This is a genomic window from Rossellomorea sp. YZS02, assembly GCF_033963925.1.
Lineage (GTDB): Bacteria > Bacillota > Bacilli > Bacillales > Bacillaceae_B > Rossellomorea.
On record NZ_JAXBLY010000025.1, the window covers coordinates 1 to 56,392 of the forward strand.

Sequence of the window (56,392 nt, forward strand, 5' to 3'; positions counted from 1 at the left end):
CACGCCGCCAGCGTTCGTCCTGAGCCAGGATCAAACTCTCCGATAAAAGTTTGAATAGCTCTTTAAAAATAAATCTAGAATTAACGTTGACGTATTGTCTTGTTTTGTTCAGTTTTCAAGGTTCAATATGCGATCACTCCGTTAGAAGCGACTTTATTAATTTATCACAAATCACTTTGTGATGTCAACTGTTTTTCAAAATTATTTATTGGTGTTTCTTCTAAATAATTCATTGTGTTTCAGCGACGTTTATTACTATATCAAGTTTTTAAATAAGGGTCAATACATTTTGTGAACTTTTTTAATAAATTATTTCAAGCACATTACTTCTTTTACATCCATCACTTCTCCTTAAGAGATTCTCCTCATTATGGACAGCCTATTTCCATTGATGAGGTTGCAGCTCCTGCTTGTCCATAAACTTAAAACAGGAGCTTTCTTGCCATTAATAGGTTTCTTTCTTGGCTGCCGTCTTCATATATTTCAAACATTCCTTATGACTCGCAAATCGTTTAAAAAGGGAAAATAAGATTTTATACCGTTCATCCATTGCTCTCTTAACGATATGATCAATTCGAGAATCTTTTAGATCAAATAGGATTTCATCCATTTCTCTTTTCAATAAATACTCTATTTCCTGTTTCTCTCTATCATTAATCATTAACCCCAGCAAGTATGTCACCCCTTTATGTTTGTATTTGTAGTTTTTTCCATTAAGTGAAATTTATAATCATTTTTTCATCAGATAGATATTTTTTCCGGGGACATGCATATCTTTAATAAAGATAGACGGTTGAACGGAGGGATGATTCTGTGAATACGTTTCATACAGTGAACGCTAAGAAATTAAAGCAAATTAGTCTGATCATCGTGATCTCTTTCTTTACTGCTTTGTTTGTATATAGCAGTAACCTCTCGAGCCTTTCCGTATTTGGTACGAAAGATGGTCCGAAAGCGATTTACAAAGGGGAAAAGGGAATAGCGATTACCTTTAACATTGGTTGGGGGGATGAAAAGGCCAAGCCTATTCTTGAGGAATTGAAGAAGAGGAATGTTACATCCGCTACCTTCTTTCTTTCGGGAGCCTGGGCTGAACGTCATCCTGATCTAGTGGAACAAATCGTGAAGCAGGGCTATGAAATCGGAAATCTCGGCTATGCTTATTCCGACTATACGGAGATGGAACCGAGTAAGATTAAGCAGGATATATTGAAAGCCGATACCGTCTTTAAGAAACTGAATGTGAAAGAAGTGAAATTATTACGGGTACCAACTGGTCATTTGAACAAAGAAACGTTAAAGGTGGCTGATTCTCTAGGCTTAACAGTCGTCCACTGGAGTGTCGACTCCAAGGATTGGACGAATCCCGGAGTAGCAGAAATCACTAAGAATGTAAGCAAGGCTAAAAAAGGGGATATCGTCCTTCTCCATGCATCAGATTCTGCCAAACAGACGAAGGATGCCTTGCCGTCCATTGTAAGTGAGCTAAAAAAGAAAGGTAACTTCATTACCGTGTCTGATATGATCTCAAACGGTGATGCCAAATCATCCTTAATACAATAAAAAAATCCTGCAGATGAGATATGTTCATCTGCGGGATTTTTTTCAGCTCTTGGCCGAGTGCTTTTGTTCTCTTTCTATTTGGGATTTCTCTATATACTTAGGAAGGCGTAACAGCTGGAATGCGTTACAGGCAAGTAAAGCTAGTAGCATTAGATACAGCCATCTCACCGAATTCACCAATAACACCGGTAGCCATTCTAGTGTTGTCACTACAATCATAAAAAACAGTGCTGATACAAATGTGTTGGTTTTAGCTTCTGATTGTCTGTTCTTTACATAAGCCACGATAAGGCCCACCGCTAAAATTCCAAAGCCGAGCAGAAAATACGGCGAATATGATTCACCCTCTACAGCAAATGCCCTGAACCGGAAGTAAATCAAATCAAACAGTACAAGGGCAATCAGTACCAGTTGAACGGAATTCCACAAGCTCTTAAACATTCCCATTCCGAATTGATGAATGGTCAAGTAAGCAAAGTACCCCATTTGACTGATGACACTGAATGTAAATCCGACAAATATGAACCAAAGCAGACTTGATAATATGCCAATCACGTCGCCGTCTTGAAAATATGGTCCGAACTGATCCCATCTGATAAGAAGGGCGGCCACACCTGTTACGCCTCCACCGATTACTAACGTATGAATAAATAAACGAATCCAATTGCGGATGGTCACTTCTATTTTCCCCCATATAAAAAAATATACACTCATTTGATTGTACCAACGCATGTTTAAAAAATCCAGATTCCAATTATCCCTGTGCATATTTTTTTCGTTTTTTCTCATATTAAATGTAAGGGAATTTGTATGGAAGGAGCCTACCCATGAAAAAATATTCCTTTCTTTTTCTACTGACCGTCCTTCTTCTATCCGCTTGTAGCGGTGGTGGAGAAACGGGCAGTGGCAAAATGGATTATGAAGAAACCAAGAAAATGGTTGTCGATATATTAAAGACCGACGATGGAAAAAAAGCCATCCAGGAAGTCATGTCAGATGAAAAAATGAAATCTGAGCTCATTATGGATCAGAAAGTCGTTACGGATACCATTTCCAAAACGCTGACATCCGACAAAGGAACAGAGTTCTGGAAAAAATCCTTTGAGGACCCGAAGTTTGCAGAAGCCATGGCCAAAAGCATGAAATCCGGCAACGAAAAATTACTCAAAGACTTGATGAAAGATCCCGAGTATCAAGGAATGATGATGGACCTCCTCAAGGATCCTGAATTCAAGAAAGAACTTACAGAAGTCTTAAAAAGCCAGGAATACAAAGAATATCTGCAAAAGGTCATCACCGAAACATTTGAAAGCCCATTATTCAAGGCTAAACTTCAGGATGTACTATTGAAGGCTGCCGGCGAAATGAAAGATGGGGGGAAAAGTGAAGGCGGCGGAAGCGAATCTTCTTCTTCTGGAGATAGTCAGGGAGGTTCCGGGGACACCGGAGGCTCAGGCAGCGGAGGCGGCGGGCAATAAGGCTGGTAACCGCTTTGTTTGATCCTGGAATTTCAAAAGGACAAATGCAGTTTCTGCATTTGTCCTTTTTAGCTGTTTCCCTACGATAGCTTTTCAATCACTTTATGTGCGATTTCGCCATATATCTGACCAAGTCGGTGATCTTCTGCATAAATAGAAGGAGCAAAATCCTCTTCATTCCAGTCCGGCTGTTGAAGCGGAAGCTTACCTAATAAGTCTGTACGGAGTTCTTCTGTAAGCTTCTCTCCTCCGCCTTGACCGAATACGAATTCCTTTTCACCGGTCAGTTTGCTTTCAAAATAAGACATGTTTTCTACTACCCCTAGAATATCGTGATCCGTTTGAAGGGCCATTGCACCTGCACGAGCCGCTACGAATGCTGCCGTTGGATGCGGAGTCGTCACGATGATCTCCTTACAATGCGGAAGCATCGTATGAAGGTCGAGAGCCACGTCTCCAGTCCCCGGAGGAAGATCGAGAAGTAGATAGTCTAAATCGCCCCACTCGACTTCAGAGAAGAAGTTATTGAGCATTTTCCCAAGCATCGGTCCTCTCCAAATGACAGGTGCGTTATCTTCTACGAAGAATCCCATGGAGATGACCTTTACGCCGAATCGTTCTACTGGAATAATTCTCTCTCCCCTCACGACTGGGCGTTTCACGATTCCCATCATATCTGGTACGCTAAACCCATAAATGTCGGCATCCACCAGCCCCACTTTTTTACCTTGACGGGCTAAAGATACTGCCAGGTTGACGGATACCGTTGATTTCCCCACTCCGCCTTTTCCGCTGGCAATCGCGATGAAGGTTGTCTTACTTGCAGGGGATAATAAATCCGTTCCTTCTCCACCCGCTCCTCTATGCTTTTCAAGCTCCTCTTCGGGAAGCTCCGTGAATCGTATTCCTACAGATTCCGCTCCGTTCTCTTTTAACACTTGGACAATTTGTTGCTGGAACTGCATTTGCTCCCCAGTACCTGTCTTCGCGATGGCAATCTTCACACTGACATGGTTCTTTTCTTCTTTTACGGAAATGTCTACAACTCCATTTGTTTCTTGTAACGTTTTATTTAAAAAAGGATCTTTTAATCCAAATAATAGCTCTCGCGTCTGTTGTTCCGTTAACATGAATAACCACCCTTTATTTATGTATTCGTTTTCAACTTTCTGTGTTCAGTATAACATATTCTGCATTGAATGAATGCTCAAAAGGTTTTGAATGCTTTTGTTGAATAATAAATAAGGATCTTTTGATATGCTATCACCAGACCCCGATTTATCAAATGCTCTGTCATTTAGAGGTGCCAGAGGGTGAGGGGAACTACTCCGCTTTTCACGGACGTTCGGCCGGGCCATCTCACCAAATAGACTGAAAAATTCCGCTTGATTAGTAATGAATATTTAAAAAGGCAGAAATAGACGGAATGATTCCGCTTATTTACTCAAAAGAATACAAAAATAGGTGATTTTTTTTGCATAGTCGGAACACCTCCGCTTATTTACACCAATATAAGTTCCACTCTGAATATAACCGGAAAATCTCCGCTTATTTTATTTTGGCTTGTTCTTCTATAAAGGGCAAGACATTTCAATTGTATTCCCAATAAAGAAACTCGCCAAATTTCCTCGGCGAGTTCTACTTTCCATATACTATTCAAACTGCCAATTCGGCACTTATTTTTTAAAAAGCACCTCAAAACGAAACCATTTAGTTATTCCTCGTCAGCTTCTTTTTTGTCATTATCGTCCATGGTCAGGTAGTTGAGTACACCTTGATACACAGAGGCAGCAATTTTTTGCTGGTAATCCTCTTTTAGAAGGTTTGCCCGCTCACCTGGATTGGATAGGAACCCAATCTCCACGAGGGCACCGGATTTTTTCGCGTGTTTTAGGATGTAGACATTTTGAAGACCTTTTGCTTCTCTTGTCGTGTTTTCTAAATTCCGAGTAAGTTCTCCTTGAATGGCTTTAGCAAGAGCTTTGTTTTCTTCATACTTAGGATTATAAAACGTTTGGGCCCCGCTCCATTTCGGAGAAGGAATGGAGTTCAGGTGTATGCTAAGAAACATATCCGCCTCTGACTCATTAATTAAGCTGAGCCTTTTCTTTAAATCCTCCACTTTCCGTCGGCTATATCCTCTTGTATCTTCATCTGCCAGATCTTCATCCTTCTCACGTGTCAGGATCACGAGAGCTCCTTGTTCTTGTAGATAATCCCGTATCATTAAAGATACATTTAGAGCAATATCCTTTTCCAGGGCTTTCTGATCACCCGCTCCGCCATCCGGTCCACCATGCCCTGGATCTATATAAATGATTTTACCTGATAGGGGAAGATTCCAAGAGTCCCATGTATCCTTGTCTAAAATCTTATATTGAATGATAAATAATAATATAGCCAGTGCAGAAATTATCCCGATAACCTTCAGTTTCTGAACCATCCCAGTCCTCCCATTTCCAGTCTTAACCACGGAAAAGAATTCCCGCTGCCTTTACTAAAAAATATGGGACAAGAATGGGATTTAGAACTGAAATTAATTCAAACGCAGTTTGTGACGCTTGATTCCTTTTTCATATCCTTCAGACCACCATGTTTCAACGAAGTGTTCACAGCAAAAGTAAAAGGACTCATCGACCTGATTGGAGACACCCATCTCAGACCAGTACAACCAGAAGTTATAAAGCGTATCGATAAAATGCTTCATTTCTTCCTCACAGCGCTTTTTGACTAACTCTGTGTCTTCACCTGAGTAACCGAATTTACTCACCTTGCCTCCGAGTAAGTAGGCTTCTATGGCTACATCAAAACATGCCTCATCAAACCCCTGCTGCATAAATACGCCGCCTTGAACCTTTATATATCCAAAATGCCGCCTCACGCTCTCCTGCAGCATCTTAATCGAAATTTCTTTCAGTAACGTTCTTTCCGTCTTAATTTGCTTTTCTCTTCTCTTTGTATTGAAAGTTGTAATAACGTTCAAATCATCCACCCCTTTGAACGTATTTTCCTACCCAACACCGCACTTCATTCGAGTAACTGTTACCAATTTTTTGAGGGACGGACCTCCATAATGAGCCTTCGAAAGGATATAGTTTCTTGGTATAAATGCATATTGGTACAGAATCTCATGAGAATTGGAGGTCCGTCCCTCAAAACGAACTCCCTTAACGCAATAAAAAAAGCCCAGCCGACAGAATCGGCTGAGCTTTTGTGTGAAATAATAATTAACGCTTAGAGAATTGTGGCGCGCGACGTGCACCTTTAAGACCGTATTTTTTACGCTCTTTCATACGAGAGTCACGAGTTAATAATCCAGCGCGTTTTAGTGTTCCACGGTATTCAGGGTCTGCTTGTAGTAAAGCACGAGCGATTCCGTGACGGATCGCACCAGCTTGACCAGCATAGCCTCCACCATTAACGTTTACTAAAACGTCATAGTTACCAAGAGTTTCAGTTGCAACTAGTGGTTGCTTAATTACTTCTCTTAGTGCTGCGAATGGGATATAAACTTCTACTTCACGATCATTGATAACAATGTTTCCGTTACCTGGTACTAAACGTACACGAGCTACTGAGCTCTTACGACGACCAGTTCCGTAATATTGAACTTGAGCCAAGATAATAACCTCCTCTTATTAATTATCCACGAAGTTCGTAAACTTCAGGTTGTTGGGCTTGATGTGGATGCTCTGCTCCAGCATATACATGTAATTTCTTGAACATTTGACGACCTAGAGAACCTTTTGGAAGCATACCTTTAATAGTAAGCTCAAGCATTTTCTCTGAGTAGTTTGTACGCATTTCTAATGCTGTACGTTGTTTTAAACCACCTGGGTGATTTGTGTGACGGTAGTAGATCTTGTCCGTTAACTTCTTCCCAGTTAATTCAATTTTTGAAGCATTAAGAATGATTACATGATCACCAGTGTCAACATGTGGTGTGAATGTTGGTTTGTGTTTTCCGCGTAGAATTGAAGCAACTTCACTGGATAGACGTCCAAGAGTTTTACCTTCAGCATCTACAACGAACCATTTACGATCGATTTGGTTGGCTTTTGCCATATACGTTGTACGCATGATTTAACCTCCTATTTAATGAATCCGTAGTATTTATTTTCTAATCACAATAAGTTTCCGGGGCTTATCGTGGGGTTAATAACATACCATATGCTATATTATCTTGTTCCCAGTCTATTGTCAAGAGAATGTTACACCAGGATTAGTTGTTTTAGTATTTTTTTGTGGAACTTGTTTATCATCTTTAATAAACAAGTTCCTAAAAGATTGGTTTCTATTAGATAGTAGTGGTTGATTTCCGCTCCAGGTGCTCGCTTTCCGCGGGGCGGGCGGTGAGCCTCCTCGGCTTCGCCTGTGGGGTCTCACCTGTCCAGCTACGGCGGCTAGCCCCTCGAGGTCATAAGCTTAATGGTCCAAGAAGGCAAAAGAACGCCTTCTTAGCCCATTCATCTTATGCTTGTCGGGGCTGAACGAGCCGCCTCCGCTTTTCGTGCTGTCCCGCTATTCCCGCAGGAGTCGAGCACCTTCCGCTACAATCAACAAAAGGGGGTCTACATAACCCTCTTTCAAAATGCTTAACGGTCTCTAAATCTCAGCAGAACCATAATCCACCTTCCACAAATACAACCCATGCGGGGGTGCGGTCTTTCCTGCACGATCACGATCCCGGGCTTCCAGTATTCCAGATATATCTTCTACAGGAGTATTCCCAGAACCTACCTCCAATAAAGTACCTACCAGGATCCTCACCATATTATACAAAAATCCATTTCCCACAAATGAAAAGATGATTTCTTCTTCATGCTCATGAATGCCAATATGGTGGATCGTCCTTACTTTGTCTTCTACTTCTGTCTTAGCCGAGCAGAAACTGGTGAAGTCATGCTTACCGATGAGGTGACTGGCAGCACGCTCCATGTCGGACACCGAAAGACCATAAGGATAGTGAAGGGCGAAGTGACGTTTGAATGGACTTCTCGATTCTCCCGTATAGACCCGGTAGCGGTACTCCTTCTTCTCCACCGAAAACCTTGAGTGGAAGTCAGCGGAAACAAAAGCAGCGTCTTTCACAGTCACCTCATCGGGTAACCTCGTATTGAGTACAACCGGCCATTTCTCTTCTGGAATGGATAGGGGTGTATCAAAATGAAACACCTGGCCATTGGCATGTACTCCTGCATCCGTCCTGCCAGAACCACTGATACGTATTCTCTCACCCTTATGGATGGACGATAAGACGTCTTCCAGGACACCCTGGACGGTCCGTTCTCTCGGTTGTACCTGATAACCATGAAAAGACGTCCCATCATAGGCGATGGTACACTTCACTCTTTGCATTCGCGACACTCCCGTTATCCTCTGAAAATGATTAATACAGCTGTCAGGAGGGCAAGGACAATTAACGCTCCTGTATCCTTCTTATGCCAGGATAACAGGCGGTATTTCGTCCTCCCCTCTCCTCCTTGATACCCTCTTGCTTCCATGGCGGTCGCCAGGTCTTCAGCCCTTTTAAAAGCACTGACGAAAAGAGGGATCAATAAAGGGATGATGGCCTTGATCCGGTCTTTAATCGGGCCTGATGAAAACTCGGCACCCCTTGCGATCTGGGCCTTCATGATTTTGTCGGTCTCCTCCATTAACGTCGGGATAAAGCGAAGGGAAATCGACATCATCAGTGCCAGTTCATGAACAGGGAACTTCACTTTCTTCAATGGATTCAAAAGAGTTTCAAGTCCATCTGTAATCGTTATGGGAGAAGTCGTCAGCGTTAATAAAGATGTAACAAGAATAAGATAAAAGAATCGTAAAGAGATAAAAATCCCTTGCCTTAAACCCTCTTCATGAACAGACAATACCCCCAAGTCAAGAATGACCGGGCCTTCCTTTGTGAAAAACACATGTAAAAAGAACGTAAACAGAATCAGCCAAAGAATGGGCTTCAGTCCTCCGATGATGAATCGGATGGATAAATTGGATAAAATGAGTGCGCTAAACGTAAAAAGACCGAGCAGTGCGTACGTAACAGCATTATTTGCCAGGAATACGACGCATATAAACCCGAATATAAATAATAGCTTTGCCCTCGGATCCATTTGGTGAAGGATGGATTTCGCCGGTACATAACGACCGAAAATCATTTTCTCCATCATAGCCCTTCACCCCCATCCCGAGTTGCACGGATGGCTGATGCCAATTCATCTATCGTTAAACAAGTCTTCGGAAGTTTCTTCCCTGACCTCTGTTCAAACTGATATTGAAAACGGACGACATCGGGAACGTCCAATCCCATCTCAAACAGTTCATCGGCACCTGAAAAAATTTCTCTGGGACTTCCTTTTCTCTTTAAACGTCCTTTTTGCATGATGACGATCTCTTCTGCGTAATGAGCAGCATCCTCCATACTATGAGTCACAAGAATCGTGGTCAGACCTTTTTCCTTATGAAGGGTATAGAACATGTCCATGATCTCCCGTTGCCCCCTTGGATCAAGCCCGGCCGTCGGCTCATCCAGTACAATGACCTCAGGATTCATGGCCAGCACACCTGCAATGGCAACACGTCTCATTTGTCCGCCTGACAGATCAAATGGGGATTTCTGCAGTACATCCTCTGACAGTCCCACTTTAACGATCAGTTCTTTGGCTCTCCGGATCGCTTCTTCCTCCGACACCCCGAAATTCATGGGCCCGTAGCAGATATCCTTGAGGACGGTTTCCTCAAACAGCTGATGTTCTGGGAATTGGAAGACGATGCCTACCTTCTGTCTGACCGGCTTTAAGTTCTTCACCTTTTGCTTTGCCTTGATTTCGTGCTCACCTACTTGGACGAGTCCCTCTGTGGGTTTTAATAATCCGTTTAGATGCTGCAACAGTGTAGACTTCCCTGAACCGGTATGGCCGATCACCGCGAGAAACTGACCTGTGGGGATCGAAAGATTAATATCTTCAAGGGCAAGTTTTTCGAATGGAGTGTTGAATGAATATCGGTATTCTACCTGTTGAAATGTGATTTGCATAATTCATCCACCAACTCTTCTTCTGTAAAATAAGTTTTAGACAAGGAAATACCTGCTTCTTTCAAAGCTCCTGCAAGCTTAATGGTAAAGGGGGAATCCAAGCCAAGCTTCAATAGCTCGTCCTCCAGAAGGAAAATGTCCTCTGGAATCCCTTCCTTAAAGACCATCCCTTGATTTAAGACAATCATTCGATCTGCCTTTGTTGCTTCCTCCAGGTCATGGGTGATGGAGATCACCGTTAAGTTCTCTTCCTCTTTCAGCTTCCGTACTGTTTCAAGGACCTCTTGTCTTCCTTTTGGATCAAGCATCGATGTTGCTTCATCTAAGATGATGATTGATGGCTGTAAGGCTACAACGCCTGCAATCGCTACTCGCTGCTTCTGACCACCTGATAAATGGTGCGGCTCTTGATCAAGAAAATCTTCCATATGGACACTTTTTAAAGCATCATTGACCCTCTGTACCATCGATTCATTCGGTACGCCATGGTTTTCTAACCCAAAAGCCACATCATCTTCCACTGTAGCACCAACAAACTGATTATCGGGATTCTGAAAAACCATACCTAGCTTTGAACGGATGTCCCAAATAGAGTTTTCAGCAAGAGTGATTCCATCCACCGTCACAAGTCCCTTCTCCGGGAAGTGTAGACCATTCAACATTTTGGCTAAGGTGGATTTACCTGACCCATTATGACCGACAATCGCCAGCCACTCACCTTGATTGACCGTCAGGCTGATGCCTTTCAGGGCGTAGGCTTCCTGATCAGGGTATCTGAAATACACATCGTCAACTTTAATGATTTCTTTCAATTCTGTAACCTCCTCTACGCTATCCTAACTCAGCTCTGCTAAAACCTTTGCATATAAAAAAAAGCCTGCACCCCAACCAAAGAAAAGAGAGTCTTTTCTTGTTCATCCACTGAACAGCTTCTATGAACATAGAAGTTGGAAGGGGTGCACGAGCTAGACGAGTCAGACAGCGCTGCTCATCGTAACGCTCTGCTTTTCATCACATGCACTTATACAAAAAGGGCAAAGAAGCAGTTAAGGATTAACTGTCCCGCCCTTAATGTTAGAAGTCACGAATTATTAAACTAATTCGATGATTGCCATTGGAGCACCGTCACCACGGCGAGGACCAACCTTCATAATGCGAGTATATCCGCCTTGACGCTCTGTGTAACGAGGAGCGATGTCAGAGAATAACTTTTGTAAAGCATCTTGGTTGTTTTCAGCGTTTGCAACTTCTTTACGAATGAATGCACCAGCTTGACGACGCGCGTGAATGTCACCACGTTTACCGAGTGTGATCATTTTTTCCACAACTGAACGAAGCTCTTTCGCACGAGTTTCAGTTGTTTCGATGCGCTCGTTAATGATTAGGTCTGTAGCTAAATCACGTAGCATTGCTTTACGTTGAGCACTGGTACGTCCTAACTTTCTGTAAGCCATTAAGGGTTCCCTCCTTTGTTGAGTCTATATATGAAAGAAGATGTTATCAGTCGTCTTTACGTAAACCGAGTCCAAGGTCTTCAAGTTTAACTTTAACCTCTTCAAGGGATTTACGTCCTAGGTTACGCACTTTCATCATATCTTCTTCAGTCTTGTTAGCAAGCTCTTGAACAGTATTGATTCCAGCACGCTTCAGGCAGTTATAAGAACGAACAGAAAGATCTAATTCTTCGATGGTCATCTCAAGAACTTTTTCTTTTTGGTCTTCTTCTTTTTCTACCATGATTTCAGCATTCTGCGCTTCATCTGTAAGGCCAACGAAAATATTTAAGTGTTCTGTTAGAATCTTAGCACCTAAAGAAATCGCTTCTTTTGGTCCAATACTTCCATCAGTCCATACATCAAGAGAAAGTTTATCGTAGTTCGTCATTTGACCAACACGAGTATTTTCTATTTGATAGTTAACGCGTGAAACTGGAGTGTAAATAGAATCGATTGGGATCACGCCAATTGGAAGATCCTCACGTTTGTTTTGGTCTGCTGGTCTGTACCCACGACCACGGGATGCACTTAAACGCACACGGAAGTGACCACTCTTAGATAACGTTGCGATGTGTAAATCAGGATTTAACACTTCAACATCACTATCATGAGTAATATCAGCAGCCGTCACGACTCCTTCACCCTGTACATCAATCTCCAGCGTTTTTTCTTCATCAGAGTAGATCTTCAACGCTAGCTTCTTGATATTCAAAATGATGGATGTGACATCCTCTACGACGCCTTCAATTGTTGAAAACTCATGCAGTACTCCATCTATTTGAATAGATGTGACAGCAGCACCTGGGAGTGACGATAATAGGATACGACGTAAGGAGTTACCCAAAGTTGTACCATATCCACGCTCAAGTGGTTCTACGACGAACTTTCCATATGTGGCATCATCGCTGATCTCAACCGTTTCAATTTTTGGCTTTTCAATTTCGATCATTAATATTTACCCTCCTTCAAAACGTCGAAACTCCGGGCTAAATAAGATAAAGTCCGAAATTCCCCATGTTTACGTTCCCTATTGTGCACCAACAACTGGTTACTTTTCTGAATGAACGTATCTTGTATCATATCCCATTATAGACAACGATACAAAATTTATACAGAAAATTAAACGCGGCGACGTTTTGGTGGACGGCATCCATTATGAGGAACTGGAGTAACGTCTCTGATTGCAGTAACTTCTAGACCTGCTGCTTGAAGAGCACGGATAGCTGCTTCACGACCAGCACCAGGACCTTTAACTGTTACTTCAAGAGTTTTTAGACCATGTTCTTGAGAAGCTTTAGCTGCTGTTTCAGCTGCCATTTGCGCTGCGAATGGAGTAGATTTACGAGAACCTCTGAATCCTAGTGAACCTGCACTTGACCAAGCAACAGCATTTCCGTGAACATCAGTAATAGTTACGATTGTGTTATTGAATGTAGAACGAATGTGTGCAATACCAGCTTCGATATTCTTTTTCACACGACGTTTACGAGTATTAGTTTTACGTGCCATACTAAGAAGTAACCTCCTTTACCTATTATTTTTTCTTGTTAGCTACAGTCTTACGAGGACCTTTACGTGTACGAGCATTGTTCTTCGTATGTTGTCCACGAACAGGTAGTCCACGACGGTGACGAAGACCGCGGTATGAACCGATTTCCATAAGACGTTTGATGTTTAGTGATACTTCACGACGAAGATCACCTTCTACTTTTAATTTATCAACGATATCACGAATCTTTCCTAGTTCGTCGTCAGTAAGATCGCGAACGCGAGTATCCTCAGATACACCAGCTTCAGATAAGATTTTCGCTGCAGTATTTTTACCAATACCGTAGATGTATGTTAATGAAATGACAACACGTTTGTCACGTGGAATGTCTACACCAGCAATACGTGCCATAGTGATAGCGCACCTCCTTTAAGATTAGCCTTGTTTTTGTTTGTGTTTAGGGTTTTCACAGATAACCATGACTTTACCTTTTCTACGAATAACTTTACATTTTTCGCAGATCGGCTTAACAGATGGTCTAACTTTCATCTTATTCTAACCTCCTTAATAGTACGGAGTGCAATAGATTATTTATAACGATAAGTGATTCTACCACGAGTTAAGTCATACGGTGATAATTCTACTGTTACCTTGTCACCAGGTAGGATACGAATGAAATGCATACGGATCTTTCCTGAAACATGTGCCAGTACTGTATGACCATTTTCTAATTCTACCTTAAACATCGCATTGGGCAAAGTCTCGGCGACCTTACCTTCAACTTCAATTACATCATCCTTAGCCATCGAACATGTCTCCCTTCTTCTCATCATTTAACACTTCGTTAACAAACTTTGAAACAGCATAACGCAGTTTACCGTTCGTTACTCTGCCTGATTCTATAATACTGTTTTGAACTTCTGGAGAAACATAGTCACACAAGTGAAGATGAGCGATGTTCTTTCGCTTGGCGCGATCAAACTTTCGTCTATCCCCATCCGCTATGAGTACAAAACGTTCATCCAACTGCTGAACAACGACCGAGTAGCTTCCTGTTTCTCTCCCTTTAAGGGTTTGAACAATCTGGCCAATCCTCGGAACCGTCGTATCTGACTCGATCAATCCAATCACCTTCACTTAGGCTTTCGTCAATATCTCATAGCCGTCTTCAGTAATTGCAATGGTGTGTTCAAAGTGCGCACACATTTTATCATCTACTGTGACGACTGTCCAGTTATCTGATAACGTTCTAACATATCGACTACCTGCATTAACCATTGGTTCAATAGCCAGTACCATGCCAGGCTTCAGACGCGGACCTTTGTTGGGTGGTCCATAATGAGGGATTTGCGGGTCCTCATGTAAGTCTTGACCAACTCCGTGTCCCACATACTCCCGAACGATCGAAAAGCCATTAGCCTCAACAAAAGTTTGTATACTATGAGAGATATTCGACAGACGCTCGCCTGGTTTCGCTTCTTTTAGTCCAAGGAATAATGATTCCTCTGTAACATCCAGAAGCTTCTGGGTTTCATCATCTATTGTTCCAACTGGATATGTCCAAGCTGAGTCACCGTGATAACCGTTATATTTAGCACCGATATCGATACTGATTATATCGCCATCCTTCAATACCCGATCGCCTGGAATTCCATGTACCAACTCATTGTTGACTGAAGCACAGATGCTGCCACGAAACCCATTATACCCTTTAAAAGATGGAATTGCATCATGTTTACGAATGAATTTTTCAGCAATTGCATCCAATTCTTTCGTCGTAATTCCCGGAGAAATATACTTTTGCAATTCCGCATGAGTTAATGCAACGATCTTACCAGCATGCCGCATAATCTCAATCTCTCTCGGAGTTTTAGAAATGATCATTATGAAAGGCCTCCAAGTAGTTCATCAATGTCATCAAACACTCTATGGATGTCTTGTTGACCGTCAATGTTTTTCAGATAGCCCTTATCTTCGTAGTAAGCCAATAGTGGTTGGGTTTGTGTGATGTTTACGTCCAAACGGTTTTGAACTGTTTCTTCGTTATCATCTGCGCGTTGATATAACTCGCCGCCGCAGCGATCACAAACACCCTCTTCTGTTGGCGGGTTAAAGACAAGATGATAAGTAGCGCCGCACTCTTTACAGATTCTGCGACCTGTCAAGCGCTCCATCAGGATGTCCTTATCTACATTTATATTAATGACATAATTCATTTTTTTACCAAGATCAGCTAGGATGTTTTCAAGTGCTTCTGCCTGAGCAACCGTTCTCGGAAACCCATCCAGTAAGAAGCCTTTTTCACAGTCCGCTTTGCTTAATCGTTCACGTACGATGCCGATTGTTACTTCATCAGGAACAAGATCGCCATTATCCATGAATGATTTAGCCTTCAAGCCTAGTTCAGTACCTTCTTTAATAGCTGCACGGAACATATCGCCTGTAGAGATATGGGGGATACCATATTTATCTACGATCTTTTCAGCTTGAGTGCCTTTTCCTGCGCCTGGTAAGCCCATAAGAACTATATTCACTCGTACTCCCCCTAATTGTCTATAAAATGGTTTCAGGAACGATACGTTCCCGAAAACCCTCTTATTTAATGAATCCTTTGTAGTGACGTTTCACTAACTGTGCCTCTAGTTGCTTCATTGTCTCAAGTGCAACCCCTACTACGATCAGTAAGCTTGTTCCACCGATTTGAGCTGCAGGAGGTAATCCTGCAAAGTTAATGAAGAAAACTGGTAGGACTGAAATGACAGCTAAGAAGATAGCCCCAACAAATGTTAGACGATACAGAACGCGAGTGAGATACTCTTGTGTGGTTTTACCTGGACGAATACCAGGGATATATCCACCTTGCTTCTTCAAGTTTTCAGCCATTTGTTCTGGATTCACTTGAATGAAAGCATAGAAATACGTAAAGGCAACGATCAGAGCTACATAGATGATCATACCAACTGGTTTGGTGTAATCAAAAATGTACTGGATAGTACTGGTCACATCATTATCTCCAAAGAAGGATGAAATGGTCTGTGGCGTGATAATGAAAGATATCGCAAAGATAACTGGAATAACACCCGCAGCATTTACCTTTAATGGTAGATGTGTTGATTGTCCACCAACCGGACTACGCCCCACTAAACGTTTTGCATATTGAATCGGAATTTTACGAAGTGCTTGTTGGATAAACACGACACCAACCACGATTGCAATAACCGCTAAAACAAGAAGTGCAAGAACCACAATGCGAAGGAAGAGCTGTTCGCCTGCCCCCTCGATTTGTTGAGCATAGATTTGGTTGACAGTGTTAGGGATCGCAGCGACGATACCCGCAAAGATCAGGATCGAAATACCATTCCCAACACCTTTAGCCGTGATTTGTTCACCCAACCACATAAGAAAAGCCGTACCAGCTGTTAGAACTAACGCTATTAGTAGGTACGTACTGACTCCCGGGCTTTGGATAAGCATTCCACCGTAAATTCTATTGAAGCCATAGGACATACCTAAAGCTTGGATAAACCCTAGAATGATAGTGAAATAACGTGTGAACTGAGCTAGTTTACGGCGCCCGACTTCACCTTGCTTAGACCACTCAGTAAACTTCGGCACAACATCCATTTGCAGGAGCTGTACAATGATCGAAGCCGTGATATAAGGCATGATTCCCATCGCGAAGATGGAGAAGTTCTTTAACGCACCGCCACCAAATGTATTCAGGAATCCAAGGATCCCTGCCTGGTCTTGCATTTTTAGTACATTAGCGTCTACGTTTGGTACCGGAATAAAGGTACCAAGACGAAAGACAATTAACATTAGAAGGGTGAAGATAATTTTGTTTCTTATATCACCCACGCGCATAAAATTGGAGACAGTTTGAAACATTAGATCACCTCGGATGTACCGCCAGCAGCTTCGATAGCTTCTTTAGCAGTGGTTGAGAATTTGTTTGCTTTTACTGTAAGCTTTTTCTCGATTGAACCTTTACCAAGAATCTTAATTCCTGCTTTTTCGTTTCTCACTACACCAGATTCTACAAGTAGAGCTGGAGTAACTTCTGTACCATCTTCGAAGCGATTCAATGCGTCAAGATTGACGATTGCATATTCTTTACGATTGATGTTCGTGAATCCACGTTTTGGTAGACGTTGGAACAATGGTGTTTGACCACCCTCGAAGCCAGGACGAGTTCCGCCACCTGAACGGGCGTTTTGTCCTTTATGACCTTTACCAGCAGTCTTTCCATTACCTGAACCAATACCACGTCCTACACGATTGCGGACTTTACGTGAACCTTCTGTAGGCTTTAACTCATGTAATTTCATGTCGGCACCTCCTTCTTTTTAAGCGTTAAGAATTATTTTTCAGTTACTGTAACAAGGTGAGCCACTTTGTTGATCATACCGCGGATAGCAGCATTATCTTGTTGCTCAACTGTTTGGTGCATTTTGCGAAGTCCTAAAGCTTCAACCGTTTTGCGTTGATCTTGAGGACGGCCAATGATGCTGCGAGTGAGGGTAATTTCTAGTTTGTTAGCCATCGTTATCCCTCCCTTAACCTAAGATCTCTTCTACTGATTTACCACGTAGTTTAGCTACGTCTTCAGCACGCTTTAATTGTTTTAAACCTTCGATAGTAGCGCGAACCATGTTAATTGGAGTGTTAGATCCTAATGATTTAGATAGGATATCTTGAACACCAGCTAATTCAAGTACGGCACGAACAGGTCCACCGGCGATGATTCCTGTACCCGCAGAAGCAGGTTTGATCAGGATCTGACCAGCACCAAATCGTCCAGTTACTAGGTGAGGAGTTGTACCTTCAACCATAGGAACTTCAATTAGATTTTTCTTCGCATCTTCAATCGCTTTACGGATTGCATCAGGTACTTCCTGAGCTTTACCAGTTCCGAAACCAACGTGACCGTTTTTGTCGCCCACTACTACAAGAGCAGCGAAACGGAAACGACGTCCACCTTTAACTACTTTCGCAACACGATTGATTGTAACTACGCGTTCTTCAAATTCTAGTTTGCTTGGATCAATACGACGCATCTGGATTGTCCCTCCTTTTTTTATTAAAATTCTAAGCCGTTTTCACGAGCTGCTTCAGCTAAAGCTTTGATACGGCCATGATATAAATATCCACCACGGTCAAATACTACGGATTTTAATCCTTTTTCTACTGCACGTTTCGCAACTAGTTCTCCAACTTTTGCTGCTGCATCAGTTGTAGCAGAAGAATCTAGGTTGAAATCTTTATCTTGAGAAGATGCACTAACTAGAGTAACACCATTCATATCATCGATAAGTTGAGCGTAGATATTTTTGTTAGAACGGAAAACGTTCAAACGAGGACGAGTTTCAGTTCCAGTAATCTTTGAACGGACACGAGCATGTCTTTTCTTACGTGTTTTGTTCTTATCTGGCTTAGTAATCACCTACGGTCACTCCTTTCTTTTGCCTACGCGGCATTATTTACCTGTTTTACCTTCTTTACGACGAACATATTCACCTTCGTAGCGAATACCTTTTCCTTTGTAAGGCTCAGGAGAGCGTACAGCACGAATGTTAGCAGCTAATGCTCCAACACGTTCTTTGTCGATACCTTTGATAGATATCTTTGTATTAGCTGGTACTTCGATCTCGATACCTTGTTCTGGTTCGATCTCAACTGGGTGAGAGTAACCAACGTTAAGTACAAGCTTCGTACCTTGTTTTTGAGCACGGTAACCTACACCGACTAGCTCAAGATTTCTTTGGAATCCTTTAGATACACCTTCAACCATGTTCGCGATTAGGGCACGAGTTGTACCGTGTAACGCGCGGTGTTCTTTTGCATCAGAAGGACGAGTAACTGTCGCTACGTTTCCTTCTAATTCAACTTTAATATCAGAATTGAATGTACGAGAAAGTTCCCCTTTAGGTCCTTTTACAGTTACAGTGTTGTTTTCACCTACTGTTAGAGTAACGTCAGATGGAATTTCTACTGGTAGTTTTCCTACACGTGACATCCTGTTGCACCTCCATTCATATAAAAAATATTACCAAACGTAAGCTAGTACTTCTCCGCCTACTTGTTGAGCACGAGCTTCTTTATCAGTTAAAACACCTGTAGAAGTAGAAACAAGTGCGATACCTAAACCGTTTAGTACTTTAGGTACCTCTGTTGATTTTGCATATACACGTAAACCAGGTTTAGAGATACGCTTTAATCCAGTAATTACTCGTTCGTTGTTTGCTCCATATTTTAAGAAAATGCGGATAACACCTTGCTTGTTATCTTCTACATATTCTACGTCACGTACGAAACCTTCACGTTTAAGGATTTCTGCAATTTCTTTCTTGATGTTAGAAGCAGGAACTTCTAATCTTTCGTGACGAACCATGTTCGCATTACGGATGCGAGTTAGCAAATCTGCAATTGGATCTGTCATTGTCATAATAATTTACCTCCTTCCCAATATAGGGTATTACCAACTAGCTTTCTTAACGCCAGGAATCTGACCCTTGTATGCAAGTTCACGGAAACAAATACGGCAAAGCTTGAATTTACGGATAACTGAATGAGGACGTCCGCAACGTTCGCAACGAGTGTACGCTTGAACATTATGCTTTGGCGCGCGTTTTTGTTTCGCAATCATAGATTTTTTAGCCACATTTTCGCCTCCCTTATATAGCGATTACTTTTGGAATGGCATTCCGATTTGTGTCAATAATTCACGAGCTTCTTCGTCTGTGTTCGCAGTTGTTACGATAACGATATCCATACCGCGTACTTTAGACACTTTATCATAATCAATCTCAGGGAAAATCAATTGCTCTTTAACTCCTAATGTGTAGTTACCGCGACCGTCGAATGCTTTTTTAGAAACACCACGGAAGTCACGTACACGTGGAAGTGAAACAGAAATTAATTTATCTAAGAATTGGTACATACGCTCTCCGCGTAGAGTAACTTTTGCACCGATTGGCATACCTTCACGAAGACGGAAGCCTGCGATAGATTTTTTAGCTTTTGTAACAACTGGTTTTTGACCAGTGATTTGAGTTAATTCATCAACAGCTACATCAAGAGCTTTTGAGTTTTGAACAGCATCACCGATACCCATGTTGACAACGATCTTTTCAACTTTAGGTACTTCCATTACTGATTTGTAATTGAATTTGCTAACTAGAGCTGGACTGATTTCTTGTTGAAATTTTTCTTTTAGGCGGTTCATTCAGAATACCTCCCTTCTTAATCGTACTATTTATCTAGAACTTCACCTGATTTTTTTGCTACACGTACTTTTTTGCCGTCTTCTGTCTTGTAACCTACACGAGTTGGCTCGTTAGATTTCGGATCTAGAAGCATAACATTTGATACATGGATAGATGCTTCCTGGCTGATGATTCCGCCTTGCGGGTTCATCTGTGAAGGCTTAGCGTGTTTTTTCACAACGTTGATACCTTCAACTAGCACTCGGTCTTTCTTTGGGAATGAAGCAAGAACAACACCTGTTTTGCCTTTGTCTTTCCCAGTAATGACCATTACTTTATCGCCTTTTTTTACATGCATTTCATCGCACCTCCTTGAATGGCCCAATGCTAATATCTATTAAAGAACTTCTGGAGCTAAAGATACAATTTTCATAAAGTTGCTGTCACGTAGTTCACGGGCAACAGGTCCGAAGATACGAGTTCCACGTGGTCCTTTATCGTCACGGATAATGACACAAGCGTTCTCGTCGAACTTGATGTAAGTACCGTCTTGACGACGTACACCAGACTTAGTACGTACAACAACCGCTTTTACTACGTCACCTTTTTTAACAACGCCACCTGGTGTTGCTTGTTTTACTGTACACACGATAACATCACCGATGTTAGCTGTCTTGCGTCCAGAACCACCAAGTACTTTGATAGTTAATACTTCACGAGCACCAGAGTTGTCAGCAACTTTTAAACGTGATTCTTGTTGAATCATGTAGGTAACCTCCCTTCGGAATATAAAATATCCGAACAAATATATTAGATAATAACTGCTTTTTCAACAACTTCTACTAAACGGAAACGTTTTGTAGCAGATAGTGGACGAGTCTCCATGATACGTACGATATCGCCTACTTTTGCTTCGTTGTTCTCATCATGAGTTTTAAACTTCTTAGAGTACTTAACGCGCTTGCCGTATAGAGAATGCTTTTTATAAGTTTCTACCATAACCGTTACTGTTTTATCCATTTTGTCGGAAACAACACGGCCAGTGTATACCTTACGTTGGTTGCGGTCACTCATTTAAGCAAACCTCCTCTCATTTATCGATTGTTAACCCCGATCTCTCTTTCACGGATTACAGTTTTCATACGAGCGATCCCTTTGCGGACTTCACGGATGCGAGCTGTATTTTCTAATTGCCCAGTCGCAAGTTGGAAGCGAAGGTTAAATAACTCTTCTTTCAGAGTTTTTACTTTTTGTTCTATTTCAGCAGTGGTTAGGTCACGAATTTCATTAGTTTTCATTTGATTCACCACCAATTTCCTCACGTTTTACAAACTTCGTTTTGATTGGAAGTTTATGTGATGCTAGACGAAGTGCTTCACGAGCAACCTCTTCAGAAACACCAGCGATTTCAAACATGATTTTTCCAGGCTTAACTACTGCTACCCAACCTTCTGGAGCACCTTTACCTGAACCCATACGTACTTCTAAAGGCTTAGCAGTGTAAGGCTTATGAGGGAAGATTTTAATCCATACTTTACCGCCACGTTTCATGTAACGAGTCATAGCGATACGAGCTGATTCGATTTGACGGTTTGTGATCCAAGAAGCCTCAACTGCTTGTAAACCGTATTCACCGAACGCTACTTCTTGACCGCCTTTAGCACGTCCACGCATTTTTCCGCGGTGTTCGCGACGATGTTTAACGCGTTTAGGTAATAACATAATTATTTGCCTCCTTCCTCAGATTTCTTTCTTGTAGGAAGAACTTCTCCACGATAGATCCATACTTTAACGCCAAGCTTACCGTAAGTTGTGTCAGCTTCTGCATGAGCATAGTCAATGTCAGCGCGTAGTGTATGAAGTGGAACAGTACCTTCACTGTAATGTTCTGCACGAGCGATATCTGCTCCGCCTAGACGACCAGATACTTGTGTTTTAATTCCTTTTGCACCAGCACGCATCGCACGTTGGATTGATTGCTTCTGAGCACGACGGAAAGAAACACGGTTTTCTAATTGACGAGCGATGTTTTCAGCTACTAATTTAGCATCAACGTCAGCTCTTTTGATTTCAACGATGTTGATGTGTACACGTTTTGAAGTAAGTTCGTTAAGTGCTTTACGAAGTGCTTCAACTTCTGTACCACCTTTACCGATAACCATACCAGGCTTAGCTGTATGAACGGTAATGTTAATACGGTTTGCTGCGCGTTCGATTTCTACTTTAGAAACAGAAGCGTCAACTAAACGTTTTGCAATATATTCACGTACTTTAATGTCTTCGTGTAATAGATTAGCGTAATCTTTATCTGCGTACCATTTAGATTCCCAATCACGGATTATACCGACACGAAGTCCGACCGGATGTACTTTTTGACCCACAGCTTATCCCTCCTTCTTTTCTGATACGACAAGTGTAATGTGACTTGTACGTTTGTTGATTTGACTTGCACGTCCCATCGCACGAGGACGGAAACGTTTAAGTGTTGGTCCTTCATTTACATAAGCCTCAGTTACCACTAGGCTATTAATATCCATGTCAAAGTTGTGCTCTGCGTTCGCAATAGCAGACTTAAGTACTTTTTCGATTACTGGTGAAGCAGCTTTAGGTGTATGCTTTAAGATAGCAACCGCTTCTCCAACTTGCTTACCTCGGATTAGATCAACGACTAAACGTACTTTACGAGGAGCAATACGTACTGTTCTTGCAACAGCTTTTGCTTGCATTAGGATACCCTCCTCTCAATTAGCGTCTTGTTTTCTTATCATCACTTGCATGACCTTTGTAAGTACGAGATGGTGCGAATTCACCAAGCTTGTGTCCTACCATGTCTTCAGTGACGTATACAGGTACATGTTTACGACCATCGTAAACTGCGATAGTGTGACCGATGAATGCTGGGAAGATCGTTGAGCGACGAGACCAAGTTTTCACAACTTGTTTGCCTTCAGTTTCGTTCAATTTTTCGATCTTAGTCATTAAATGATCATCAACAAAAGGTCCTTTTTTTAAGCTACGACCCATGTTTGAACCTCCCTTCGTGATTGACCTACGGCTCTTTTCAGGAACCGTAGCACAATCCCGTTATTTTTTGCGACGACGCACAATAAATTTATCAGATTTGTTGTTTTTCTTACGTGTCTTGTATCCAAGAGTAGGTTTACCCCATGGAGACATTGGTGATTTACGTCCGATTGGAGCGCGTCCTTCACCACCACCGTGTGGGTGATCGTTAGGGTTCATTACAGAACCACGAACTGTTGGGCGTTTACCTAACCAACGAGAACGTCCTGCTTTACCAATGTTGATAAGTTCGTGTTGCTCATTTCCAACTTGACCTACAGTAGCACGACAAGCAGAAAGGATCATACGAGTTTCACCAGAGTTCAAACGTACAAGAACATATTTACCTTCTTTACCAAGTACTTGAGCAGATGTTCCAGCAGAACGAACCAACTGGCCACCTTTACCTGGTTTAAGTTCAATATTGTGTACGATTGTACCAACTGGGATGTTGATAAGTGGTAATGCATTACCTACTTTGATATCAGCTTCAGGTCCAGACATTACTTCCATACCTACTTCGATTGTTTTCGGAGCCAGGATGTAACGTTTTTCTCCATCAGCGTAATTGATTAGTGCAATGTTTGCAGAGCGGTTTGGATCGTATTCGATCGTAGCAACGCGTCCAGGTATACCATCTTTTTCACGTTTGAAATCGATGATACGGTATTGACGCTTATGACCGCCACCTTGATGACGAACTGTTAACTTACCTTGGTTGTTACGGCCACCCTTTTTGTGTAGGGGTGCTAAAAGTGACTTTTCCGGAGAATCTGTTGTGATTTCAGCGAAATCAGAACTAGTCATTCCGCGACGACCATTAGAGGTAGGTTTATACTTTTTAATCGCCATGTTTTTCCCTCCTCTTCTTAATTAAAGAATTTTATACTTCAAAGAATTCGATTTCTTTACTGTCAGCAGTAAGTTTAACGATAGCTTTACGACGCTTGTTAGTGTAACCAGCGTGTTTACCCATACGCTTGAACTTACCTTTGTAGTTCATGATGTTTACTTTATCTACTTTCACGTCAAAGATTTCTTGAACGGCGTCTTTTACTTGAGTTTTATTGGCTCTAGTATCAACTTCGAAAGTATATTTTTTCTCAGACATAAGATCAGTTGAAGCCTCTGTAATTACGGGGCGCTTAATGATTTCACGTACATCCATTATGCGAGCACCTCCTCTACTTTTTCAACAGCTGATTTAGTCATCACTAGTTTGTCATGTCCTAGTACGTCCAGAACGCTAATTCCTTCTGCAGCAACAACAGTTACACCAGGGATGTTACGAGCTGAAAGTGCTACGTTTTCGTCAAGACCGTCAGTGATTACTAATGTTTTAGAATCAACAGAAAGACCTTTAAGAACGTTAGCAAATTCTTTTGTTTTAGGAGCATCGAATGATAATGCTTCTAATACTAAGATGTTTTCTTCTACTACTTTAGAAGAAAGTGCAGATTTAATCGCTAAGCGACGAACTTTCTTAGGAAGTTTGTAGCTGTAGCTGCGTGGAACTGGTCCAAATACAGTACCACCACCGCGCCATTGTGGAGAACGGATTGACCCTTGACGAGCACGACCTGTTCCTTTTTGACGCCAAGGCTTACGCCCACCGCCACGTACTTCAGAACGATTTTTTACTTTGTGATTACCCTGGCGTAAAGAAGCTCTTTGCATCAATACTGCTTCAGTCATCACGTGTGTGTTTGGTTCAATACCAAAAACAGTGTCATTAAGTTCGATATCACCAACTTTAGAACCGCTTTGGTTAAATAATGCTACTTTCGGCATTCTTGTTTCCTCCTTTCTTGAAAAGTTCTATTAGTTTGCTTTAATAGCTGACTTTACTTTGATCAGTTGTTTCTTAGGGCCAGGTACATTACCTTTTACTAAGATAAGGTTACGCTCAGCATCAACTTTTACAATTTCAAGGTTTTGAATTGTAATTTGCTCTCCGCCCATACGTCCAGGTAGTAATTTACCTTTGAATACACGGTTTGGATCAACAGGACCCATTGAACCAGGACGACGGTGGTAACGAGAACCGTGAGACATTGGTCCGCGAGATTGGTTGTGACGCTTGATAGCACCTTGGAAACCTTTACCTTTTGAAACTCCTGTTACATCTACGATTTCGCCTGCTGCGAAAATATCAACTTTGACTTCTTGACCAACTTCGTACTCTTCTACGTTTACACCGCGGATTTCACGGATGAAGCGCTTAGGAGCAGTTTCAGCTTTAGCAACGTGGCCTCTCTCTGGTTTGTTAGAAAGCTTTTCACGTTTGTCTTCAAAACCTACTTGGATAGCTTCGTAGCCATCAACATCGATAGATTTCTTTTGAAGTACCACGTTTTGAGCAGCTTCGATAACAGTTACAGGGATAAGATCACCGTTTTCAGCGAAAACTTGAGTCATACCAATCTTTCTTCCTAAGATTCCTTTGGTCATAAGTCACACCTCCTAATTATTATGGTTTTTATGAATTAAAGTTTGATTTCGATATCTACACCTGATGGTAAGTCTAAACGCATAAGCGCATCAACTGTTTGAGGTGTTGGGTTTACAATGTCGATTAAGCGTTTGTGAGTACGCATTTCGAATTGCTCACGAGAATCTTTGTATTTGTGCACAGCACGTAAGATTGTGTAAACAGACTTTTCTGTTGGTAGTGGGATCGGTCCAGAAACCGCCGCACCAGAACGTTTTGCTGTTTCAACAATTTTCTCAGCTGATTGATCAAGAATTCTGTGATCATAAGCCTTTAAACGGATACGAATCTTTTGTTTTGCCATTATTTTCCCTCCTTTATCGCCTATTTTTGAATAGACATTCTCCACAGAAATTTCCCACACACTCGCCATGGCAAAGCGGCCGTGTGTGTCAGCAACCTTCTGTTTCATCGCAGTCAAAGACCAACATTGTCTATTATAACTAAAACACCCAGAAGAAGCAAGAGTTTCTTGCAATTTCTTTATGTTTTGCACACTTTCTCTATTATACAAACGAACCGTTATATTTTCAAGGTTATGTGGTATTTTCACAATATTTAATATAACAATTCTTATTAGGTACTATATGTGTTTAGTGAAAATGAAATCTATTTTTTAAGAGCGAGTGCATGTTGATTTCCACTCCAGTCAGCTCGCTTTCCGCGGGGCTGGCGGTGAGCCTCCTCGGGCTTCGCCCTGTGGGGTCTCAAGATCCAGCTACTGCGGCTAGTCCCTCGAGGTCATAAGTCAAATCAACCAAAAAGGCAAAGAACGCCTTTTCGATTGATTCGCCTTATGCTTGTCGGGCCTGACCAAGCCGCCTCCGCTTTTCATCCTGTCCCACGTTTCCCGCAGGAGTCGAGCTGTCTTCCGTTCCAATCAACAATGGGTTACTTAGTACACTGGTATAGAGAACAGCTCTAAGATTTCATATGATTTCAAAAGTTCGAATGCGGTCATTAGCTTTAATGAAATTTTATTAACATTTCAAGGACCACATTATATATAGAAGAAAGTCGCAAATATATACATTCGTGTTAGATGTAAGTATCTTTCTACCTCATAACTCAAAATGAGGGTGAGGTAAGAGAATTTCAGCGGAGAAAAGTACGAACAATCATTCTAGGTTCTTTGATCAATATCGAACCTGGTAACCATATTGTCGTTTATTCAAAAGCAAATAATTTGAATTTGGCATTCACCAGCTGTTGATTGGAGTGCAAGACGGAGACTCCTTCGGGAAAGCGAAATTGGTGAGACCCCGCAGGAGCGATAGCGACAAGGAGGCTCGCCTTTCGCCCGAGGAAAGCGGAGTCTTGCACGGAAATCAACAGCGGTGTCAGAAAGCAATTCTTATTTCCATGTCTGTACAATAAATTCTTAAATAGCTTGAACATATTCTAATCAACCAACCATTTCTTCCTTATATTATATTTGAACACAAAAAAACAGATGGACAAAAAGTCCATCTGTTTTTGATATCATTGATTACTCAGTGATTGTAGCTACTACTCCAGCACCTACAGTACGTCCACCCTCACGGATAGAGAACTTAGTACCTTCTTCGATAGCGATTGGAGCGATAAGCTCAACAGTCATTTCGATGTTATCGCCAGGCATAACCATTTCTACACCTTCAGGAAGGTTACAGATACCAGTTACGTCAGTTGTACGGAAGTAGAACTGAGGGCGGTAGTTAGTGAAGAATGGAGTGTGACGTCCACCTTCTTCTTTAGAAAGAACATAAACTTCTGCTTTGAACTTAGTGTGTGGAGTGATTGTACCTGGCTTAGCAAGTACTTGTCCACGTTGGATATCTTCACGAGCTACACCACGAAGTAGTGCACCGATGTTGTCTCCAGCTTCAGCATAGTCAAGAAGCTTACGGAACATTTCTACACCTGTTACAGTAGTAGATTTTGGCTCTTCAGAAAGACCGATGATGTCGATAGTGTCTCCAACTTTAACTTGTCCACGCTCCACACGACCTGTAGCAACTGTTCCACGACCTGTGATTGAGAATACGTCCTCAACAGGCATCATGAATGGCTTGTCAGTGTCACGCTCTGGAGTTGGGATGTAGCTATCTACAGCTTCCATAAGTTCGAAGATTTTCGCTTCCCACTCAGCATCTCCTTCAAGAGCTTTAAGAGCAGAACCTTTGATTACTGGTACGTCATCGCCAGGGAAATCGTACTCAGAAAGAAGGTCACGTACTTCCATTTCTACTAATTCAAGTAGTTCTTCGTCGTCTACCATGTCACATTTGTTCATGAATACAACTAGGTATGGAACACCTACTTGACGAGAAAGAAGGATGTGCTCACGAGTTTGTGGCATTGGGCCATCAGCAGCAGATACTACTAGGATCCCACCATCCATTTGTGCAGCACCAGTGATCATGTTTTTAACATAGTCAGCATGTCCTGGGCAGTCAACGTGTGCATAGTGACGAGTATCAGTTTCATACTCAACGTGTGCAGTAGAGATTGTGATTCCACGTTCTCTTTCTTCTGGAGCACCATCGATTTGGTCATATGCCATTGCAGTTCCACGACCATACTTCTTGTGAAGTGTAGTTGTGATTGCAGCTGTTAGAGTTGTTTTACCGTGGTCAACGTGACCGATTGTACCGATATTCGCATGTTGCTTGGAACGATCAAATTTTTCCTTACCCATTTGAAAATCCTCCTTTGATTTTAAAGAAAATAAGTATATTTTGGGTGCCTCAGAGACGGTTAAATCACCATCTCTGACACAACAATTGCTTACATTAGTATTTATACTTTATAAAAGCGAATAAATCAATTATTCACCTTTATTTTTTTTGATGATTTCTTCAGAAATCGACTTAGGTACTTCTTCGTAGTGATCGAAGTGCATAGAGTATGTTCCACGTCCTTGTGTGTTAGAACGAAGGGAAGTTGCATATCCAAACATTTCTGATAGAGGTACGAACGCTTTAACGACTTGAGCGTTACCGCGTGCTTCCATACCTTCTACGCGTCCACGACGTGAAGTAACGTCACCCATGATATCTCCAAGGTATTCCTCAGGGATAACAACCTCAACCTTCATCATTGGCTCAAGGATAACTGGCTTACATTTAGAAGCAGCATTCTTAAGGGCCATTGATGCAGCGATTTTGAACGCCATCTCAGATGAGTCGACGTCATGGTATGAACCATCGAATAATCTTGCTTTAACATCAACAAGTGGGAATCCAGCTAATACTCCGTTTTCCAGAGCATCTTGTAGACCGGCTTGTACTGCAGGGATGTATTCACGAGGAACAACCCCACCGACGATACCGTTTTCGAATTCGAATCCTTTACCTTCTTCGTTAGGCGCGAATTCAATCCAAACGTGTCCGAATTGTCCACGTCCACCTGATTGACGAGCGAACTTACCTTCAACTTTAGCCGTATCACGGAAAGTTTCGCGGTAAGATACTTGAGGAGCACCTACGTTTGCTTCTACTTTGAATTCACGTTTCATACGGTCAACGATGATATCTAAGTGAAGCTCACCCATACCGGCAATGATAACCTGTCCAGTTTCCTGGTCAGTGTGCGCACGGAATGTTGGATCTTCCTCTTGTAGTTTTTGTAGAGCAGTTGTCATTTTATCTTGGTCAGCCTTAGACTTAGGCTCAACAGATAGAGAGATAACCGGCTCTGGGAATACCATTGATTCTAAGATAACAAGGTTCTTTTCATCACATAGTGTATCTCCAGTGCTAGTATCTTTCAGACCAACCGCTGCTGCGATATCCCCAGCATACACTTGGGAGATTTCTTCACGGGAGTTAGCGTGCATTTGCAGGATACGACCTACACGTTCACGTTTTCCTTTAGAAGAGTTTCTTACGTAAGAACCTGATTCAAGTACACCAGAGTAAACACGGAAGAATGTTAATTTACCAACATAAGGGTCAGTTGCAACTTTGAACGCCAAAGCAGAGAATGGAGCTTCGTCTGAAGATGGACGAGTCACTTCTTCTTCTGTTTCAGGTACAAAACCTTTGATATCTTCAACATCTGTTGGTGCTGGAAGATAATCGATAACTGAGTCAATTAGTAATTGAACCCCTTTGTTCTTGAATGCAGATCCACATACTACCGGGTAGAACTCGACAGTTAGTGTAGCCGCACGGATAGCAGCTTTGATTTCTTCGTTAGAAAGTTCTTCACCTTCTAAGTACTTCATCATAAGCTCTTCATCAAGTTCAGATACAGCTTCAATTAGCTTTCCGCGGTATTCTTCAGCTTGATCTTTGTACTCTTCAGGAATGTCACGAGCTTCTGCACGTGTTCCAAGATCATCTTCATAGAAATAAGCTTTCATTTCTACTAAGTCGATGATACCTTCGAAGTCATCCTCAGCACCGATTGGAAGCTGAATTGGATGTGCATTAGCTTGTAGACGCTCATGTAGTGTACCTACAGAGTAAAGGAAGTCAGCACCGATTTTGTCCATTTTGTTAACGAACACAACACGGGGAACCCCGTAAGTTGTTGCTTGGCGCCATACAGTTTCAGTTTGTGGCTCAACACCAGATTGAGCATCAAGTACTGCTACTGCACCATCAAGTACACGCAGGGAACGCTCAACTTCAACAGTGAAGTCTACGTGTCCCGGAGTATCGATGATGTTAATACGATGGCCTTTCCATTGGGCTGTTGTCGCAGCAGAAGTGATTGTGATACCACGTTCTTGCTCTTGCTCCATCCAGTCCATTTGAGAAGCACCTTCGTGAGTTTCTCCAATTTTATGGATACGACCTGTATAAAATAGGATACGCTCAGTTGCAGTTGTTTTACCAGCATCGATGTGAGCCATGATACCGATATTACGAGTGTTTTCTAAGGAGAACTCTCTAGGCATGCGGTCTTTCTCCTTCCTTATATGAGAATAATTTGATTGTTTTTGATCAGATTACCAACGATAGTGAGCAAACGCTTTGTTCGCTTCAGCCATCTTGTGTGTATCTTCACGCTTCTTGACAGAAGCACCAGTGTTGTTAGCTGCATCAAGGATTTCGTTAGCTAAACGCTCTTCCATTGTCTTCTCACCGCGAAGACGAGAGTAGTTTACTAACCAACGAAGACCTAATGTAGTACGACGCTCTGGACGCACCTCTACAGGTACTTGATAGTTTGAACCACCTACACGACGAGCTTTTACTTCTAATACCGGCATGATATTTTTTAAAGCTGCATCGAATACTTCCATTGCATCTTTACCTGAACGCTCGCTAATGATATCAAACGCTGCGTATAATTTCTTTTGAGCTTTACCTCTTTTACCGTCAATCATGATTTTGTTGATTAAACGAGTAACTAATTTAGAATTGTACATTGGATCAGGTAAAACGTCTCTTTTTGCTACAGGACCTTTACGTGGCATGTGATTTCCTCCTTTCAACGAGAAATGAATTTATTGTTGTTTTATTATTTTTTAGCTGCTTTAGGGCGCTTAGTTCCGTATTTAGAACGTCCTTGCATACGGCCGTCAACTCCAGCTGTATCAAGCGCACCACGTACGATGTGATAACGTACCCCTGGTAAATCCTTTACACGTCCTCCGCGAATAAGAACAACACTGTGCTCTTGAAGGTTATGTCCGATACCAGGAATGTAAGCAGTAACCTCGATTCCATTAGTCAAACGAACACGAGCATATTTACGTAAAGCCGAGTTCGGTTTCTTTGGAGTCATTGTACCAACACGAGTACATACACCACGTTTTTGTGGAGAAGACAAGTTCGTGTGCACCTTCTTAAAGCTGTTATAACCTTTGTTAAGAGCTGGTGACTTTGATTTTGTTGATTTTGACTGACGAGGCTTGCGAACTAATTGGTTAATAGTTGGCATTTTGTTTTCCTCCCTTCTTATTTGGTAAGCCCACACATCCAGGTGGTTCTTTTTTGGGTAAAAGTAAAGTTTTTGTAGATTCTTTCTACAAAAACTATTTTACTGTATAATCGCAACAGCTGCTGCTCCAACATCTATTCCGCACGATTTACCAAGTTTCTTCATCGAATCCACTTTGTTAACCTGTACATTAAGATCAATCGCGGCCTGAACGACTTTGGCTGTAATCTTGGGATCAGCATCCTCCGCAATTACAACTTCCGTTACATGACCTGTTTTTAGAGCTTTCACTGCTTGCTTTGTTCCTACAATAATTTCTTTAGCCTGCGCTACTTTTTCATAAGACATTTCATATCCTCCAAAGTAACAGGTTATTAATAGGAGCAACCTTGAATATATTATCATCTTAAAATCTCTATGTCAACATAGATTTAAAAGATTTATAAAAGCTAACTCTTAAGACTGTTGTTTGAGCAATCAAACCCGCCTAAGAGTTAGCCTAAATAGATTACTCTACTGTTACTGTTTCTTCACTAGTATCTTCAGCTAGCACCGGTTCTGCCTTGCGGTAACGTTGCATACCCGTACCTGCAGGGACCAGTTTACCAATGATAACATTTTCTTTCAATCCTAGTAACTCATCACGTTTTCCTTTAATGGCAGCGTCCGTCAACACACGAGTTGTTTCCTGGAACGAAGCCGCAGATAAGAAGGAATCCGTTTCAAGCGAAGCTTTGGTGATTCCGAGCAGTACAGGGCGTCCTGTCGCCGGAAGCTTACCGCCGAATAATGCTTTTTCATTCGCATCTCTGAATTGATGGATATCCATAAGAGTACCCGGAAGCACCTCAGATTCACCAGCATCGATGACACGAACTTTACGAAGCATTTGACGGACCATAACCTCAACGTGCTTGTCGCCGATTTCAACCCCTTGCATACGGTATACCTTTTGTACTTCGCGCAGCAAGTATTCTTGAACAGCGGACACATCACGGACTTTAAGAAGTTCTTTAGGATCGATTGAACCTTCAGTGATTTCCTGACCGCGTGCGACTTTATCGTTCACAGCGAACTTCAGGCGCGCTGTGTAAGGAGCTGTGTAACTTCTCGTTTCCACATCACCTTGCACGGTAATTTCGTACTGACGATCTTTACCTTCACTGATGGAAGTGATCACACCATCAATTTCAGAAATGACAGCTTGACCTTTCGGATTACGCGCTTCGAAGATCTCTTGGATACGCGGTAAACCTTGAGTGATATCGTCTCCTGCAACCCCACCTGTATGGAACGTACGCATCGTTAACTGAGTACCCGGTTCCCCGATGGATTGAGCAGCGATGATACCGACAGCTTCCCCGACTTCGACTTTTTGACCTGTTGCTAGGTTTGTTCCGTAACATTTTTCACATACACCGTGTCTTGTGTTACATGTGAAGGCAGAACGGATCGAAACATGTTCGACACCAGCATCAATGATCGTCTTAGCCAGATCTTCTGTGATCAACTGATTTTCTGTGATGATGATTTCATCTGTCTCAGGATGACGCAATGTTTTGCGTGAGTAACGACCGAGTAAACGTTCTTCAAGGGGTTCGATGATTTCGGTACCCTCTTTAATGGAGCCTACAAGTAGGCCTCTGTCCGTTCCACAGTCTTCTTCACGAACGATAACGTCCTGGGCAACGTCAACAAGTCGACGTGTCAAGTAACCTGAGTCAGCAGTCTTCAGTGCTGTATCGGCAAGACCTTTACGGGCACCGTGTGTAGAGATGAAGTATTCAAGAACCGTCAGACCTTCACGGAAACTTGATTTGATCGGTAACTCGATGATACGACCAGCCGGGTTGGCCATCAGTCCACGCATACCGGCAAGCTGAGTGAAGTTAGATGCGTTACCACGGGCACCTGAGTCACTCATCATGAAGATCGGGTTGCGTTTATCCAATGTAGCCATTAACTTACCTTGAATCGTATCTTTCGCAGCACTCCAGATGGAGATGACACGATCATATCTTTCATCTTCTGTAATGAGACCACGTTTAAATTGCTTCAATACGTTGTCTACCTTACTTTGGGCTTCAATCAGGATTTCCTCTTTTTCCGCTAATACTACGATATCTGCGATACCTACAGTAATACCGGCTTTAGTGGAATATTTAAATCCAAGGTCCTTCATCTTATCAAGCATACGAGATGTTTCCGTGATGGCAAACTTCTTGAATACTTCCGCAATGATATTCCCTAAGAAACCTTTTTTGAATGGGTTAATTAACTCACGATTTTGGAATACTTCCTTAACGTCCGTCGATGGATCAACAAAGTAGTTCTCAGGAGTTGCAACTTCCAAGTTCGTTCTTGTTGGCTCATTAATGAACGGGAATGTATCAGGTAAGATTTCATTAAAGATCACTTTACCTACCGTAGTTAATAGTAATTGTTTATTTTGCTTATCAGTGAACGTTTTGTTATTGATGGTGCTTGCATGGATCGCAATTCGGGTATGCAAGTGTACATAACCGTTTTGATATGCAAGGATGACCTCATTTGCATCGTTGAAAATCATTCCTTCACCAACAGCATTTTCTCGTTCAAGTGTCAGGTAATAGTTACCTAGTACCATATCCTGGGACGGAGTAACAACCGGTTTACCGTCTTTCGGATTAAGGATGTTTTGGGCAGCAAGCATGAGCATGCGTGCTTCAGCTTGTGCTTCAGAAGATAGTGGTACGTGAACCGCCATTTGGTCACCATCGAAATCCGCATTGTATGCCGTACATACAAGTGGGTGAAGACGGATCGCTCTACCTTCGACAAGAGTTGGTTCAAATGCTTGAATACCAAGTCTGTGAAGAGTAGGTGCACGGTTTAAAAGAACTGGATGTTCTTTGATAACCCCTTCTAATACATCCCATACTTCCGGCTGTACACGTTCGATTTTGCGCTTCGCACTCTTAATGTTGTGAGCCAGACCTTTTTCAACGAGTTCTTTCATGACGAATGGTTTGAATAACTCAAGAGCCATTTCTTTAGGAAGACCACATTGGTACATCTTAAGATTCGGACCAACAACGATTACAGAACGACCGGAATAATCGACACGCTTACCAAGAAGGTTCTGACGGAAACGACCTTGCTTCCCTTTAAGCATATGTGAAAGGGATTTTAATGGGCGGTTACCCGGTCCAGTAACTGGACGGCCACGACGACCATTATCAATTAAAGCATCAACCGCTTCTTGAAGCATACGCTTCTCATTTTGAACGATGATGCTTGGAGCACCAAGGTCCAATAAACGTTTAAGACGGTTATTACGGTTAATAACACGACGATATAAATCATTCAAGTCAGAAGTCGCAAAGCGTCCACCGTCAAGTTGAACCATCGGGCGAAGCTCTGGAGGAATGACAGGAAGTACATCAAGAATCATCCAATCCGGATCATTTCCTGAGTTTCTGAAAGATTCCACCACTTCTAAACGTTTGATTGCACGGGTACGGCGTTGACCTTGAGCTGTTTTCAGTTCTTCTTTCAAGAAATCAGCTTCTTTATCCAGGTCAATGTCTTGAAGAAGCTTTTTAATCGCTTCCGCTCCCATTGCAGCTTGGAATTTCACTCCGTATTTCTCACGGTACGCACGGTACTCTTTTTCAGAAAGAAGTTGCTTTCTCTCAAGAGCCGTGTCGCCTGGTTCTGTTACAACATAAGAAGCGAAGTAGATGACTTCTTCCAGAGCACGCGGGGACATGTCTAACACAAGACCCATACGGCTAGGGATTCCTTTGAAGTACCAGATATGAGATACAGGTGCAGCAAGTTCGATGTGACCCATACGTTCACGACGGACTTTAGCCTTTGTTACTTCAACACCACAGCGGTCACAAACAACGCCTTTATAACGTACACGTTTGTATTTACCACAGTGACATTCCCAGTCCTTTGTAGGACCAAAGATACGTTCACAGAACAAACCATCTTTTTCTGGTTTTAACGTACGATAGTTAATCGTTTCAGGCTTTTTAACCTCCCCGAAAGACCACGAACGGATCTTATCGGGGGAAGCTAAACCAATTTTCATATACTCAAAATTATTTACATCTAGCAAGGGGCCTACCTCCCTTTTAATCTACAGGCTCTAACCCTAATTGCTCTAAATTTATTCTTTCGACCCTACTGTCTCGGATTCTTGTGCATTAGATTCAGAGATATTTAGCGTGTCTGCTTGTTGTACTTCTTCTTCATCCTCTAAGTCACGCATTTCAATTTCTTCTTCGTTACTAGAGAGGATCTTAACATCCATACCTAAACTTTGAAGCTCTTTGATCAGAACTTTGAATGATTCCGGAACACCAGGTTCAGGAACGTTTTCACCTTTGACAATGGCTTCATATGTTTTCACACGACCTACAACATCATCTGATTTGACTGTCAGAATCTCTTGTAGAGTGTAAGCGGCACCGTATGCTTCTAGTGCCCATACCTCCATCTCACCGAAACGCTGTCCACCGAATTGAGCTTTACCACCCAACGGCTGCTGCGTAACAAGCGAGTAAGGACCTGTTGAACGAGCGTGAAGTTTGTCATCAACCATGTGAGCAAGTTTAATCATATACATGATTCCTACTGATACACGGTTGTCAAATGGTTCACCTGTTCTTCCATCGTAAAGAACGGTTTTCGCATCACGTGCCATCCCCGCCTCTTCGATGGTTGCCCAAACGTCTTCCTCACGCGCTCCATCAAATACTGGTGAAGCAACATGAATACCAAGATATCTGGCTGCCATACCCAAGTGAAGCTCAAGCACCTGTCCGATATTCATACGAGATGGTACCCCTAGTGGGTTAAGCATGATATCGATCGGTGTACCGTCCGGTAAGAACGGCATGTCTTCTTCAGGAAGGATTCTTGAGATAACACCTTTGTTACCGTGACGACCAGCCATTTTGTCACCTTCAGAAATCTTACGCTTCTGAACGATGTATACACGTACAAGCTGATTCACACCTGGTGGTAATTCGTCGCCGTCTTCACGGTTGAAGACTTTAACATCGAGGATGATTCCTCCTCCACCATGTGGTACACGAAGAGATGTATCCCGTACTTCACGAGCTTTCTCACCGAAGATTGCATGTAATAAGCGCTCTTCAGCCGTCAGCTCAGTCACACCTTTAGGCGTTACTTTACCGACAAGTAAATCGCCATCTTTCACTTCAGCACCGATGCGGATGATTCCACGCTCATCAAGATTGCGCAGTGCATCTTCACCAACGTTTGGAATATCACGAGTGATCTCTTCAGGTCCCAATTTCGTATCACGAGATTCAGACTCATATTCTTCAATATGAATAGAAGTATATACATCGTCTTTTACAAGACGTTCACTCATGATGATCGCATCTTCATAGTTGTAACCGTCCCAAGTCATGAATCCAACCATTACGTTACGTCCTAAGGCGAGTTCACCTTTCTCCATGGAAGGACCATCAGCAAGGATTTCTCCTTTAACTACACGGTCGCCTTCACTTACGATCGGACGCTGGTTGTAACATGTACCTTGGTTAGAACGGATGAACTTCTGCATACGATACTTATCGAGGTCACCTTTTACTTCCTGACCATCGATTTCTTTCACACGACGCACCCAAACTTGTTTCGCTTCAACTTTTTCTACGATACCTTCATATTTACAAATCACGGCTGCACCGGAGTCTTTCGCAGATACGTGTTCCATACCTGTTCCGACGATTGGTGATTCCGGATTCATCAAAGGTACTGCTTGACGTTGCATGTTCGCTCCCATTAGAGCACGGTTGGAGTCATCATTCTCTAAGAATGGAATACATGCAGTCGCTGCTGATACTACTTGTTTAGGGGATACATCCATATAGTCAAGACGTTCACGCTTGATGACCGTGTTCTCACCACGGAAACGAGCGATGACTTCTTCATCAAGGAACGCGCCGTCTTCTCCAAGGCGTGCGTTTGCTTGAGCCACTACATAGTTATCTTCTTCGTCAGCTGTCAGGTAATCGATGCGATCGGTTACCTTTCCTGTATCAGGGTCGACACGACGATACGGTGTTTCAATAAAGCCGAATTTATTCACTTTCGCAAATGAGGAAAGTGAGTTGATCAGTCCGATGTTCGGACCCTCAGGTGTTTCAATCGGGCACATACGTCCATAGTGGGAGTAATGTACGTCACGCACTTCGAAACCGGCACGTTCACGTGTTAATCCACCAGGCCCTAATGCAGATAGACGACGTTTGTGCGTTAATTCTGCAAGAGGATTCGTTTGGTCCATGAATTGAGACAATTGAGAGCTTCCAAAGAACTCTTTAATAGATGCAATAACAGGACGGATGTTGATCAGTTGTTGAGGTGTGATCGTGTTCGTGTCCTGAATGGACATTCTTTCACGAACGACACGCTCCATACGTGATAAACCGATACGGAATTGGTTCTGTAGCAATTCACCAACCGAACGTAAACGACGGTTACCTAAATGGTCAATATCATCTGTCAGTCCTACTCCATGTAATAAGTTAAAGAAGTAAGAGATGGAAGAGATGATATCAGCAGGTGTAATGTACTTAACCTCTTCTTCAACATACGCATTGCTGATTACGTTGATTTCGAATTCTCCTTCTTCGTTAGGAGAATAAATCTTGATAGATTGAAGAACGACGTCTTCTTCTAATACGCCGCCGGACTGTTGGTAGTTTTTGAAACCAATGCCGTTTTCTAAATAAGGGATTACCTTATCAAGGGCGCGACGGTCAAGAACCGTGCCTTTCTCTGCCAGAATCTCTCCCGTTTCCGGATCTGCTAGAGTTTCTGCTAGAGTCTGACCGAATAAACGGTTTTTGATGTGTAGCTTTTTGTTCATTTTGTAACGTCCAACGTTTGCTAAGTCATAACGCTTAGGATCAAAGAAACGAGAAACGAGTAAACTTTTAGCATTTTCTACAGTAGGAGGCTCTCCTGGACGCAGACGCTCATAAATCTCGAGCAATGCCTTGTCGATACCTTCCGTGTTGTCTTTCTCGAGTGTGTTACGAATGTACTCATTATCACCGATCAGATCGATGATTTCTTGATCAGAGCCAAACCCAAGGGCACGTAAAAGAACCGTTACCGGTAGTTTGCGAGTTCGATCAATTCGCACATATACAACATCTTTTGCATCTGTTTCATACTCAAGCCAAGCTCCGCGGTTTGGTATAACGGTAGCAGTAAACCCTTTCTTTCCGTTCTTATCTACTTTTCCACTAAAGTAAACACTAGGTGAACGTACTAGCTGAGAAACGATAACGCGCTCAGCACCATTAATGACAAAGGTTCCTGTGTCTGTCATTAATGGGAAATCACCCATAAATACGTCTTGATCCTTTACTTCTCCTGTTTCTTTGTTCACAAGACGGACTTTCACTCTAAGCGGTGCAGAGTAAGTAACATCTCTTTCCTTTGATTCTTCCACCGAGTACTTTGGCTCTCCCAGACTATAATCAATAAATTCCAAAGAGAGATTACCAGTGAAGTCCTCAATCGGAGAAATGTCACGGAACATTTCTCTTAACCCCTCATCAAGAAACCATTGATACGAGGAAGTTTGAATTTCGATTAGATTCGGTAATTCTAAAACTTCACTGATACGCGCAAAACTTCTGCGTTGGCGGTGTCGTCCATACTGAACTAGTTGACCTGTCAACTGATTCACCCCTCAAATCAAGCGTTTTGGTTGTGTCTATATGCCTTAAAGTAGGATTTCTACTCTACACAAGACAAAAAGAAAAAGGGTTTTAATGATAAAACCTCATTTTCATATGACGAACTATTATTTTATAATCTTTTCCAATTTATCCAACATATATACATATGGACATATTACCGGAAAATAATATTTTTGCATTTTATAATGTTATCATAGCAATAAAGTTACGTCAACGGATTTCTTTTACCGATTTCAAGATGTAGTATCCCTTTTTCCTTGCAACGATTTCTACATTTGAAAACAATGTTTCCATTTTATCCATGGCAGATGGAGCGCCTTGCTTCTTCTGAATAACAACCCACAATTCTCCCAGTTCCGAAAGATGCTCGTAACTATTTTCAAGTATGGAATGAACCGTCTCTTTACCAGCACGAATCGGCGGATTTGTTAAAATGGCAGCAAAATTCTTTTCAACGACCTTTGAATATCGGTCACTTTGATAGATTCTGACGTTTTGAACTTTATTCTCCTTCGCATTTTCCTGCGCCAAAGATAAAGCTCTCTCATTTACATCAACCATATGGACCGTTCGATCATGATAATCTTTAGCTAAGGACAAGCCGATAGGGCCATACCCGCAACCGACATCCAATAACGGACCTTCCGCATCGGGTAATTCAAACGTTTCAATCAACACCCTAGATCCAAAGTCCACTTCCTTCTTCGAGAAAACACCCTGATCCGTTTTAAAACGGAAAGGTTGTCCCCTTAATTCAAAGGTTATGGTTTGGGGGTTACTTTCTACATCCGGGTTATGAGAATAATAGTGATCGGTCATTATATCATCTCCATCCATTTGTGACTCCCGCCTGTTGACCACCCTCACTAAGACGCGAGGATAGATGCCAGACAAGAAAAAAGCCCGCCAACGATAGCGAGCTTTTCATCTATACAATCATTACTTAACTTCTACGCCAGCTCCAACTTCTTCAAGTTTAGCTTTAAGTTCTTCAGCTTCCTCTTTAGAAACTCCTTCTTTAAGAGCTTTAGGAGTGTTATCAACCATTTCTTTCGCTTCTTTAAGGCCAAGACCTGTGATTTCGCGAACAACTTTGATAACTTTGATTTTTTGAGAACCAGCGCTCTCAAGAACTACGTCGAATTCAGTTTTTTCTGCAGCAGCGTCAGCGCCACCAGCAGCTACAGCTACAGGTGCAGCAGCAGTTACTCCGAATTCTTCTTCGATTGCTTTAACTAGATCATTTAATTCAAGAACTGACATTTCTTTAATCGCGTCAATGATTTGCTCTTTACTCATTTTAAATTTCCTCCTTGTTATGCTTGCTTTAATTTTTATTTAAACGACTTGCTTTAACTTACGCGCCTTGCTCTTCTTTTTGATCTGCAACGGCTTTTGTTGCCAATGCGAAGTTGCGCATTGGTGCTTGAAGCACGCTGAGTAGCATAGAAAGAAGTCCTTCGCGGTTTGGAAGTTCAGCGATCGCTTTAACATCCTCAACTGAAGTGATTGTTCCCTCAATGACACCCGCTTTGATTTCAAGCGCTTCGTGTTCTTTAGCAAAGCTGTTAAGAATCTTTGCAGGTGCAACTACTTCTTCTGTACTGAACGCAATCGCGTTAGGACCAGTTAAGAATTCGTTTAACCCTTCAAGACCAGCTTCTTCTGCCGCACGACGTACCATAGTGTTTTTGTACACTTTGAAGTCGATGCCAGCTTCACGAAGTTGTTTACGAAGCTCAGTTACTTCGGAAACATCCAGGCCACGGTAATCTACAACGATTGTAGATACACTGTTTTTAAGCTTGTCAGAGATTTCTCCGACGATGTGTTTCTTTTGATCTAGAATGCTGCTCATCATTACACCTCCTGTAGATTGACTGATGAACATTTATACCGTCATCCAATAAAAAATGCCCTTATATCAAGGTAGACATAAGGGCATTGCAAACGCGCTATAAGCGGTTATTTTATCGCAATTACCTCGGCAGGACATTAAGCTCGGGAAGAGCACCTACTGTCTACGGTACAAATGTATTCGTTTTTTAACAACAGAACTAATTATAATCACTAGTTCCTAGTAAGTCAATACCAAATTATGCCTTAACTGCGAAAGTTGAAGGATCGACTTTAACGCCAGGTCCCATTGTAGAAGTTACAGAAACGTTCTTCATGTAAGTTCCTTTTGCAGCAGCAGGTTTAACTTTAAGCATTGTTTCATACATTGTAGCAAAGTTTTCAACAAGCTTTTCGTTGTCGAATGAAATCTTTCCAACAGGAACGTGTACGTTACCTGATTTGTCAGCACGGTATTCAACTTTACCAGCTTTGATTTCATTAACTGCTTTTGTTACATCAAATGTAACTGTACCAGTTTTAGGGTTTGGCATTAAACCTTTAGGTCCTAATACGCGACCAAGTTTACCAACTTCACCCATCATGTCTGGAGTTGCTACGATTACATCAAACTCGAACCAACCTTGGTTGATCTTGTTGATAAGGTCTGCATCACCTACGAAATCAGCGCCAGCAGCTTCTGCTTCTTTTGCTTTATCGCCTTTAGCGAATACAAGAACCTTTTGAGTTTTACCAGTTCCGTGTGGAAGTACAACTGCTCCACGGATTTGCTGGTCGTTCTTACGAGTATCTACACCTAAGCGGAACGCTACTTCGATCGTTGCGTCAAACTTAGCGAAGTTTGTTTTCTTAACTAGTTCGATTGCTTCTTCCACTGAATAAGCTGTAGTACGATCTACAAGCTTTTGAGCTTCAAGAAACTTTTTACCTTTTTTAGCCATTATAAATTTCCTCCTATATGTGGTTTTAGCGGAATAACCTCCCACGAAATAAGGTTGCGAGTGAAACGTACATTTCATCATCGCAACCTCGTTCAACAGGAACCTTTTTGCCGAAGCAGGGATTAGTCTTCGATGACGATACCCATGCTGCGCGCAGTTCCTTCTACCATGCGCATAGCTGATTCAACACTAGCCGCATTTAAGTCAGGCATTTTTGTTTCAGCAATTTCACGTACTTTGTCGCGTTTAAGTGTTGCCACTTTCTTGCTGTTTGGTTCGCCTGAACCAGACTCGATACCAGCAGCTTTCTTAAGAAGAACAGCAGCGGGTGGAGTTTTTGTGATGAATGTAAATGAACGGTCTTCAAATACCGTGATTTCAACAGGAATGATTAAGCCAGCTTGATCTGCTGTACGAGCATTGAATTCCTTACAGAATCCCATGATGTTAACACCTGCTTGACCTAGTGCAGGACCAACTGGTGGAGCTGGATTAGCTTTACCGGCAGGAATCTGCAATTTAACCATTTTGATAACTTTTTTAGCCACGAGACACACCTCCTTAAGTCCGTGATGTGGTTATTGGGTATTTCACCCTCCCACTCAAATGTAAAAAATGTCTTTATCAACATAAAGAACGTCTATTAGTTTCAGTATCTCTTTTGTCGAGACGCACTGACTTATGAAATAGTATCATTTTTTCAGAATGATTTCAAGTTCTTTTCCATTATAATTTATCAATTTGAGAGAAATCCAGTTCTACCGGGGTATCTCTACCAAACATATTGACGTGGACTTTTACTTTTGCTTTCGCATTATCGATCTCTTCTATCGAACCGGTGAAGTTTGCGAATGGACCTTCGTTCACTTTCACTGTTTCTCCTAATTCGAAGTCGATTTCTACCTTTTTCTCTGTCATGCCCATTTGCTTCAGAAGATTTGTTACTTCTTCAGGCAATAACGGCGTCGGCTTCGAACCAGAACCTGATGAACCGACGAATCCAGTCACTCCAGGTGTGTTACGAACTACATACCAGGAATCATCCGTCATGACGATTTCTACAATCACGTAACCAGGAAATACTTTCTTCTTAATCACTTTCTTCTTACCATTCTTAAAATCTGTCTCTTCTTCTTCAGGCACGATCACGCGGAAGATTTTGTCTTGCATCCCCATTGATTCTACACGTTTCTCGAGGTTTGCTTTAACCTTATTCTCGTATCCTGAATAAGTATGAACTACGTACCAATTCTTCTCCATCTTATAGGACTAAACGTCCGTCCCTCCTTACTATTTAAGAATACTCATTCGCCTTTTTTCTCCAAATGAAAAAACCCGTAATAAGATAACGGGCTCTAAGGTCATGTACTCTATTAACATTCATTATACCATGCTTTCACGGTATATATACAATTAATTCTATGTTTCTCTTACTTAGAACCAATGATCAATCGCATAAGTTCTGAGATGCCCAGGTCAATTACAGCAAAGAAAAGGGCAACGAATACCACTGTCGTGATAACAGTTATCGTGTAGCGTGTTAACTCTTTACGTTTAGGCCAGCTGACCTTTCTCATTTCCGATGCAACATTGCGAAAGAATTTAAACATCCGTTAGTAACCTCCAACTAATATCAATGCGCAAGACTTCTACACTATTTAGTCTCTTTGTGTAGGGTGTGAGCATTACATGTATTGCAGAATTTCTTTATTTCTAATCGAACAGCCTGGTTACGATTACCCGGCACAGTATAATTCCTGGAACCGCATACCGAGCAGGCCAATATTAATTTAGTAGTCATATATTCCACCTACACTATACATAGTAAGTCCTATCAAAAATAACACGACCACCAATTTGTGTCAATATGACTTTACATCGTTATTTCGCGGACTTCCAAGTATCGCTCGAGCTTTCGTTTCACCCGCTGTAATGCGTTATCGATAGACTTCACATGGCGATTCAGCTCTTCCGATATTTCCTGATAAGACTGCCCGTCCAAATAAAGGGCAAGCACTTTCCTCTCAAGATCACTCAATAACTGTGCCATCTTGTCTTCCATGTTGTCGAATTCTTCACGATTGATAATTAGGGCTTCCGGATCCATTACTTTCGCACCTGAAATGACATCTAACAACGTACGGTCCGACTCATCATCATAAATGGGTTTATCCAGTGAAACATACGAATTGAGCGGAATATGCTTTTGTCTGGTGGCTGTCTTAATGGCAGTAATAATTTGTCTCGTGATACATAATTCTGCAAACGCTTTAAAAGAAGTCAGCTTGTCCTCCTTATAATCCCGGATTGCTTTATACAATCCAATCATACCTTCCTGGACGATATCTTCCTTATCAGCCCCGATCAAGAAATACGACCGGGCTTTCGCTCTTACAAAATTACGATATTTTTTGATTAAAAAATCTAACGCTTCGCTGTGACCCTGATGGACGGCTTCTATGATCTCTTCATCATCCATGCCTTCTAATCGATTATCAAATGCTTCTGTCCTGGTGATATTGCTCACACACATCCCCCCGCGCAAAACAATAGATAGAATTATTATACATTACTGAAAATTCAACCGTCAACCTATCATTGTTCCCCACGGCGCCATTTTTCAAAAATTTCAGCAACTTCTTCTGACAATTGGATCTTCGATGCCGGCCTTTTTTCACTCGAATTTCGTACTTTTCGTTCGATTTTTTTTTCGATGACTTTCACCTCTGTCAGTAGCTCCCTCGCTGATTTACGAAGGGCCCCCTGACCAAAAATCGCCCATTGCTCTGTGAAATCCGATGTTGCTACATGAATCTGGGTCTTAATATTATTTAACTCAATGGCTAGTTTTTCAATTCGTTCATCAGCTGTTTCATTTTCTCTCGTAAAAAGCACTTCAACTTTATTATTTTGGTACTTACGGGCAATCCCCTGTACATAATAGGCATCAAACACGACAATGACACGGTAGCCCGTATACCCCTGATATTCTGCCATCAGTTCCACGAGACGGTCTCTTGCTGCGGCTAAATCCTTCTGCTTCAACTCATTTAATTCTGACCAGGCACCGATAATGTTATAGCCATCCACAAGGAGAATATCCATTACCCCTATTCTCCCAATGGGTGGCGTTTGCGGTATACCTCATACATTAAGATACTAGCTGCCACAGAAGCGTTTAATGACGTAACATGACCAATCATTGGCAACTGGACAAGGAAATCACATTTATCTCTTAATATTCGGCTCATCCCTTTTCCTTCACTTCCGATGATTAAGCCGATAGGCAGCGTGCCGTCCAACTGACGGAAGTCCTGCTTACCTTTCGCATCCGTCCCGGCTACCCACACTCCACGCTCTTTCAGTTCGTCCACGGCTCTGGACAGATTGGTCACACGTGCCACAGGAATATGCTCAATGGCACCAGTGGAGGCTTTCGCTACTGTAGACGTAAGTCCGACCGCTCTTCTCTTCGGGATAATGATTCCGTGGGCACCTGCCGCATCCGCCGTTCTCATGATGGACCCAAGGTTGTGCGGATCTTCCAATTCATCCAGGATCAGAATAAAAGGATCTTCCCCTTTTTGTTCCGCCCTGTGAAATAGGTCATCTATTTCTGCATACTGATAAGCAGCAACAGAAGCGACAACCCCCTGGTGGTTTTCAGCAACCATCTGCTCGATCTTCTTTTTAGGGACGTATTGAACCATTACGTTCGATTCTTTGGCAAGTCCAACGATTTGCTGGATGGAGCCTTTCTGTGACCCTTCCGCAATCCAAATCTTATTGATATCCCGTCCAGACTTTAACGCTTCCATAACCGGATTTCTTCCTCCGATAAAATCTTTACTCATTTCTGCTCCTCCTTTCCTGCCTGGGCTTGTTCAAAAATAATCTTCAATAGTTCCTCTAACCGCTCCGTCCGATTAAGTAAAAACAAATATCCAATAAGTGCCTCAAAAGCAGTGCTGTGTTTATATGTCTGTACGTCCGTGTTTTTAGGGGTCGTCCCTGACTTGGCATTTCTCCCCCGCTTCACAATCGTGATTTCTTCTTCGGATAATAGATCTTGATCAAACAATGTCCTAAGAATGGCGGCCTGGGCTTTAGCGGATACATACTTCGTCGCGGCCCTGTGCAGCTGATTCGGTTTGATCTTCCCCTTGGTTAAGAGGAGCTGCCGTACATATGTTTCATATACAGCATCCCCCATATAAGCAAGTGCAAGCGCGTTGATTTGTTTCGCATCGATGTGTTCATTTGTCTCGTACAGCATTAAGATCCTCTTTTCCAGCGGGTGCCTTGAGGAGTATCTTCCAGGATGATATCCATATCCTTCAATGTGTCCCGGATTTCATCCGCTAATTGAAAGTTCCGGTCTTTACGAGCCTGAATACGTTTTTCGATCAGTTCTTCCACTTCTTCGTCCAAGAGTCCTGCGTCCTGAAGGGTCAGACCTAGTACAGAGAAGAAATCTTCGAATTGTTGTAAGAACCCGTCTATCACTTCTGTTGACGTATTCTTCTCCATCAGGTAATAGTTCGCCTGTCTGGATAGTTCGAATAGGATGGAGATTCCATTGGCTGTATTAAAATCATCATCCATGTCCATGATGAACTGTGCTTTCAACTCGGCAATTTTGTCCAGCCATTCCTGGTTGTTTTCCGTTAAGTTTGTGCTTGATTCCTTGCGGTGCTTCAAGTTTTCATATGCTGTTTTGATCCTGTCCAAGGAGGTCTCTGCGTGCTGCAGAAGCTCTAAATTATAATTGATCGGGTGACGATAATGTACCGACAGCATGAAGAAACGGAGTACCTGCGGATCCTGTTCTTTAATGATGTCGTGAACCAATACGAAATTACCGAGTGATTTTGACATCTTCTCATTATCGATATTGATGTACCCATTGTGCATCCAGTACTTTGCGAATGTCTTACCTGTAAGGGCCTCTGATTGTGCAATTTCATTCTCGTGATGAGGGAAAGTCAGATCCTGTCCCCCGGCATGGATATCAATGGTATCTCCCAAGTAGCGCTTAGCCATGGCTGAGCATTCAATATGCCAGCCCGGACGCCCTTCACCCCATGGGCTTTCCCAGGAGATTTCACCTTCCTTAGCCGCTTTCCACAGAACGAAATCCAAGGCATCCTCTTTCTTATCCCCTACATCGATACGGGCTCCCGACTTTAGTTCATCAATGGGTTGATGAGAAAGTTTCCCGTATCCGTCAAACTTTCTTGTACGATAATAAACGTCTCCCTGAGATTCATACGCATAGCCTTTCTCCACAAGGGCTGCGATAAAATCTACAATCGTATCGATATTATCCGTTACAGTCGGATGAACATCGGCTTTCTTGCACCCAAGTGCCCCCGTGTCTTCGAAGTAAGCATCGATGAAGCGCTTCGCAATCGTCGGGACATCTTCCCCGAGTTCCTTAGCCGCTTTAATTAATTTATCATCCACATCTGTGAAGTTAGAGACAAATTGGACATCATATCCCCTGTATTCCAAATAACGTCTAACGGTGTCAAATACGATGGCAGGGCGTGCATTTCCTATATGGATATAATTATAAACCGTCGGCCCGCACACATACATTTTGACCTTACCCTCTTCCAGGGGTTTAAATTCCTCTTTTTGCCTTGTCAGTGTGTTATATAAACGAATCGTCAAGATGATCGACTCCTTCCCTCATATTCCCTTAATAGTGATTTCAACTCATTCACTTCTTTTTCAAGCTGCTTCATACGATCATTAATCGGATCGGGCAAATCACAGTGATTCAGATCCTTCTGTATCTTCACTCCGTCCTGAATGACGACCTTTCCTGGGATACCGACTACGGTCGAATTGGGAGGAACATCTTTTAAAACGACAGATCCTGCCCCCACCTTAGAATTTTCCCCAACTACGATGGATCCTAATACTTTTGCACCCGTCGCAATTAAAGCATTGTCCTGAATCGTTGGGTGGCGCTTCCCCTTTTCCTTCCCGGTCCCCCCAAGGGTTACCCCTTGGAAGAGCGTGACATTATCTCCGATTTCACACGTCTCACCAATCACCACACCCATGCCGTGATCAATGAAAAAACGACGGCCGATCTTGGCCCCTGGATGAATCTCGACTCCCGTGAAGAAGCGACTGACCTGTGAAATGACCCTTGCAATAAAAAAGAATTTACGTTTAAAGAATGCGTGAGCAATGCGATGAGCCCAAATGGCATGAAGACCCGAATACGTGAGGATGACCTCAATATAATTCCTCGCAGCTGGATCCTGATCAAAGACGACATCTATATCTTCCTTGAACGACTTAAACATTCGGATCCATCCCCCTTCCTTTTTGAAAATAATAGCTTTCTCCAATAAAAAAAAACGCCCCTGTCAATATACTGACAGAGACGCATAGGCAGCGCGGTTCCACTCTGATTGAGAAGACATTCCTTCTCCAACTCGAATCCTGTTAACGGTAGGATGCCGCCTTTACCTACTATATTTCAGTAACGGGCTCAGAGGTGCATTTCAGAAATGGAGGGGCTTAAACCACTTTCAGCCGGTGATGGTTCTCTCTACTAAGCATCCATTTCTTACTTCTCCTCATCAACGCGATATCATTTAGTGTGATACTCTTACTATATTACATATCCTCGAAAATGTTAACCTAAAAGACTTTGAAGGCGATGTTTAACGGTATCTTTCCCTAACAGCTCGATAGCATTCGGTAATTCAGGACCATGAGTCTGGCCAGTCACCGCTACACGGATCGGCATGAACAGCTTCTTACCTTTATGACCTGTCGCCTTTTGTACCGCTTTGATGGACGATTTGATTTCTGCCGCTTCGTAATTTTCCAGGGCTTCGATCTCGTTCAAGAAAGCTTGAAGGACTTCAGGTACCTGCTCTTCATCAAGTACCGCTTTCGCCTCTTCATCATATTCAAGATCGGTCTTGAAGAACATGTCAGACAGCTCGACAATTTCAGCACCGAAGCTCATCTGCTCCTGGTATAAAGAAATGACACGGCTCGCCCATTCACGCTGCTCATCGGACATAGTTTCATCCAATTTACCCGCACTGATCAAATGTGGAAGAGAAAGCTCCACGACCTGATCTAATTCCAGGTTCTTCATGTATTGGTTGTTCATCCAAGTTAGCTTCTGATTGTCGAACAGGGCTGATGAAGTGGATAGACGTTCAGGATCAAAGATTTCAATGAATTCTTCTTTCGAGAACAGCTCCTCCTCCCCTTTTGGAGACCAGCCGAGTAAAGCAATAAAGTTGAATAACGCTTCAGGTAAATAACCAAGGGCTTCATATTGCTCGATGAATTGAATGATGCTCTCATCCCGTTTGCTCAGCTTCTTACGGCTTTCATTGACGATTAACGTCATATGCCCGTAAACAGGTGCTTCCCAACCAAGGGCTTCGAAAATCATCAGCTGCTTCGGAGTATTGGAGATATGATCCTCCCCGCGAAGAACATGAGTGATTTTCATCAAATAATCATCGACTGCTACGGCGAAGTTATACGTTGGTGTACCATCTTTCTTTGCGATGACAAAATCACCGATGCCATCTGATTCAAATGACACATCCTCTTTTACGATATCATTGAAAGAATATACTTTCCCTGCAGGTACTCGGAAACGAATGCTCGGTTGGCGGCCTTCCGCAGCAAGTTTCTCCTGCTCCTCTTTCGTCAGGTTGCGGCATTTTCCTGAGTAGCGCGGCATTTGACCAGCAGCTGATTGCGCTTCACGTTCCGCTTCCAGCTCTTCTTCCGTACAGTAACACTTATAAGCCTTTCCGTTTTCTAACAGCTCATTTAAATACTGCTCGTAGATATGATTACGCTCTGATTGGCGATAAGGGCCGTATTCTCCCGGTTTATCTGTACTTTCATCCCAATCGATTCCCAGCCACTGAAGATATTTAAGCTGACTTTCTTCTCCACCTTCGATATTTCGTTTCTTATCCGTGTCTTCAATACGGATGATGAACTTTCCTCCTACGCTGCGGGCGTAAAGGTAATTAAATAAAGCGGTTCTTGCATTTCCAATATGTAAATGGCCCGTTGGACTCGGGGCATAACGGACGCGTACTTCCTGTGTCATTTGTATTTCCTCCTCTTATGATTCCTGCTTTAAAGTCTAAGACCTATTTTAACACCGTTAAGTATGGGAATAAAGCGAATTTATCCCCTACTTCTTTTTAATCAAAATGGTGGTTTGTGCGGCAATCCCTTCGCCTCTTCCAGTGAATCCAAGCTTCTCAGAAGTGGTTGCCTTCACATTTACTTCCGCAATATCGGCTTCCAATAACGTTGCGATGCTTTGTCTCATTTCGTCGATATATGGCGCCATCTTAGGTTTCTGGGCAATGATCGTACAATCGATATTCCCCAACTCATAGCCTTCCTCTTTCACAATGGCCCATACATGCTGAAGAAGCTTTGCTGAATCCGCATCCTTAAACTCGGGATCTGTATCCGGAAAGTGCTTCCCGATATCCCCCGCCGCTATCGCACCCAGACACGCATCCGCTACAGCATGCAGCAATACATCCGCATCCGAATGTCCCAACAGACCTTTTTCATATGGAATCGTAATGCCTCCCATGATAAGGGGCCTTCCTTCCACTAGCTGATGAACATCAAATCCTTGTCCAATCCTAAACATGTTTCTCTCCTCCACTCATTTCCTCTCGCTTCTTTAAGATCGCCTCGGCAAAATATAAATCCTCGGGGGTGGTCAGCTTGATATTGTCATAATCACTCTCAACAACAGCCACCTCTACATCTGATCTTTCTACAAGGGAAGCATCATCGGTACCAAGGAAACCATCCTGATCCGCTTCTTTATGTGCTGTCTTCAGAACAGAAACACGAAAAGCTTGTGGAGTTTGAACCATCCACAAGCTTGAGCGTTCAATCGTTTCCTCGACCTCTCCATCCAGTACTTTTTTAATCGTATCTTTAACGGGCACCGCCGCAATGGCAGCTCCTGTTGAATAAGTCTTTTCTACTAATTGGTGAATCGTGGATTCTTTAATAAAAGGTCTTGCTCCGTCATGTACGAGAACAATCCCATGATCAACCTCAAGCAATGCATTATATACACTATGCTGCCTTTCTTCGCCACCGTCCACGAGCTTGACCACCTTCTTGATGCCAAATCGATTCAAGAGGCCTTCAAACACCTTTCGCTCAGATGGGTGTATGGCTAAGTAGATACCTTTACAATGTGTGTCTTGTTCGAAAACACGCAAGGTATGAATGATCACGGGACAACCCTTAAGCTCAAGGAGCAGCTTGTTCCTGTCCGCTTTCATTCGTTTCCCCTGCCCTGCAGCCGGAATGACAACTTCATATTCCATAGAATAACTCCTTTAATACACAAGTAATACTATTCATTATACCTTACTGAATCAATGGAGTCAGGCTTACAAAGAGGTTTCTTATAATGCTTTTTCTAATTGCTTCGGTTTCGCAAAGATCATCCGGCCAGCAGACGTTTGAAGAACGGATGTCACGAGTACGTCGATATACTTACCGATGTAATTGCGGCCTTCTTCCACGACGATCATCGTGCCATCATCCAGGTATGCGATCCCCTGGTTATGCTCTTTCCCATCTTTAATTACCTGGACCTTCAATTCTTCGCCAGGTAATACCACCGGCTTGACGGCATTAGCCAAATCATTGATATTCAGGACTTGTACGCCTTGAAGGTCACACACTTTATTCAAGTTAAAATCATTCGTTACAACGATTCCATTCGTAAGCTTCGCTAATTTCACAAGCTTCGAATCCACTTCCTGGATTTCCTCAAAGTCACCTTCATAAATCTGAACCTCGACAGGAAGCTCCTTCTGGATCCTATTCAGGATATCAAGCCCGCGTCGCCCACGATTTCGCTTCAACACATCAGAAGAATCCGCGATATGCTGGAGCTCCTCCAGTACGAATTGCGGAATCACAACGATCCCTTCCAAAAATCCTGTTTGGCAGATATCCGCGATACGGCCGTCAATAATTACACTCGTATCCAATATCTTGAGGGTCTTCACACCCTCTTCATCAAGGTCCTCGTCCGTCCCTTTTTTCTTACCGCGATTCCCTGTGCCGAATAATCCGACCAGTTCATCCCTTTTCTTAAACCCGACCTGGAATCCTAAATATCCAAGAAGCAGCGTTAATAGAATAGGAACCACCGTGTTGACAATGGGGATCTCCATCTGATTGAACGGGATGCCAGATAAATACGCAACAAACAGACCGATAATCAGGCCTAAACTACCAAATAACAAATCCGTTACCGGTGCCTTAACCAAGCTATCTTCAAACCACTTGACGAAATTGACGACATACTCGACTGCCCAAAACGTAAGAATATAAAAAATAATGGCACCAAATATAGCAGTCATATAAGGGTTATTTATTAAAGGAATGTCCGATAGATTTATGACGGTAAATAATTCGGGAAGTAGAAATATCCCCAGTGTTCCTCCAACGATCAGGAAGCACGCTTGCACGATTCTTTTTAACATTCCCTCACCTCCTCCTACTCATTATAAACAATTTACTATTTTTGAAACGTATGAGCCTTGAAAATTTCAAATTTAATACTGTGGAAACCTTTTTGATACACTTATCCCATATTACTAGCTTCCTTAAGTGAAGGCTAACACGTCTTAAATAAACTGTCAATTTTTTGAAAATGCTACATTTATACCATATATGGCAAATGCAGGACTCTTTACCTACAGCTGTCGATCTGCAAACGTCTGTTCTTTGATCAGTTTTAACCCTTCTTTGATTTTCCTTGCCCTCACTTCGCCGATCCCTTCCACTTCGTCCAGATCATCCACTGAAGCACTCACTACATGAGGGAGGGTTTCAAATCTTGTAATAAGGTTTTCAATGATCACAATCGGTAACCGGGGAATTTTATTCAATACGCGGTATCCTCTTGGATAGATGGCATCATCGTGATGGACATACCCGTGATAGCCCAATAATTTCAATAGGACATTATCCTCTAATACTTCTGAATGAACCAGTTCCTGAAACTTATAAAGAAGTTCAAACGGCTTGATATTTCTTTCATGTGAATAGTCCCTGATGATAAGCATGGCTTCATCTTCAATATCCGTCAATAGCTCATTCATCTGAAGGCGGATCAATCTACCTTCGACACCAAGCTCGCTTAAATAAGTCAACAACTCATTCTTGATGCGCAGAACCATTTCGAACCGGTGAAGAACTTGCAGCAGGTCACTTTGGGTGACAAGCTCTTCAAACTCCAATACCGATAAATTAGAAATGCTCTGATCAAGGACCACTTTATACTTCTCCAAGGTTTGAATCGCCTGATTGGCCTTCGTCAAGATGACAGAGATATCCTTCAAGGCATATCGGAAGTTCCCCTGATACAGGGTGATGACGTTTCTCCGTTGCGAGATGGCGATGACAAGAGCATTGGTCTGTCTTGCGACCCGCTCCGCTGTACGGTGTCTCATCCCGGTTTCCGTAGAAGGGACGTACACATCGGGAGCCAGTTGTGCATTTGCCAAAATAATCTTCGTTCCTGCTTCGTTCAGGATGATGGCCCCGTCCATTTTAGCCAGTTCATAAAGGTAGCTTGGAGAGAATGCACAATTAATATGAAATCCCCCGTCCAATACAGACTTTACCTTATCGTTGTATCCAACGACGATCAGTCCGCCCGTATTGGCTCTCAGCACGTTATCAATGCCATCCCTGATCGGGGCACCGGGAGCAACGAATTGTAATATATCCGACATGGACTTATCTCTTGCCTTCTTATCTTCCATTTCTTATCCTCCTAAAATAATTGACAGCGCTTCGTTAATATTTGATACTCCTGTGACCTCTATATCAGAAGGCGGCTGCCACCCACTTAAGTTATTTTGGGGAATAATCACTCGTTTAAATCCTAACTTAGCCGCTTCCTGTACACGTTGCTCAATTCTAGATACCCTTCTGATCTCACCTGTTAAACCGACTTCTCCGATAATGCAATCGTGGGCACTGGACGCCCGATCCCGAAAGCTTGAAGCGATACTTGCAGCGACGGCCAAATCAATCGCCGGCTCGTCAAGCTTCACCCCGCCTGCCACTTTCAAATAAGCATCCTGCTGCTGTAAAAGCATCCCGGCACGCTTCTCCAACACAGCCATGATCAGCGAAACCCGGCTATGATCAATCCCGGTCGCCATCCTCCGGGGATTGTTGAAGCTGGTCGGTGTCACAAGTGCTTGAATCTCCACAAGAACCGGTCTTGTACCCTCCATTGAAGCAACGACAGTGGAACCGGCAGCACCTTGTGAGCGCTCCTCCAGGAAGATCTCAGATGGGTTGGCCACTTCCTCCAAACCAAGCTCCTTCATCTCGAAAATCCCCATCTCATTCGTAGAACCGAAGCGATTCTTCACCGCTCTTAAAATACGATACGAATGATGGCGCTCCCCTTCAAAATACAACACGGTATCCACCATATGTTCCAACAATCGCGGTCCGGCAATCGATCCTTCCTTCGTAACATGGCCTACAATGAAAATCGCAATGCCCTTAGTTTTCCCGATTCGCATCAGTTCCGCCGTACATTCCCTTACCTGGGACACACTGCCGGGAGCAGATGTCACGTCAGGATGAAAAACCGTCTGAATCGAGTCAATGATGACAAAATCCGGTGAGATTTGTTCTATTGTCTGATGAATCAACTCAAGATTCGTTTCCGCAAATATATATAAATCGTCTGATTTCACGTGTAGCCGATCTGCACGAAGCTTCGTTTGCTTAATGGATTCCTCTCCGGAAATATATAAAACCTTTTGCTTCTGATCAGCCAGCTGAGCTGAAACCTGAAGCAACAATGTCGATTTCCCTATACCAGGGTCTCCCCCGATCAAGATGAGCGATCCAGGTACGACTCCACCACCAAGCACCCGGTTCAGTTCTTTTGATTCAGTCAATACCCTGGGTTCCTGCTTCGTTTCGATGGAGATCAGCTTCTCTGCTTTAGACGGTCCGCTATTCTCTGAATGCATAAACGACGTGCGGGGCTTCTTCCCTGTCATTTCAACTTCTTCCACCATCGTATTCCACTCGTTACATCCCGGACATTTCCCCATCCACTTGGCAGACTCATATCCACAGGATGAACACACAAACTTTGTCTTTTTCTTTGCCAATCTATTCTTCTCCTCTTTTACTCTATTTGTACTCTTAAGTATTCACGATAATACCATTTGGGATGATTGTATCGGTTTTATGTATCAGTTTCAATTTAAGACCCTCAAGAAAAGCGGAGCCGGCTTGGTCAGGCCCGACAAGCACAACTGGGAAATCACAAAAGGCGCTTTTTGCCTTATGTGATTATTCAGTTGTGACCTCGAGGGACTAGCCGGCGCAGCTGGATAACAAGAAAAGCGGAGGTGGCTTGATCAGAGGCGACAAGCTTAAGACGAGTTAACCGGAAAGGCGTCTTTTTGCCTTTTTGGTTAACTTGGCTTATGACCTCGAGCCTCTAGCCACCGCAGCTGGACAATCAGAAAAACGGAGCCGGCTGGGGCAGGCCAGACAAGCATCCATTAAGATAAAAGAGGTACACGAAAAACATATACGTGTACCTCTTAATCACCCTTGCTATTAAGTCGGAGTATTAGCTGCTTCCTCTTCTTTCACTTTTACAACAAACTCACTATCTTCTACATCGATAACAATATTCTGTCCTGTCAGCACTTTACCTCTTAATAGCTCCTCTGACAGTTTATCTTCTACATATTTCTGGATTGCGCGACGCAGCGGCCGTGCGCCGTATTCAGGATCGAATCCTTCATCTGCAATTTTCTCTTTTGCAGCCGGTGAGAGCTCTAAGTGAATATCCTGTTCTTTCAGGCGGCTGGTCAATTGATTTGACATCAATGTCACAATCTCTTTCAGGTGGTCTTTTTCAAGAGAGTGGAACACGATGATTTCATCGATACGGTTCAGGAACTCAGGTCGGAAAGCACGTTTCAGTTCTTCCATGACCTTACCTTTCATATCTTTATAATCCTGTTTTCCATCCTGGATATTGAAACCTACATATTTATTACTCTTAAGGGACTGAGCACCAACATTCGATGTCAT

At 42.6% G+C, this 56,392-nt stretch carries 72 protein-coding genes and 2 other annotated features (1 of these 74 cut by a window edge); of the genes, 2 read left to right on the plus strand and 70 right to left on the minus strand.

Going from position 1 to position 56,392, the window contains the following annotated elements:
• Window positions 1-445 precede the first annotated feature (445 nt).
• Window positions 446-673, minus strand: a complete 228-nt coding sequence (locus tag SLH55_RS20280) for a hypothetical protein (RefSeq protein WP_113970914.1) — start codon at window positions 671-673, stop codon at window positions 446-448.
• 140 nt (window positions 674-813) lie between these two features.
• Between SLH55_RS20280 and pdaB the strand changes: the two genes are divergently transcribed.
• Window positions 814-1,563, plus strand: a complete 750-nt coding sequence (gene pdaB / locus SLH55_RS20285; RefSeq protein WP_219166410.1) for a polysaccharide deacetylase family sporulation protein PdaB — start codon at window positions 814-816, stop codon at window positions 1,561-1,563.
• Window positions 1,564-1,605: 42 nt separating this feature from the next.
• Here pdaB and SLH55_RS20290 read toward each other — a convergent pair whose 3' ends face one another.
• Window positions 1,606-2,241 carry a KinB-signaling pathway activation protein gene (locus SLH55_RS20290; RefSeq protein ID WP_320324376.1) on the minus strand — a complete coding sequence of 212 codons (636 nt, stop codon included), beginning with the start codon at window positions 2,239-2,241 and terminating at the stop codon, window positions 1,606-1,608.
• A gap of 149 nt (window positions 2,242-2,390) precedes the next feature.
• Between SLH55_RS20290 and gerD the strand changes: the two genes are divergently transcribed.
• Window positions 2,391-3,041 carry a spore germination lipoprotein GerD gene (gene gerD / locus SLH55_RS20295; RefSeq protein WP_219166408.1) on the plus strand — a complete coding sequence of 217 codons (651 nt, stop codon included), beginning with the start codon at window positions 2,391-2,393 and terminating at the stop codon, window positions 3,039-3,041.
• 80 nt (window positions 3,042-3,121) lie between these two features.
• Here gerD and SLH55_RS20300 read toward each other — a convergent pair whose 3' ends face one another.
• The 68 genes from SLH55_RS20300 to clpC all read right to left on the minus strand — a co-directional run.
• The gene (locus SLH55_RS20300; RefSeq protein WP_219166407.1) at window positions 3,122-4,171 is read right to left on the minus strand and encodes an Mrp/NBP35 family ATP-binding protein; all 1,050 of its coding nucleotides are present in this window, start codon (window positions 4,169-4,171) and stop codon (window positions 3,122-3,124) included.
• A gap of 584 nt (window positions 4,172-4,755) precedes the next feature.
• On the minus strand, window positions 4,756-5,484 hold the full coding sequence (gene cwlD, locus SLH55_RS20305; RefSeq protein ID WP_219166406.1) for an N-acetylmuramoyl-L-alanine amidase CwlD: 729 nt from the start codon (window positions 5,482-5,484) through the stop codon (window positions 4,756-4,758).
• 93 nt (window positions 5,485-5,577) lie between these two features.
• Entirely contained in the window at window positions 5,578-6,024 is a 447-nt protein-coding gene (locus SLH55_RS20310) for a DUF2521 family protein (protein ID WP_219166405.1), read from the minus strand.
• Window positions 6,025-6,268: 244 nt separating this feature from the next.
• The gene (gene rpsI, locus SLH55_RS20315; RefSeq protein WP_034765933.1) at window positions 6,269-6,661 is read right to left on the minus strand and encodes a 30S ribosomal protein S9; all 393 of its coding nucleotides are present in this window, start codon (window positions 6,659-6,661) and stop codon (window positions 6,269-6,271) included.
• A gap of 22 nt (window positions 6,662-6,683) precedes the next feature.
• On the minus strand, window positions 6,684-7,121 hold the full coding sequence (gene rplM / locus SLH55_RS20320; protein ID WP_034765935.1) for a 50S ribosomal protein L13: 438 nt from the start codon (window positions 7,119-7,121) through the stop codon (window positions 6,684-6,686).
• A 525-nt stretch (window positions 7,122-7,646) separates the two neighbouring features.
• A complete protein-coding gene (truA, locus tag SLH55_RS20325; protein WP_320324377.1) occupies window positions 7,647-8,399 on the minus strand; it encodes a tRNA pseudouridine(38-40) synthase TruA in 753 nt (250 codons plus the stop codon).
• A 14-nt stretch (window positions 8,400-8,413) separates the two neighbouring features.
• A complete protein-coding gene (locus SLH55_RS20330; protein WP_226677476.1) occupies window positions 8,414-9,211 on the minus strand; it encodes an energy-coupling factor transporter transmembrane component T family protein in 798 nt (265 codons plus the stop codon).
• Window positions 9,208-10,077, minus strand: a complete 870-nt coding sequence (locus SLH55_RS20335) for an energy-coupling factor ABC transporter ATP-binding protein (protein ID WP_320324378.1) — start codon at window positions 10,075-10,077, stop codon at window positions 9,208-9,210. Before SLH55_RS20335 ends, SLH55_RS20330 begins: the two co-directional genes overlap by 4 nt.
• Window positions 10,053-10,889, minus strand: a complete 837-nt coding sequence (locus SLH55_RS20340) for an energy-coupling factor ABC transporter ATP-binding protein (RefSeq protein ID WP_320324379.1) — start codon at window positions 10,887-10,889, stop codon at window positions 10,053-10,055. Before SLH55_RS20340 ends, SLH55_RS20335 begins: the two co-directional genes overlap by 25 nt.
• A 279-nt stretch (window positions 10,890-11,168) precedes the next feature.
• Window positions 11,169-11,531, minus strand: coding sequence for a 50S ribosomal protein L17 (rplQ, locus tag SLH55_RS20345; protein WP_034765940.1), 363 nt, complete (start codon window positions 11,529-11,531; stop codon window positions 11,169-11,171).
• Window positions 11,532-11,577: 46 nt separating this feature from the next.
• On the minus strand, window positions 11,578-12,522 hold the full coding sequence (locus SLH55_RS20350; protein WP_034765941.1) for a DNA-directed RNA polymerase subunit alpha: 945 nt from the start codon (window positions 12,520-12,522) through the stop codon (window positions 11,578-11,580).
• Window positions 12,523-12,692: 170 nt separating this feature from the next.
• On the minus strand, window positions 12,693-13,082 hold the full coding sequence (gene rpsK / locus SLH55_RS20355; protein ID WP_032085294.1) for a 30S ribosomal protein S11: 390 nt from the start codon (window positions 13,080-13,082) through the stop codon (window positions 12,693-12,695).
• 25 nt (window positions 13,083-13,107) lie between these two features.
• The gene (gene rpsM / locus SLH55_RS20360) at window positions 13,108-13,473 is read right to left on the minus strand and encodes a 30S ribosomal protein S13 (RefSeq protein ID WP_034765943.1); all 366 of its coding nucleotides are present in this window, start codon (window positions 13,471-13,473) and stop codon (window positions 13,108-13,110) included.
• A gap of 24 nt (window positions 13,474-13,497) precedes the next feature.
• The gene (gene rpmJ / locus SLH55_RS20365) at window positions 13,498-13,611 is read right to left on the minus strand and encodes a 50S ribosomal protein L36 (protein WP_003156543.1); all 114 of its coding nucleotides are present in this window, start codon (window positions 13,609-13,611) and stop codon (window positions 13,498-13,500) included.
• Between the two features lie 38 nt (window positions 13,612-13,649).
• Window positions 13,650-13,868 carry a translation initiation factor IF-1 gene (infA, locus tag SLH55_RS20370; RefSeq protein ID WP_034765945.1) on the minus strand — a complete coding sequence of 73 codons (219 nt, stop codon included), beginning with the start codon at window positions 13,866-13,868 and terminating at the stop codon, window positions 13,650-13,652.
• Window positions 13,861-14,181: an RNA-binding protein gene (locus SLH55_RS20375; protein WP_374939755.1), complete on the minus strand. Its 321-nt coding sequence runs from the start codon at window positions 14,179-14,181 to the stop codon at window positions 13,861-13,863. Before SLH55_RS20375 ends, infA begins: the two co-directional genes overlap by 8 nt.
• 18 nt (window positions 14,182-14,199) lie before the next feature.
• Window positions 14,200-14,946, minus strand: coding sequence for a type I methionyl aminopeptidase (gene map, locus SLH55_RS20380; protein WP_206857900.1), 747 nt, complete (start codon window positions 14,944-14,946; stop codon window positions 14,200-14,202).
• Window positions 14,946-15,596 (minus strand): adenylate kinase, encoded by a 651-nt coding sequence (locus SLH55_RS20385; RefSeq protein WP_320324380.1) that lies wholly within the window; start codon window positions 15,594-15,596, stop codon window positions 14,946-14,948. Before SLH55_RS20385 ends, map begins: the two co-directional genes overlap by 1 nt.
• Window positions 15,597-15,657: 61 nt before the next feature.
• Complete coding sequence (gene secY, locus SLH55_RS20390) at window positions 15,658-16,950, minus strand: preprotein translocase subunit SecY (RefSeq protein WP_219166398.1); 1,293 nt, start codon at window positions 16,948-16,950, stop codon at window positions 15,658-15,660.
• Window positions 16,950-17,390, minus strand: a complete 441-nt coding sequence (gene rplO, locus SLH55_RS20395; RefSeq protein WP_206857904.1) for a 50S ribosomal protein L15 — start codon at window positions 17,388-17,390, stop codon at window positions 16,950-16,952. Before rplO ends, secY begins: the two co-directional genes overlap by 1 nt.
• Window positions 17,391-17,422: 32 nt before the next feature.
• A complete protein-coding gene (gene rpmD / locus SLH55_RS20400) occupies window positions 17,423-17,605 on the minus strand; it encodes a 50S ribosomal protein L30 (RefSeq protein WP_034765956.1) in 183 nt (60 codons plus the stop codon).
• Window positions 17,606-17,618: 13 nt separating this feature from the next.
• Window positions 17,619-18,119, minus strand: a complete 501-nt coding sequence (gene rpsE, locus SLH55_RS20405) for a 30S ribosomal protein S5 (protein WP_044340531.1) — start codon at window positions 18,117-18,119, stop codon at window positions 17,619-17,621.
• Between the two features lie 23 nt (window positions 18,120-18,142).
• Window positions 18,143-18,505 (minus strand): 50S ribosomal protein L18, encoded by a 363-nt coding sequence (gene rplR, locus SLH55_RS20410; protein ID WP_034765960.1) that lies wholly within the window; start codon window positions 18,503-18,505, stop codon window positions 18,143-18,145.
• A gap of 33 nt (window positions 18,506-18,538) precedes the next feature.
• Window positions 18,539-19,078 carry a 50S ribosomal protein L6 gene (gene rplF / locus SLH55_RS20415; RefSeq protein ID WP_219166397.1) on the minus strand — a complete coding sequence of 180 codons (540 nt, stop codon included), beginning with the start codon at window positions 19,076-19,078 and terminating at the stop codon, window positions 18,539-18,541.
• Window positions 19,079-19,108: 30 nt separating this feature from the next.
• Window positions 19,109-19,507 (minus strand): 30S ribosomal protein S8, encoded by a 399-nt coding sequence (gene rpsH / locus SLH55_RS20420; RefSeq protein WP_034765964.1) that lies wholly within the window; start codon window positions 19,505-19,507, stop codon window positions 19,109-19,111.
• Between the two features lie 30 nt (window positions 19,508-19,537).
• On the minus strand, window positions 19,538-19,723 hold the full coding sequence (locus tag SLH55_RS20425) for a type Z 30S ribosomal protein S14 (protein WP_044340528.1): 186 nt from the start codon (window positions 19,721-19,723) through the stop codon (window positions 19,538-19,540).
• Between the two features lie 24 nt (window positions 19,724-19,747).
• Window positions 19,748-20,287 (minus strand): 50S ribosomal protein L5, encoded by a 540-nt coding sequence (gene rplE / locus SLH55_RS20430; RefSeq protein ID WP_034765967.1) that lies wholly within the window; start codon window positions 20,285-20,287, stop codon window positions 19,748-19,750.
• Window positions 20,288-20,313: 26 nt separating this feature from the next.
• A complete protein-coding gene (rplX, locus tag SLH55_RS20435) occupies window positions 20,314-20,625 on the minus strand; it encodes a 50S ribosomal protein L24 (protein ID WP_034765969.1) in 312 nt (103 codons plus the stop codon).
• Between the two features lie 39 nt (window positions 20,626-20,664).
• Window positions 20,665-21,033, minus strand: a complete 369-nt coding sequence (gene rplN / locus SLH55_RS20440) for a 50S ribosomal protein L14 (RefSeq protein WP_032085280.1) — start codon at window positions 21,031-21,033, stop codon at window positions 20,665-20,667.
• 44 nt (window positions 21,034-21,077) lie between these two features.
• Window positions 21,078-21,341: a 30S ribosomal protein S17 gene (gene rpsQ, locus SLH55_RS20445; protein WP_032085279.1), complete on the minus strand. Its 264-nt coding sequence runs from the start codon at window positions 21,339-21,341 to the stop codon at window positions 21,078-21,080.
• Window positions 21,342-21,361: 20 nt separating this feature from the next.
• Complete coding sequence (rpmC, locus tag SLH55_RS20450) at window positions 21,362-21,565, minus strand: 50S ribosomal protein L29 (RefSeq protein WP_032085278.1); 204 nt, start codon at window positions 21,563-21,565, stop codon at window positions 21,362-21,364.
• Window positions 21,555-21,989 carry a 50S ribosomal protein L16 gene (gene rplP / locus SLH55_RS20455; RefSeq protein WP_034765971.1) on the minus strand — a complete coding sequence of 145 codons (435 nt, stop codon included), beginning with the start codon at window positions 21,987-21,989 and terminating at the stop codon, window positions 21,555-21,557. Before rplP ends, rpmC begins: the two co-directional genes overlap by 11 nt.
• 2 nt (window positions 21,990-21,991) lie before the next feature.
• Window positions 21,992-22,648 (minus strand): 30S ribosomal protein S3, encoded by a 657-nt coding sequence (gene rpsC, locus SLH55_RS20460; protein ID WP_034765973.1) that lies wholly within the window; start codon window positions 22,646-22,648, stop codon window positions 21,992-21,994.
• 3 nt (window positions 22,649-22,651) lie between these two features.
• Window positions 22,652-22,993, minus strand: a complete 342-nt coding sequence (rplV, locus tag SLH55_RS20465; RefSeq protein WP_034765976.1) for a 50S ribosomal protein L22 — start codon at window positions 22,991-22,993, stop codon at window positions 22,652-22,654.
• Window positions 22,994-23,012: 19 nt separating this feature from the next.
• The gene (gene rpsS / locus SLH55_RS20470; protein ID WP_034765978.1) at window positions 23,013-23,291 is read right to left on the minus strand and encodes a 30S ribosomal protein S19; all 279 of its coding nucleotides are present in this window, start codon (window positions 23,289-23,291) and stop codon (window positions 23,013-23,015) included.
• Between the two features lie 60 nt (window positions 23,292-23,351).
• Complete coding sequence (gene rplB, locus SLH55_RS20475; protein ID WP_044340525.1) at window positions 23,352-24,182, minus strand: 50S ribosomal protein L2; 831 nt, start codon at window positions 24,180-24,182, stop codon at window positions 23,352-23,354.
• Between the two features lie 31 nt (window positions 24,183-24,213).
• On the minus strand, window positions 24,214-24,498 hold the full coding sequence (gene rplW / locus SLH55_RS20480; protein WP_211201344.1) for a 50S ribosomal protein L23: 285 nt from the start codon (window positions 24,496-24,498) through the stop codon (window positions 24,214-24,216).
• Window positions 24,498-25,121 carry a 50S ribosomal protein L4 gene (gene rplD / locus SLH55_RS20485; protein ID WP_219166396.1) on the minus strand — a complete coding sequence of 208 codons (624 nt, stop codon included), beginning with the start codon at window positions 25,119-25,121 and terminating at the stop codon, window positions 24,498-24,500. The genes rplW and rplD overlap by 1 nt, the downstream gene beginning before the upstream one ends.
• Window positions 25,122-25,151: 30 nt before the next feature.
• Window positions 25,152-25,781, minus strand: coding sequence for a 50S ribosomal protein L3 (rplC, locus tag SLH55_RS20490; RefSeq protein ID WP_044340523.1), 630 nt, complete (start codon window positions 25,779-25,781; stop codon window positions 25,152-25,154).
• A gap of 35 nt (window positions 25,782-25,816) precedes the next feature.
• Window positions 25,817-26,125, minus strand: a complete 309-nt coding sequence (gene rpsJ / locus SLH55_RS20495) for a 30S ribosomal protein S10 (protein ID WP_007085291.1) — start codon at window positions 26,123-26,125, stop codon at window positions 25,817-25,819.
• A gap of 1,185 nt (window positions 26,126-27,310) precedes the next feature.
• A complete protein-coding gene (gene tuf, locus SLH55_RS20500; RefSeq protein ID WP_034765989.1) occupies window positions 27,311-28,501 on the minus strand; it encodes an elongation factor Tu in 1,191 nt (396 codons plus the stop codon).
• A 129-nt stretch (window positions 28,502-28,630) separates the two neighbouring features.
• Window positions 28,631-30,709 (minus strand): elongation factor G, encoded by a 2,079-nt coding sequence (fusA, locus tag SLH55_RS20505; RefSeq protein ID WP_219166395.1) that lies wholly within the window; start codon window positions 30,707-30,709, stop codon window positions 28,631-28,633.
• A gap of 51 nt (window positions 30,710-30,760) precedes the next feature.
• The gene (gene rpsG, locus SLH55_RS20510) at window positions 30,761-31,231 is read right to left on the minus strand and encodes a 30S ribosomal protein S7 (protein WP_034765993.1); all 471 of its coding nucleotides are present in this window, start codon (window positions 31,229-31,231) and stop codon (window positions 30,761-30,763) included.
• Between the two features lie 44 nt (window positions 31,232-31,275).
• Window positions 31,276-31,698, minus strand: a complete 423-nt coding sequence (gene rpsL, locus SLH55_RS20515) for a 30S ribosomal protein S12 (protein WP_034765995.1) — start codon at window positions 31,696-31,698, stop codon at window positions 31,276-31,278.
• 99 nt (window positions 31,699-31,797) lie between these two features.
• Window positions 31,798-32,046, minus strand: coding sequence for a 50S ribosomal protein L7ae-like protein (locus SLH55_RS20520; protein WP_320324381.1), 249 nt, complete (start codon window positions 32,044-32,046; stop codon window positions 31,798-31,800).
• A 160-nt stretch (window positions 32,047-32,206) separates the two neighbouring features.
• Window positions 32,207-35,806 (minus strand): DNA-directed RNA polymerase subunit beta', encoded by a 3,600-nt coding sequence (rpoC, locus tag SLH55_RS20525; protein ID WP_219166393.1) that lies wholly within the window; start codon window positions 35,804-35,806, stop codon window positions 32,207-32,209.
• A gap of 51 nt (window positions 35,807-35,857) precedes the next feature.
• On the minus strand, window positions 35,858-39,415 hold the full coding sequence (gene rpoB, locus SLH55_RS20530) for a DNA-directed RNA polymerase subunit beta (protein WP_226677488.1): 3,558 nt from the start codon (window positions 39,413-39,415) through the stop codon (window positions 35,858-35,860).
• A gap of 232 nt (window positions 39,416-39,647) precedes the next feature.
• Window positions 39,648-40,256, minus strand: coding sequence for a class I SAM-dependent methyltransferase (locus SLH55_RS20535; RefSeq protein ID WP_219166411.1), 609 nt, complete (start codon window positions 40,254-40,256; stop codon window positions 39,648-39,650).
• Between the two features lie 120 nt (window positions 40,257-40,376).
• On the minus strand, window positions 40,377-40,736 hold the full coding sequence (rplL, locus tag SLH55_RS20540; protein WP_219166391.1) for a 50S ribosomal protein L7/L12: 360 nt from the start codon (window positions 40,734-40,736) through the stop codon (window positions 40,377-40,379).
• 58 nt (window positions 40,737-40,794) lie between these two features.
• On the minus strand, window positions 40,795-41,295 hold the full coding sequence (rplJ, locus tag SLH55_RS20545; RefSeq protein WP_219166390.1) for a 50S ribosomal protein L10: 501 nt from the start codon (window positions 41,293-41,295) through the stop codon (window positions 40,795-40,797).
• 42 nt (window positions 41,296-41,337) lie between these two features.
• Window positions 41,338-41,482, minus strand: a sequence feature (ribosomal protein L10 leader region).
• A gap of 51 nt (window positions 41,483-41,533) precedes the next feature.
• Complete coding sequence (gene rplA / locus SLH55_RS20550; protein ID WP_219166389.1) at window positions 41,534-42,235, minus strand: 50S ribosomal protein L1; 702 nt, start codon at window positions 42,233-42,235, stop codon at window positions 41,534-41,536.
• Between the two features lie 122 nt (window positions 42,236-42,357).
• Window positions 42,358-42,783, minus strand: coding sequence for a 50S ribosomal protein L11 (rplK, locus tag SLH55_RS20555; protein ID WP_032085258.1), 426 nt, complete (start codon window positions 42,781-42,783; stop codon window positions 42,358-42,360).
• A gap of 178 nt (window positions 42,784-42,961) precedes the next feature.
• Window positions 42,962-43,495 (minus strand): transcription termination/antitermination protein NusG, encoded by a 534-nt coding sequence (gene nusG, locus SLH55_RS20560; RefSeq protein ID WP_206857918.1) that lies wholly within the window; start codon window positions 43,493-43,495, stop codon window positions 42,962-42,964.
• Window positions 43,496-43,665: 170 nt separating this feature from the next.
• Entirely contained in the window at window positions 43,666-43,845 is a 180-nt protein-coding gene (gene secE / locus SLH55_RS20565; protein ID WP_044340513.1) for a preprotein translocase subunit SecE, read from the minus strand.
• Window positions 43,846-43,889: 44 nt separating this feature from the next.
• On the minus strand, window positions 43,890-44,036 hold the full coding sequence (gene rpmG / locus SLH55_RS20570) for a 50S ribosomal protein L33 (protein WP_219166388.1): 147 nt from the start codon (window positions 44,034-44,036) through the stop codon (window positions 43,890-43,892).
• A 72-nt stretch (window positions 44,037-44,108) separates the two neighbouring features.
• Window positions 44,109-44,753, minus strand: a complete 645-nt coding sequence (gene sigH, locus SLH55_RS20575) for an RNA polymerase sporulation sigma factor SigH (RefSeq protein WP_412103632.1) — start codon at window positions 44,751-44,753, stop codon at window positions 44,109-44,111.
• Between the two features lie 77 nt (window positions 44,754-44,830).
• Complete coding sequence (locus tag SLH55_RS20580; RefSeq protein ID WP_219166387.1) at window positions 44,831-45,340, minus strand: NYN domain-containing protein; 510 nt, start codon at window positions 45,338-45,340, stop codon at window positions 44,831-44,833.
• 5 nt (window positions 45,341-45,345) lie between these two features.
• Window positions 45,346-46,089, minus strand: coding sequence for a 23S rRNA (guanosine(2251)-2'-O)-methyltransferase RlmB (gene rlmB / locus SLH55_RS20585; protein ID WP_219166386.1), 744 nt, complete (start codon window positions 46,087-46,089; stop codon window positions 45,346-45,348).
• Window positions 46,086-46,511 (minus strand): Mini-ribonuclease 3, encoded by a 426-nt coding sequence (locus SLH55_RS20590; protein ID WP_219166385.1) that lies wholly within the window; start codon window positions 46,509-46,511, stop codon window positions 46,086-46,088. Before SLH55_RS20590 ends, rlmB begins: the two co-directional genes overlap by 4 nt.
• On the minus strand, window positions 46,511-47,911 hold the full coding sequence (gene cysS / locus SLH55_RS20595; protein ID WP_219166384.1) for a cysteine--tRNA ligase: 1,401 nt from the start codon (window positions 47,909-47,911) through the stop codon (window positions 46,511-46,513). The genes SLH55_RS20590 and cysS overlap by 1 nt, the downstream gene beginning before the upstream one ends.
• Window positions 47,908-48,558, minus strand: a complete 651-nt coding sequence (gene cysE / locus SLH55_RS20600) for a serine O-acetyltransferase (RefSeq protein ID WP_219166383.1) — start codon at window positions 48,556-48,558, stop codon at window positions 47,908-47,910. Before cysE ends, cysS begins: the two co-directional genes overlap by 4 nt.
• A 73-nt stretch (window positions 48,559-48,631) precedes the next feature.
• Window positions 48,632-48,850 (minus strand) — a binding site (T-box leader).
• Window positions 48,851-48,893: 43 nt separating this feature from the next.
• On the minus strand, window positions 48,894-50,351 hold the full coding sequence (gene gltX / locus SLH55_RS20605) for a glutamate--tRNA ligase (protein WP_320324382.1): 1,458 nt from the start codon (window positions 50,349-50,351) through the stop codon (window positions 48,894-48,896).
• A gap of 87 nt (window positions 50,352-50,438) precedes the next feature.
• The gene (gene ispF / locus SLH55_RS20610) at window positions 50,439-50,915 is read right to left on the minus strand and encodes a 2-C-methyl-D-erythritol 2,4-cyclodiphosphate synthase (protein ID WP_219166381.1); all 477 of its coding nucleotides are present in this window, start codon (window positions 50,913-50,915) and stop codon (window positions 50,439-50,441) included.
• Window positions 50,908-51,612 carry a 2-C-methyl-D-erythritol 4-phosphate cytidylyltransferase gene (ispD, locus tag SLH55_RS20615; protein WP_219166380.1) on the minus strand — a complete coding sequence of 235 codons (705 nt, stop codon included), beginning with the start codon at window positions 51,610-51,612 and terminating at the stop codon, window positions 50,908-50,910. Before ispD ends, ispF begins: the two co-directional genes overlap by 8 nt.
• 81 nt (window positions 51,613-51,693) lie before the next feature.
• Window positions 51,694-52,785 carry a PIN/TRAM domain-containing protein gene (locus SLH55_RS20620; protein WP_219166379.1) on the minus strand — a complete coding sequence of 364 codons (1,092 nt, stop codon included), beginning with the start codon at window positions 52,783-52,785 and terminating at the stop codon, window positions 51,694-51,696.
• 213 nt (window positions 52,786-52,998) lie between these two features.
• Complete coding sequence (disA, locus tag SLH55_RS20625; RefSeq protein ID WP_219166378.1) at window positions 52,999-54,072, minus strand: DNA integrity scanning diadenylate cyclase DisA; 1,074 nt, start codon at window positions 54,070-54,072, stop codon at window positions 52,999-53,001.
• A 3-nt stretch (window positions 54,073-54,075) separates the two neighbouring features.
• The gene (gene radA, locus SLH55_RS20630; RefSeq protein ID WP_219166377.1) at window positions 54,076-55,452 is read right to left on the minus strand and encodes a DNA repair protein RadA; all 1,377 of its coding nucleotides are present in this window, start codon (window positions 55,450-55,452) and stop codon (window positions 54,076-54,078) included.
• A 457-nt stretch (window positions 55,453-55,909) separates the two neighbouring features.
• Window positions 55,910-56,392 carry the 3' portion of an ATP-dependent protease ATP-binding subunit ClpC gene (gene clpC / locus SLH55_RS20635; RefSeq protein ID WP_219166376.1) on the minus strand. The gene runs 1,965 nt beyond the window's last position, so only the last 483 of its 2,448 coding nucleotides appear in the window; its start codon lies off the right edge, out of view — the gene reads right to left on this strand; it ends in the stop codon at window positions 55,910-55,912.

Excerpts from the sequence above, each read along its gene's own strand:
- rpmG (WP_219166388.1), bottom strand. The coding sequence starts at position 44,036 with ATGACTACTAAATTAATATTGGCCTGCTCGGTATGCGGTTCCAGGAAT.
- rpsG (WP_034765993.1), bottom strand. The coding sequence starts at position 31,231 with ATGCCACGTAAAGGTCCTGTAGCAAAAAGAGACGTTTTACCTGATCCA.
- cysE (WP_219166383.1), bottom strand. The coding sequence starts at position 48,558 with ATGTTTAAGTCGTTCAAGGAAGATATAGATGTCGTCTTTGATCAGGAT.
- rplW (WP_211201344.1), bottom strand. The coding sequence starts at position 24,498 with ATGGATGTACGTGAAATCATTAAGCGCCCCGTAATTACAGAGGCTTCA.
- rplJ (WP_219166390.1), bottom strand. The coding sequence starts at position 41,295 with ATGAGCAGCATTCTAGATCAAAAGAAACACATCGTCGGAGAAATCTCT.
- ispF (WP_219166381.1), bottom strand. The coding sequence starts at position 50,915 with ATGTTTAGGATTGGACAAGGATTTGATGTTCATCAGCTAGTGGAAGGA.
- secE (WP_044340513.1), bottom strand. The coding sequence starts at position 43,845 with ATGTTTAAATTCTTTCGCAATGTTGCATCGGAAATGAGAAAGGTCAGC.
- rpsE (WP_044340531.1), bottom strand. The coding sequence starts at position 18,119 with ATGCGTCGTATTGATCCAAGCAAACTAGAATTTGAAGAACGCGTAGTT.
- SLH55_RS20300 (WP_219166407.1), bottom strand. The coding sequence starts at position 4,171 with ATGTTAACGGAACAACAGACGCGAGAGCTATTATTTGGATTAAAAGAT.
- SLH55_RS20580 (WP_219166387.1), bottom strand. The coding sequence starts at position 45,340 with ATGGATATTCTCCTTGTGGATGGCTATAACATTATCGGTGCCTGGTCA.
- rplV (WP_034765976.1), bottom strand. The coding sequence starts at position 22,993 with ATGCAAGCAAAAGCTGTTGCAAGAACAGTACGTATTGCTCCTCGTAAA.
- SLH55_RS20330 (WP_226677476.1), bottom strand. The coding sequence starts at position 9,211 with ATGATGGAGAAAATGATTTTCGGTCGTTATGTACCGGCGAAATCCATC.
- rpsH (WP_034765964.1), bottom strand. The coding sequence starts at position 19,507 with ATGACAATGACAGATCCAATTGCAGATTTGCTAACTCGCATCCGTAAT.
- rpmC (WP_032085278.1), bottom strand. The coding sequence starts at position 21,565 with ATGAAAACTAATGAAATTCGTGACCTAACCACTGCTGAAATAGAACAA.
- rpsM (WP_034765943.1), bottom strand. The coding sequence starts at position 13,473 with ATGGCACGTATTGCTGGTGTAGACATTCCACGTGACAAACGTGTTGTC.
- cwlD (WP_219166406.1), bottom strand. The coding sequence starts at position 5,484 with ATGGTTCAGAAACTGAAGGTTATCGGGATAATTTCTGCACTGGCTATA.
- SLH55_RS20535 (WP_219166411.1), bottom strand. The coding sequence starts at position 40,256 with ATGACCGATCACTATTATTCTCATAACCCGGATGTAGAAAGTAACCCC.
- gltX (WP_320324382.1), bottom strand. The coding sequence starts at position 50,351 with ATGACACAGGAAGTACGCGTCCGTTATGCCCCGAGTCCAACGGGCCAT.
- rplN (WP_032085280.1), bottom strand. The coding sequence starts at position 21,033 with ATGATTCAACAAGAATCACGTTTAAAAGTTGCTGACAACTCTGGTGCT.
- rpmJ (WP_003156543.1), bottom strand. The coding sequence starts at position 13,611 with ATGAAAGTTAGACCATCTGTTAAGCCGATCTGCGAAAAATGTAAAGTT.
- rplL (WP_219166391.1), bottom strand. The coding sequence starts at position 40,736 with ATGAGTAAAGAGCAAATCATTGACGCGATTAAAGAAATGTCAGTTCTT.
- rpmD (WP_034765956.1), bottom strand. The coding sequence starts at position 17,605 with ATGGCTAACAAACTAGAAATTACCCTCACTCGCAGCATCATTGGCCGT.
- ispD (WP_219166380.1), bottom strand. The coding sequence starts at position 51,612 with ATGGAATATGAAGTTGTCATTCCGGCTGCAGGGCAGGGGAAACGAATG.
- rplD (WP_219166396.1), bottom strand. The coding sequence starts at position 25,121 with ATGCCGAAAGTAGCATTATTTAACCAAAGCGGTTCTAAAGTTGGTGAT.
- fusA (WP_219166395.1), bottom strand. The coding sequence starts at position 30,709 with ATGCCTAGAGAGTTCTCCTTAGAAAACACTCGTAATATCGGTATCATG.
- rplC (WP_044340523.1), bottom strand. The coding sequence starts at position 25,781 with ATGACCAAAGGAATCTTAGGAAGAAAGATTGGTATGACTCAAGTTTTC.
- map (WP_206857900.1), bottom strand. The coding sequence starts at position 14,946 with ATGATCATTTCTAAAACTCCGAGAGAGATTGAGATTATGCGGCATGCT.
- SLH55_RS20520 (WP_320324381.1), bottom strand. The coding sequence starts at position 32,046 with ATGTCTTATGAAAAAGTAGCGCAGGCTAAAGAAATTATTGTAGGAACA.
- nusG (WP_206857918.1), bottom strand. The coding sequence starts at position 43,495 with ATGGAGAAGAATTGGTACGTAGTTCATACTTATTCAGGATACGAGAAT.
- rpsS (WP_034765978.1), bottom strand. The coding sequence starts at position 23,291 with ATGGGTCGTAGCTTAAAAAAAGGACCTTTTGTTGATGATCATTTAATG.
- rlmB (WP_219166386.1), bottom strand. The coding sequence starts at position 46,089 with ATGAGTAAAGATTTTATCGGAGGAAGAAATCCGGTTATGGAAGCGTTA.
- SLH55_RS20620 (WP_219166379.1), bottom strand. The coding sequence starts at position 52,785 with ATGTTAAAAAGAATCGTGCAAGCGTGCTTCCTGATCGTTGGAGGAACA.
- rplP (WP_034765971.1), bottom strand. The coding sequence starts at position 21,989 with ATGTTATTACCTAAACGCGTTAAACATCGTCGCGAACACCGCGGAAAA.
- rplX (WP_034765969.1), bottom strand. The coding sequence starts at position 20,625 with ATGCATGTAAAAAAAGGCGATAAAGTAATGGTCATTACTGGGAAAGAC.
- secY (WP_219166398.1), bottom strand. The coding sequence starts at position 16,950 with ATGTTTCAAACTGTCTCCAATTTTATGCGCGTGGGTGATATAAGAAAC.
- rpsQ (WP_032085279.1), bottom strand. The coding sequence starts at position 21,341 with ATGAGTGACCGCAACCAACGTAAGGTATACACTGGCCGTGTTGTTTCC.
- rplO (WP_206857904.1), bottom strand. The coding sequence starts at position 17,390 with ATGAAATTACATGAGTTAAAGCCTACAGAAGGTTCACGTAAAGTCCGC.
- infA (WP_034765945.1), bottom strand. The coding sequence starts at position 13,868 with ATGGCTAAGGATGATGTAATTGAAGTTGAAGGTAAGGTCGCCGAGACT.
- rplE (WP_034765967.1), bottom strand. The coding sequence starts at position 20,287 with ATGAACCGCCTAAAAGAAAAATTTCAACAAGAAATCAGTCCAGCTCTA.
- rplM (WP_034765935.1), bottom strand. The coding sequence starts at position 7,121 with ATGCGTACAACGTATATGGCAAAAGCCAACCAAATCGATCGTAAATGG.
- rplA (WP_219166389.1), bottom strand. The coding sequence starts at position 42,235 with ATGGCTAAAAAAGGTAAAAAGTTTCTTGAAGCTCAAAAGCTTGTAGAT.
- rplF (WP_219166397.1), bottom strand. The coding sequence starts at position 19,078 with ATGTCACGTGTAGGAAAACTACCAGTAGAAATTCCATCTGACGTTACT.
- gerD (WP_219166408.1), top strand. The coding sequence starts at position 2,391 with ATGAAAAAATATTCCTTTCTTTTTCTACTGACCGTCCTTCTTCTATCC.
- tuf (WP_034765989.1), bottom strand. The coding sequence starts at position 28,501 with ATGGGTAAGGAAAAATTTGATCGTTCCAAGCAACATGCGAATATCGGT.
- rplQ (WP_034765940.1), bottom strand. The coding sequence starts at position 11,531 with ATGGCTTACAGAAAGTTAGGACGTACCAGTGCTCAACGTAAAGCAATG.
- rplB (WP_044340525.1), bottom strand. The coding sequence starts at position 24,182 with ATGGCGATTAAAAAGTATAAACCTACCTCTAATGGTCGTCGCGGAATG.
- SLH55_RS20335 (WP_320324378.1), bottom strand. The coding sequence starts at position 10,077 with ATGCAAATCACATTTCAACAGGTAGAATACCGATATTCATTCAACACT.
- rpsL (WP_034765995.1), bottom strand. The coding sequence starts at position 31,698 with ATGCCAACTATTAACCAATTAGTTCGCAAGCCTCGTCAGTCAAAATCA.
- SLH55_RS20350 (WP_034765941.1), bottom strand. The coding sequence starts at position 12,522 with ATGATCGAAATTGAAAAGCCAAAAATTGAAACGGTTGAGATCAGCGAT.
- truA (WP_320324377.1), bottom strand. The coding sequence starts at position 8,399 with ATGCAAAGAGTGAAGTGTACCATCGCCTATGATGGGACGTCTTTTCAT.
- rpsJ (WP_007085291.1), bottom strand. The coding sequence starts at position 26,125 with ATGGCAAAACAAAAGATTCGTATCCGTTTAAAGGCTTATGATCACAGA.
- SLH55_RS20590 (WP_219166385.1), bottom strand. The coding sequence starts at position 46,511 with ATGCTGTACGAGACAAATGAACACATCGATGCGAAACAAATCAACGCG.
- disA (WP_219166378.1), bottom strand. The coding sequence starts at position 54,072 with ATGGAAGATAAGAAGGCAAGAGATAAGTCCATGTCGGATATATTACAA.
- rpsK (WP_032085294.1), bottom strand. The coding sequence starts at position 13,082 with ATGGCACGTAAAACTAATACTCGTAAACGTCGTGTGAAAAAGAATATC.